We start from the raw sequence: 57,671 nt of genomic DNA on the forward strand, positions 1-57,671 counted from the left end.
GGAGTTGTACTTGACCGCTGCCGATTCGCGTGAGCATCACCATCTCTTCGACGAGTGTGGCCTGACTGCAGAGAAATCGTGGGCTAATCTCACCCGTTCGTTCAACTGGCGCTGTCGGGTACCGATCGAGAAACGAAAAACGCGAGTCGTCGCCTCGTCGCTACGTCAGTTTTCCCACTTCTTCAGCGTACTGGACTTGTCCGCGCTGCTGGACTCCCAGATGAGTTCGACCGAGGTGACGTTGCCCATGTCCAGTCCCGGACTGGTTTTGTTCTTGGAAGTCACAGCATCGCCATCGCCGATCGAAAAGTCCGTCGACGATGCTGAGATTTCAGCATCTTCGGCGAAGGGGGCACCAGAGCTATTTGAGTACTCGTATGTGTCCACAACAGAACCATTCACTGCGAGTTTGACACTCAGTTCTTTTGCCTGAGCCGCCTCCCCGTTATCGTGCGAAATGGTCACGTTGTCGTTCTCGTAGTCGATCGACCAGCTGGCCTGGGGTGCCTGATCCTCGGGCGGCCCCATGTTCATCACGAAGGTTGCAATGACGGCAGCCAGAATTACTGTAATCGCGACCATCAGGATAACCCCGATGACCGGCGAAACGCCTCGATCGTCCGCGTCGAATAGTCGTTTCAGATCCATGCTGCAATCGATTCATTGTGAGAGTACACTTTAATGATTGCGGACAGTTCAGGCCTGAATGGTCTTTTCACAGTCAGAAAAAGCTTCGCTTGGGGGCGATTTGCTCGAATGAATCCGTTTCAATCGCAGCGTGACATGTAGACCGGGTGTTTGACTGTCCCGTGTCGAATGACTGGGCGCTCTCACAGACCACCCAACAAGAGAAGCAAATCGAGTTGGAACAGACCCGATTGTGGTGAACGCCAACCGCTGAAGGCACGTACTGACTACTGGCACTACGTCGACGGTTCGAGCCCGCGTCGAGCACTCACTCACTCGCCTCGACGAAGGAGTCCTCGACGGCGCGGACGTACGTTTCGAGGTCGTCGGGATCGAGGTCTTCGGGACCCCGTTTTTCCAACAGCGTTTCTAACCGGTAATCGTAAGCGCCCTGGCCGACGTGCTCGATGAGGTCTTTCGTCCGGAGCGTTCGATTCCGGGCGTAGGCGTGGGTCCGGTCGCCCGAGCCCCCGGCGACAAAGTGGGCGTCCAGCGGCGAGGCCGGTCCCTGTTCGCGGTAGTAATCGAGCATCTTCTGTGTCTTCGGTTCGAGTGTGCGAATCTCGGCCCGGACGCGGCCGACGAACTCCGGCAGTTCCTCGATCGACGGTGTCGTGTGATCGCTGGGGGCTTGGGACGCAGTAACGGTCTCTGACCCGTCGGAGTCTGTTTCAGCGCCACCAGCGCTTGCAGGGTCGAATTCCTCGAAGGATTCGATTGCATCGGCCACCACGTCCGCTGAATCGGCACCGTTCGAATCCGCGGTTGTCGCGTCGCCGTCGGCCACCAGTTCCCGTTGAACCGGGTCCTCGCCGGCGTCACTTTCGGTTGTCCGTGAGTGGCTGGCGCGTAGCTTCTGTTGTTCAGTCCGTCCGGGATTTGCCCCGTCGACGTGATCGACGAGTGCATCGACGAACTGGTCTGCCATCCGACTCATGTCCCGGGCGTCCTGTAGCTCGCGTTCGAGTTCGGCGATCCGAGAGTTTTTGCGGTCGAGTTGTTCTTTCAGCTCCGCGATGCGGTCTTCGGTCTCTTGCTGGTGGTCGCTGATCGACTGGAGTTCCGAGACCAGATCGTCGCTGACTGACTTGAGATCGGGCCGCTCGAAGTCGTCGAGACCGGGCGTCGCCCCGGCGTCGAACGTCTGCTTGCGGTGAAACTGAACGCGCTGGACGCGTTCGTTCCAGTCGTTCATCATGAACGCTTCGCCGTCATCGAGCGATTCGACGGCGTCGGCGTAGCCGGCATCGAGAATCCGGCGGACGACTTTCGTGTCGTTGTTCCAGGTGAGGCGGTGCCAGACGAGCCAGTCACACTGCGTGATAAAGTCCTTTTTGACGTCGGCGGGCCGCTGGCTGATTCCCGCGATCCCGAGACCGTGTTTGCGCCCCCGCTTGCCGATCTTGATGAGCATTTGCCCACACTCGTCGACGCCCCCTTTCTCGGGGATGTACTCGTGGATTTCCTCGACGAGCATGAGGAACGGCTGTTTGCACTTTTTGGCTTTTGCGAACAGTTGGCGGGAAACGGCCGTCAGCAACTCCTGGGCCGTCGTCTCGTCGAGAAAGCTCGAAACGTCCAGAATGATCGGGACGTTCTGCTCTAAGGCAAGCGATGCGAGTTTCTCGGCGTGATCGGTCGTGACCTGGATGTCACACTCCTCGTCGCCGCCGGCGTGGAGTATCTCGTATTCTTCTTTGAGACCGTAGTATTCGCCGTCGATGTCGACGATGAGGAGACCAAATCCTTCGTCCAGCAATTTTTCGGCGATCACGGACGCGGAGTTACTCTTCCCACTCCCGCTCTTGCCAGTGATAAATCCGCGTCCGGTCAGCAGTTCGACGACTGGTAGCGAAACCGACTGGCCCGGTTCGGTCGTCCCTCCGTGGCCGTCGGAGGTTTCGGCGACCGTGATCGTCCGCGTGTCGTCTTCGCCCATGCGTCTCTTGTGGATACATAGAGCCCAACGCCCATAACTCTCCGTCAGACAGTGGTCCGACGCGGCAGGTGCCCGTGGGTATATATCGCACGGCCGTGTGAAGACACTTATAGCAGTCGCCGAGACAATGCCACGATACGAGACGATCGTCGAAGACGGAACGGTCTACGTGGCCAGCGATGCAGATCGACTCGAAATCGGGACTGTCCAAGACGTGCTTGCAGTAGTCGGCGGGCCGTCCTGGACGATTCGGTACACTGACGAAGAGAAAACCCGCCATCCGGAACTGGATACCGCCGACGAGGGCCTCACTGTCGACGTCGTCGACATGATGCAAGCGATGACCCACGGCGAGCAATTCGTCACCGCACTCGCCGCCCAGCCGGCCGATCCACCTGGTGGCGATCCCGACGCGATCGCGCCTCGTCTGGGTCTGTTTGCCGGGAAACTACTGGAGAACCTCGACAGTGGTCTCGATTGAGAACGGGTAGTTTCGGCAAGCCCGAGACCACAGCCACTCTAGCCGAAATCGGACAACGTCGTCTGTCCGCTCAAATGCGGGCTGTCCGTGGGCTCCGGCGAGGTCGCGCCCTCGTCGGCGTCGGCAGGCGTGGCCTCGGTCGCGGCGACGCCGTCGCTGTGCTCGCCGGGCGGGGTTCTCTCGGTTGCCGTCGTTTCCGTATCGTCACTCGCCGCCCCCGTGTCGAACCCGCTGAGGGCAACCTGCTCGCGGTCGGTGAACGACAGCTTCGAGACGCGGACGCCAACTTTCCGGACGCGTGTCCCTTCGAACTCGGTGAGCAAGTCACGGGCAACGTCTTCGAGGAGCGCTGGATCGGCGACCGGACCTGACAGCGAGCGGGCGCGGGTGTGGACATCGTAGGGCGGTTCGACGACTTTGATGCCGATGGTCTGATAGAGTGCTCCGTTTCGAGCGGCCCGGTCAGCGACAGCCGACGCGAGTGTCTGGACACGCTCTTTGAGTTGGTCGTGATCAGCGACTGGTTGGGAAAAGGCAGATTCCCGCGAGAAGCTCTTGGGGTCGTCTCTGGGCGTCACGTCGCGTCCGTCCTCACCGCGAGCATACCGATAGATCGCCCGGCCGCGCTCGCCGAACTGCGCTGTGAGTCGGTCGGGATCTGCACTCGCGAGATCCGCCGCCGTTTCGATACCCAGTCCCCGGAGTTTCCGTGCAGTCGCCGGGCCGACGTTGTGAATCGCTTCGACATCCAGCGGGGCGAGGAACGATCGGACCTCACCGGGCTCGACGAGCGTCAGTCCGTCCGGCTTTTGGGCATCACTGGCGATCTTGGCGGCACTCATCGTCGGGGCGATACCCACGCTGACGACGATCCCCGCACGCTCTCGAATCGTGGCCTTGAGCTCGGCGCCGAACGACGCCACAGTTTCCCAGTCCGTTCGGTCAGTGACGTCCAGATACGCCTCGTCGATGCTCACCGGACGCACCACGTCAGCGGACGCCTCGAGGACAGTTCGGATGTCGTCGCTCACTGACTCATAGAAGTCCATATCGACTGGCCGATAGTAGGCCGTAGGCTCGTCGGTGTCAGCGTCACCTCGGCGAGGCAGCGTTTCCAGTGCTGCATCGATCGACTGGGCGCTCTGGACACCGTGCTCGCGGGCCTCGTAACTCGCCGTCGCGACGGCCCCGTGTGACTCCCCTGCTTCGTAGCCCATGCCAACGATGACTGGCTCACCCCGCAGTGTCGGTTCGCGCAACCGCTCGCAGGCGACATAAAAGCAGTCCGCATCGACGTGGCAGACGATCTGCTCGTCAGTGGGCGCATCGATAGGGAGCGTGCTCGGCCGCGCCATACACACTGGTTCGCCCGCGCCGATAAGGAAGTTGCTGCTCCGGCACGGATGCCAGGCCACCGCATGGCTGGCCAGTGAAATACGCAAAAACCCGCCGGGGTCGCGTGCCGGCGGTCGAGGCGTCGCTTGCGCACGGTTCGTCTCCCGGACGTTCACGACGGTGGTTCCCGTCGGGAACCCACAGCGAGGTTCCATGTTGATGTTACACAGTGACACACTTAACGGTTTCCCCGCCTGTCCGACACTGAGACACCGACGGACCACTCTGGCGGGAGGGCGGAGACACGACTGAGACAGTCGGGGCGCAAAATGGGAGCAGCCGCCGGATCGATCGCTGGCGACGTGATCAGGAAAGCGGTTCGACGAGGTCTTCGAGGGCAGCGCGCGGATCGTCGGCTTTCGCAACACCACTTGCCAGGAGGACACCGGTCGCACCGAGGTCACCGGCAGACTCGACGTCTTCGCCGGTCGAGATCCCGGCCCCACAGTAGACGTCGACGTCGGCGTCGACAGCCCCAGCGGCCTCGACAGCATCAGTGACGATGTCGGGGTCGGCACTCGCCACGGAGACGTCGCCACCGATGAGTTCCGGCGGTTCGACAGCGACGGAGTCCGGTTGTAGGGCGGTTACGGCACCGATCTGTGCAGGGTTGTTTGCACAGACGCAGGTTTCCAGTCCGGCTCGTTTGGCAGCCCCAACCGATCCATCGATGTCCGAGAGCTTGAGTCGGTGCTCGGAGTGGTTGATGAGCGTTCCCACGGCACCGGCATCAGCGACACTTTCTGCGAGCGTGTGGCCAGTGTTCGAACCATACTCGATCGGGTCGACGTGTTGGGCCCAGGTTTCGACGCCAGTGTCGGCGACTGCTTTGAGGTCGGCTGCCTGTGCGGCGACGCCGATACGGACGCCCGATTCGTCGCTTACGTCCCGTGCGGCCTCGGCGACTGCGACCGGGTCACAGGGGTAGGTCTTGAGGTTGACGAGAACGAACATTGCGTTTCCAATTGTGTCGACCGGGCGAAAATAGGTTTCGAACCGCCGCGTCCGTGACAGCACCGGGGCACAGCCAAACAGTGACGGTTAAGGCACACTCGGCGCAATCGTACGCCGTGACCGACCGGAGCGAGGCGACAACTGTCCTCATCGTCGAAGACGAACAGCACCTGGCAGACCTATACGCGGAGTATCTCACCGATCAATACGACGTTCGGACAGCCTACGGTGGCCAGCAAGCGATCGACACACTCGATGCGACAGTCGATGTGGTCCTCCTCGATCGTCGGATGCCCGTCGTCTCGGGGAACGAAGTACTGGCAACTATCGAACAGCGCGGACTGGACGTCCAGGTGGCGATGGTGACGGCTGTCGATCCCGACTTCGACATCATCGACTTGGGTGTCGACGATTACGTCGTCAAGCCAGTCAGTAAGGGCACTCTTCGTGACATCGTCGACCGCCTGGAGACGATTTCACAATACAACGAGCAGCGCCGCAAGCTCACAGCCAAGACGCTCAAACGGAACGTCCTCGAAGTCGAGAAGACACGCTCGGAGCTGGCAGATAGCGATCGATTTGCCGCCCTCGAAGCGGATATCGAACGGCTCGAAGCCGACGTCGAAGAACTCGCCGAGTCACTCGAAGAACGCCAGGTTACGCGGGGCAGTTGATCGCCCCGCCGTTTCAGGAATCCTTGCGCTCGACAACGTCGCCAAGCGTGTATTCGCCGACATCTGAGCCGCCATCCCAGTCAGTGTCACTCTCATCACCGCTCTCAGTCAGCGTGATATCGAGCGCGTGTTCGAGTTTTCCCTGAACGTCGTCGCTGGGCAGGTGATCACCGTGTTCGAGCTTCCGGATGAGACTCGCTTTCTCGTTGAGCTGGTCGGCAAGGTCGCTCTGGCTGAGTCCAGCTGATTCGCGGGCAGACCGGATACGATCGTCGAAGTCTTGGACGAGCTCGTCCATCTCGTCGAACATATCCTGTCGACGGCCGCCGCTGGATTGACTCGACGAACTCGACGTTGCCGAGCCGCCAGCGTCCGAGGCGCTCGAACTCGAAGAACTTCCCGTCGAGTACTTCGTCGACGCCGACCCCGAGTCCGCAGTCGTGACTTCAGTCCCGAAGTCAGTACACTCATCACAGACGTCCAGTTCCGCACCCTCCACTTTGATCGTGTTAGGCGACTGGGTCTCCGCCCCGCACATCTCACACTGTACCATGTGGTCCCCTTGCCTTCGCCGGGGCATAAATCGTACGCCTACCTGGGTGGCGAGGGGATTCCAGCGAAAGTGACACACTCGACCCATCGAGTGCCCGCGGATCCTGCCGGTTTCCGTATCCTCATGGCAATTTAGGACTGAAGCTGAGCAATGTCACAGTCGATGAATAAGTCGCCACTCGACCAGTTTACCACCTCGCTGGGAGAGATCGAGGCCGACTGGACGACGACCGGCCCAGACAGCCTCGAATCGACACTTACGGGACGTATCGAGTCGCCAGCAGTCGGCGTCGACATGTCGATCGACGGCGCGACACTCCCGGAGGTTGTCGAAACTGAGCCGGATCCGGAGACGATCCGAACGGCCGCGACCGGGATCACTCCGGCGAGCCTCGCTATTGCCGAGTACGGCAGCGTCGTCCTCGAATCCGATCCCGACGGCTCCGAGCTGCTGAGTCTCTTTTCGGGAACGCACATCGTCGTCCTCGAGCAGTCGGATATCGTTGGATCGATGGCCGACGCCTTCGGGGAGCTCGGCCCGCGGTTGCGTGAGGATCGCGGCGACGCCATCGTGGCGACGGGAGCCAGCGCAACGTCTGATATGGGTGCACTCGTCCGTGGCGTCCACGGGCCGAAAGATGTCCACGTCGTCATCGTCGAATCATGAGCGGGAAAACCTCGAAACGTGCCAAAGCGGCCAAAATCCGCGACGTCCTCGACACTGAGGGTGCCGCCATCGAGTCAAACACCCAGGGGTTCAACGACGGTCGCTACGAGTCCGTCGCCGACCTAGAGAATTACGAGGCCCTGAAAGACGAGGCACGCACGATCAAGGAAGACGCCATCGAGCGACTGCCCGAGTTGATCGACAAACTCACGGCCACAATCGAGGAAAACGGCGGCACAGTCTATCTGGCCGACGACGCCGCAGACGCAAACGCGCACATCGAATCACTCCTCGACGACGCAGACGCCGACAACGTGGCAAAGAGCAAGTCGATGACGACCGAGGAACTCGGCGTCAACGAACACCTCGAACGCGCTGGTGTCGATGTCGTCGAAACCGACCTGGGCGAGTGGGTGTTGCAGGTGGCCGAGGAGGCCCCGTCCCACCTCGTCGCCCCCGCGATCCACAAGTCACGGGCGGAAATCGCTGAACTGTTCGAGGACCACTTCGACCCCGACGTCCCCTTGGAGACGGCCGAGGACCTCACGAACTTCGCCCGCGAGCAACTGGCCGATCAGATCGCCGCCGCCGACGTCGGCATGACGGGTGCGAACTTCCTGACGGCCGACTCGGGGACGATGGCGCTCGTGACCAGCGAAGGCAACGCTCGCAAGACCGTCGCCAGCGCGGATACCCACATCGCGGTCGCAGGTGTCGAAAAGATACTCCCTAGCGTCGAGGACCTCCAGCCGTTCGTCGAGTTGATCGGACGCTCTGGAACCGGCCAGGACATCACGTCCTACATTTCGCTGTTGACACCGCCCATCGACGCACCCACCTTCGACGGCGACCACTTGGGCGACCCAGACGACCGGGAGTTCCACCTCGTCCTCGTCGACAACGGCCGCATGGCGATGCGCGAGGACGACGACCTCCGGGAGACGCTGTACTGCATCCGGTGTTCGGCGTGTGCTAACTCGTGTGCGAACTTCCAACAGGTCGGCGGCCACGCTTTCGGCGGGGAGACCTACACTGGCGGGATCGCCACCGGTTGGGAGGCCGGCATCGGCGGCGAGGAGGCTGCCGACGAGTTCAACGACCTCTGTACCGGCTGCAGTCGCTGTACCGAGGCGTGTCCCGTCAAAATCGATATCCCGTGGATCAACACCGTCGTCCGGGATCGACTCAACCGTGGGGATGATCCGGGCGCGTTCGATCACCTCGTCACCGGATTGACGCCAGACGAGGAGCCGGCGGGCCTGGACCTCCAGAAGCGCTTCTTCGGGAACTTCGCGACCGTCGCAAAACTCGGCAGCGCGTTCACACCGGTGTCGAACTGGGCCGCCGCGGCCCCGCCATCCCGGTGGATCGCTGAGAAACTGCTCGGGGTCGATCGCCGCCGTGAGATGCCGACATTCACGCGCGGGACCCTCCGCAAGTGGGCCAAGGGCCGAGAGTCACCGGCAGATCCCGAACGGGAAGTCGTCTTGCTTGCAGACACCTACACCAACTACATGCACGTCGAGCGGGGCAAGGCCGCGATCCGGACGCTCGAAGCCCTCGACGTGGACGTCCACGTCGCAGACGTGACCGAAAGCGGCCGGGCAGCCCTCTCTCAGGGGATGGTCGAGACGGCTCGTGACCACGCCGAAGACGTGGCCGACGCCCTGGAGCCCCACCTCGACGCTGGGCGAGACGTCGTCATGGTTGAGCCGTCCGACCTCGCGATGCTCCGGGACGATTACCGCCGGCTGCTCCCCGAGGAAACGTTCGATCGTCTCTCGACGAACAGTTACGAGATCTTGGAGTACGTCTATGGCCTCCTCGAAAACGGGGCCGACATCGATGCCCTGGCCGACGGCGAGGGCGAAGAAATCGCGTACCACAGCCACTGCCAGCAACGAACCCTCGGGTTGGCGGCCCACACTGAAGCGATCCTCGACGAAGTGGGCTACGACATGGTGACCTCGGAGGTCGAGTGCTGTGGGATGGCCGGCTCCTTTGGCTTCAAACAGCAGTATTACGACGTCAGCATGGCCGTCGGCGACGACCTGGCCGAGCAGTTTACGACCCCCGAGACCGCGGATCGTCGGGTCGTGGCAAGCGGAACCTCCTGTCACGATCAACTGACCGATCTACTCGACCGACCGGCAACTCACCCGGTCGAGTTGGTCGCACCCGAGAACTAACGGTCACGGCCCGTTGTTTCGTGGCACGTCGCCAAGGCCTTCGAACTGTCTGAGAGGACTCAATCCAGATTCCGAAGCGAGCTGACGAGTCGCTGGATCGCCGTGAAATGGCCGACGACGGCAAAGAAGACCAGCAACCAGCCGATCACGGTGAGACCCCGGATCGGCTCGGTGTAGACGAACACGGCAACACCGGCGACACCGGTCAAGGCGAGTCGGTCGGCCCGGCCGAGAAGTCCGCCATAGACCCGATCCAGCCCGACCGCCTGGGCCTGAGTGCCCAGATAGGAAGTCATCAACACGCCCGTGATCGCCGCAACGCCGAGGTCCCAGCGGTCGATACCGCCGGCGAGTCCGACGAGCAACAGTAGGTCGGCATAGCGATCGAAGACGTGATCGAGGAGATCACCCGCCGCCGATTCGGTCCCCAGTTCCCGCGCGATCGCGCCGTCGAGCAGGTCGAGGAGGCCGTTGAGAAACACGAGGAACGCACCCGCAAGATACCAGACCGGCGTCGATGGACCGATCGAGAACGCGCCGGCCGCCCCACCGGCGACGAGCAACGCCAGCACGCTAACGCTGTTTGGCGTCAGCCCGAGTCGGACACTTGCCGTCACGAACGGCTCCAGGAGTCGATCCGTCAGTGGCCGCAGTCGATCGAGTGTCATAGGTAGTCGATATACGAGACTGCTCCGGCCCCAGGTTCGCGTTCGCCTTCGAGGACGGCTTCGATCTCCGTGGCGACTGCCTCGGGCGAGCGGTCCGTGGTCTCGATCTCGTAGACGGACTCCTCGCCGTGTTCCTCGATGGCCTCGACGAGGATGACGTCCAGGGCCTCGCTCTCGGCGTTTTCCTGTGCGCTGGCTTCGCTTTCGCCACGGTCGTCCAGGCGCTGTTCGATTGTCTCTGGGTGACAGCGAAGCACGACGACACGATCGACTGAGAGGTGGTGGGCGAGGTGAGACTCGACGAGATCGTCGTCGCGGCCATCGAACCACTCTCTGATGGCATCGAGATCGGCGATCGTGGAGTCACGTTCGTCGTCGGTACCCTGTGAAAGTCCCTCCTGTGTGATGACCTCGTTGAGGTGAACGACGTCGAAGTCTGACTCCAGGTGTTCGGTGGCGCTCGTTTTGCCAGTGCCGGGCGTTCCGGTCACCGCGACTCTCACGATTCGAGCACCTCGTTGATGGTCTCGACAGCCGTCTTCGTTTCCTCACGGGTCCCGCAGGTGATCCGGACGTGTTCGGGCAAGCCGAAGCTCGAACAGTCCCGGATGATCACGCCGTTCTCTTTGCTCGCCTGGGCGAGGCGTGTCGCGTCACCGACCGCCGCGAGGACGAAGTTCCCGCCGCTTTCGTAGGTTTTGGCCGCGAGATTGTCGTGATAGTACTCTCGACTCCACTCGACGAGCTCGCGGATCTGCTGGACGTGCCCCTCGTCGTCCAGTGCGGCCAGTCCGGCCCGGCACGCGATCTCACTCGCCGAAAAGGGCGTGTTGATTCGATCGTAGGCGTCGGCCCACTCCACGGGTGTGATCGCGTAGCCGAGTCGGAGCCCCGCGAGACCGTATGCTTTCGAGAAGGTTCGGATGATAGCCACGTCGTCACGATCATCGAGCAACCGAACGGCACTCGGTCGGTCGGCGAACTCGTTGTAGGCCTCGTCGACGACCACGAGCGTCTCCTCGTCGGTCCGTTCGGCAATCGCCTCGATCTCGTCGAGGGAGACCTGCGATCCGGTGGGGTTGTGTGGACTCGTCAAGTAGACCATTCGCTCGCCATCGTAGCCATCGAGGACGCGATCGGGAGATTGGCTGAAGCCGTCGGCCTCCTCCAAGGGATAGGTGTGGATCTCACCGTGGTGGTACCGGACGCTCATCGAGTGATAGGTAAAGTCCGGGTCGGGGACCAGCGCGGCCTGGCCGGGCTCGAGCAGTGCGCGAGCCAGCGCATCCATCGCGCCGTCGCCGCCGTTTGCCGGCCAGATCTGGGCCGGTTCGACGCCCCAGCGCTCGGCGAGCCGGTCGACGAGATCGGCCCGAGAGGCTTTCGGATAGGCGTGAATCCGTTCGGCGTGCTCGCGGATCGCCGCGACGGCATCCGGACTCGGGCCGATGGCGTTCTCGTTCGAGGAGAGTTTGATCAGATCGTCGGGATCGACGCCGAGTTCGCGGGCAGTCTCTTCGATCCCGCGCCCGGCACGATAGACAGTGTGGGCCGAGAGGTCCCGTGGGTTCATACCCGAAGGGTGAGAGGCGGGTACTCTTAAGCGTGCATACCTGTCGCTACGGGGCTTCGAATCGAGAAAACAGACCCCACTCAGGCGAACGTCTTCGAGACTTCGTCGTCTTCCTCTTCGGCCTGGATCTTCTCCCAGGCGTCGACGAAGTCGGCTTCGGTGACCTCGGTACGGTCGTCGCGGATGGCCAACATCCCTGCCTCGGTACAGATCGCCTTGACGTCGGCCCCGCTGGCTTCGGTCGCTTCTTCGGCCAGGCGAGCGAAGTCGACGTCTTCGGCGAGGTTCATCTCGCGGGTGTGGATCTCGAAGATCTGCTCGCGACCCTGGATTTCCGGTTTTGGCACTTCGATGAGACGGTCGAAGCGACCGGGCCGGAGGATGGCGCGATCGAGCATGTCGAAGCGATTGGTGGCGGCGATGATGCGGATCTCCCCGCGGTCGTCAAAGCCATCCATTTCGCTGAGGAGTTGCATCATCGTCCGCTGGACTTCGGCGTCCCCGGAGGTCTTCGAGTCCGTTCGCTTCGAGGCGATGGCGTCGATCTCGTCGATGAAGATGACCGCGGGTTCGTGCTGGCGGGCGAGTTCGAACAGATCACGGACGAGCTTCGCGCCCTCGCCGATGAATTTGTGGACCAGTTCCGAGCCGGCCATCTTGATGAAGGTAGCGTCGGTCTGGTTGGCGACTGCTTTGGCCAGCATCGTCTTCCCGGTTCCCGGCGGGCCGTGCAAGAGAACGCCACTGGGCGGATCGATCCCGACCTCGTCGAACATTCCCGGATTCTTCAGGGGCATCTCGACGGTCTCGCGGACCTCCGACACCTGGTCGTCGAGGCCACCGATATCCTGGTAGGTCACCTGCGGGCTCTGATCGACCTGCATCACGCGAGCACGGACGTCCGTCTCGTCGTCTAAGGTTTTGACGATCGACAAGGAGTTGTTGACCGCGACGCGTTCGTCGGGTTCGATCTCCTCGCGCATCTCGTCGGTGACCTCGGTGAGGGCTTCCTGATTGTTACCGTGCTGTTTGATGATGACGCCCTCCTCGGTCAGCTCTTGGACCGTCGCCACGAACAGCGGCGACTGCTTGAGTTTCTTGTTCTCGTGGGTGAGTCGTTCGAGTTTCTGCTGGTACTTGTTGTTCTCGGCGTTGGCGTCCAGCAATTTGTCTCGCATCTCCTCGTTTTGGTCTTCGAGGATTTCGAGCTGTTCTTCGAGCGCTTCCAGTTTCTCTTGCTGGGACGCGTCTTCGTCGTACGGTTGCTCGACGTCGTCCACCGTATCCGTCATTGAACCCGCCTAAGGGATCTGCCAGTAAGAGGCTTCGGGTCACGACGAAAACTCGCCCAATCCGGCAGTTGAGGCAAATCCTGACCGCTCTCCAGCCAGGCCGACGAGGCGAGACGGTGGACCGAGAGATAACTTTGAGTTATTAATAGGAATAGAAAATATTATTACCCCGTATGCGTTACGACGGGATACGATGAGCGTCACGGACTCACCACAGGTCGAGCCAGCACAGGAGCCCGGCTGGGAAGCCGTCGAAGAGTTGCCACCGAGTGCGAAACTCGTTGCCAAGTCGCTGGAATACAACGACAGTCTCACACAGAGCCAACTCGCCGACGAGACGCTGCTGCCGGCACGGACGGTCCGGTACGCGCTGAACCGGCTCGAAGACGTCGGCGTCGTCGACTCGCGGTTCTCGTTTGCCGACGCCCGCAAGCGCGTCTACACGTTGTCGATCGAGTGATCGCGAGCTACCCGATCACGTTCACCGCGCTCGCGGAACGACTTTAGGATCCGGTCGCGTAGCCGCCGGCAATGACGCAGGTGATACACACCGGCGACACCCACCTGGGCTATCGGCAATATCATTCCGCCCAGCGCCAGTCTGACTTCTTGGATGGGTTTGACAACGTCGTGACCGACGCCATCGAGGCGGACGTCGACGCAGTCGTGCACGCCGGCGATCTGTTTCACGACCGTCGCCCCAGGCTGCAAGACATCATGGGGGCGATGTCGATCCTTCGTGAGCTTGCAGAGGCTGCAATTCCGTTCTTGGCCGTCGTCGGCAACCACGAAGGCAAACGCGACGCCCAGTGGCTCGATCTGTTCGAGTCACTCGATCTGGCGACACGACTGGACGAGACACCGACCGTGATCGGCGATACCGCCTTCTACGGCCTGGACTTCGTTGGGCGTGCCCAGCGAGACGCCTACGAATACGACTTCGAACCTCACGACGCTGCTCACGCTGGGCTCGTCTCACACGGTCTGTTCGAACCGTTCGAGCACGGCGACTGGGACGCCCGCGAAATTCTCAGTGAGTCTGATGTGACCTTCGACGCCATGCTACTCGGTGACGATCACACCCCGGCAAAGCGCGAGGTCGAGGGCACCTGGCTCACCTACTGTGGCTCGACCGAGCGGGCGAGTGCGGACGAACGCGAGGCACGGGGATACAACATCGTCACCTTCGAAGACGAGGTGGACATCCGGCGACGCTCGATCGAGACTCGCGAGTTCGTCTTCGTCGACGTCGAACTCGCCGAAGGAGAAGGCCCAACACGAGTGCGCGAACGAGTCGGCCAGCACGATCTTACCGAGGCGGTCGTCATCGTCACGATCGAAGGGGCGGGCGAGCCAGTTCCCCCAGCAAGGATCGAGGAGTTCGCCCGCGATCGCGGGGCCCTGATCGCCCGCGTCAACGATCGCCGCGAGATCGACGAGGAATCCGCCTACGAGGTGAGTTTCGCCGATCCCGACGACGCGGTTCACGAGCGTATCCAGCAACTCGGCCTCAGCCCCGCCGCCCAGGAACTCGACGAAGTTGTCCGGGCGAGCAAGGTTGCCGACTCGAACGTCGACGATTCCGTCGAGGATCGCGTTCGCGAACTGGTCGCCGAGGCCGACGAGGACGCCTTCGAACCAGCCCCGCCCGAGACTGATTCGGACGAGCAACAGACAGACGACTCCCCGGACGACAACGACGAGAGTGAGGCCGACCCATCAGACGTGGCCGACGAGAGCGCCGTCGACGCAGCTGGCGTGGCTACGGAAGATTCCGAGACGCACCCTCACGAGGAAGCCGACGACGCTGAAGTAAGCGACGAGTCGTCCGGCACTGACGAGGACGACACCGATGGGGAACAGCCCCAGCCGGAGGCAGACGGCGAGGATCAGGCCACGATGGGGGAGTACCTATGAGGTTCGAGCGGATCCATCTGGAGAACTTCAAGTGCTACGCCGACGCCGATCTGCGACTGGATCGCGGCGTGACGGTCATTCACGGCGTCAACGGCAGCGGAAAGTCATCGTTGCTCGAAGCCGCCTTTTTCGCCCTGTACGGGGCGCGAGCGCTCGACCGGACGCTCGAAGACCTGGTGACGATCGGGGCCGAAGAAGCGACGATCGAGCTGTGGTTCGCCCACGGCGGCGAGTCCTACCACATCAAGCGACGCCTCCGGGTCCGGGACGATCGGGCGACGACAGTCGAATGTGTCCTCGACGAACCGGACGGGACGGTCGAAGGTGCACGCGACGTCCGCGAGCGGGTCGCGACGCTGTTGCGGATGGATCACGCCGCGTTCGTCAACTGTGCGTACGTCCGTCAGGGCGAGGTCAACAAGCTCATCAACGCGACGCCGAGGGAACGCCAGGACATGATCGACGACCTCCTCCAGTTGGGTCGTCTGGAAGAGTACCGCCAACGGGCCAGTGACGCGCGCGTCGGGGTCGGCCGCGTCCTGCAGGACAAGGACGGCTCGCTCTCACAGCTTGCAGAACAAATCGACGAAAAGGAAGCCAAAGACCTCCACGAGCAGCTCAACGCCACCGAGACGGACCTTACGTCCGTCAGCGAGGAACTCGAAAACTACGAACAGCAACGCGAAACTGCAAGGGAGACACTCGCTGACGCCGAAGCGGTCTTAGAGGAAGGCGAACAGCGACGCGAGGACCTCCAGGACGTCACAGCCGAGATCGACGACCTGACCGAGACAGTCGAAACGACAGCATCGAAACGCGAGCAGCTACAGACGGAGATCCGCGAGCACCGCGAGCGCCGCGATGAGTTACAGGAAACCATCGAGTCCGCGGTCGAGGCGACGGAACTGGCTGGGGATGCCGACCGCGAGACGCTGGAAAATCATCGCGAAGCACTGCGATCACAGGACGAGGACCTCCGCGACGACATCGAGAGTCACAGACTCGCTGCCCAGCGCCACCGCGACGAGGCCGAATCACACCGCGAAGAAGCCGACGAGTGCGGGACGCGGGCCGCCGAGCAACGCGAACGCGCCGACGAACTCGAATCCGACCTCGAAGACACACGGGAGGATCTGGCCGACCGACGCGAGACACTTTCGGACATCGACGACCAGATCGCTGCGATCGAGGTGACGTTCGAGGACGCGCCGGTCGCCCGCGGCGAGGCAGACACGTTCCGCAAAGAGGTCCAGGCGAACCTAGACGACATCGACGACGACCTCATGTCGGTTCGTGCAGAAATCGAGCGCCTGGAAGCGACGATTGAGGAGGCAGAAGAACTGCTTGAGGCTGGCAAGTGCCCGGAATGTGGCCAGTCAATCGAGGGCGCGCCGCGTGTCGACACCCTCGAAGACGATCGCGAGCGACGCCAAGAGCTGCAATCCGAACGCGAAGCCCTCGAAGACGAGCGGGCGACGCTCGAAGACGAGCTCGAACGCGCCAACGAGCTCCACGATCGGGAGAGCGAGTACGACCGCCTCAACGAGAAACGGGAGACACTCGCCGAATTGATCGGCGATCGGGAGACGACGATCGAGGAAACGAACGAGCGAATCGAGACGCTTCGGGACGAAGCCGCCCAACTGGACGAACAGGCCGAAAAACAGCGTGAACAGGCCGAGGAGGCAACAGCTGCCGCCGAGCAAGCCCGGCAAGCGATCGCGGAGTGCAACGAGCGCCGCGCGGCGCTGTCGGATCGGATCGACACCATCGAGGAGATTTTGGAGTGGCTGGACGAACGCGACGACGTCGAGGACGCGATCGAGCAACGACGGGAGCGACGCGAGCAACTGGCCGAGATGAACGACGAGCGACGCGAGCGACTGACGGCGCTCCGGGAGCGACGCGCCGAACTCGAAGCAGCGATCGACGAGGAGCGCCTCGAAGAAGCCCGGGAAGACAAGGACCGAGCGGAGACGTATCTCGAAGAAGTCAGCGAGGAAATCGAGCGCCTCGAAAGCCGCCGCGACGACCTGCAGGCAAAGAAGGGTGCCATCGAAAACGAGATCGAGGAGTTACAGTCACTCAGGGACCGTCGCGAGGACCTCGCCGCGACGGTCGACCGGCTCGACACCCTCTACGAGGAGGCCGAGCAGCTACAGGAGATGTACGGCCAACTCCGGGCGGACCTCCGGCAGCGAAACGTCGAAACGTTAGAGCGGATGCTCAACGACACGTTCGATCTCGTTTACCGGAACGACTCCTACGCTCGGATCGAGCTCGACGAAGACTACCACCTGACGATCTACCAGAAAGACGGACAGGCCCTCGATCCCGAACAGCTCTCGGGCGGGGAGCGAGCACTGTTCAACCTGAGTCTCCGGGCCGCGATCTATCGGCTCTTAGCCGAAGGGATCGAGGGGACGGCACCGACCCCGCCACTAATTCTTGACGAGCCGACCGTCTTCCTGGACTCGGGGCACGTCTCACAACTGCTCGAACTCGTCGCGTACATGCGCGAGGAAATCGGTGTCGAACAGATCGTCGTCGTCAGCCACGACGAGGAACTCGTGGATGCGGCCGACGACCTCGTCCACGTCAGCAAGGACGCCACGACCAACCGCTCGACTGTGAGCCGCCGCGAGGCGACTGCCCTGCCGATGGATTGATTGTTCCTTCGGCAGCGTCACAGACGGACGGAAGATTGGTTCAATCCGCGTCGAGAATCGTCGCAAGCGCGTCCGTCGCTACGGCTGTCGTTTCGTAGCCCCGTTGTCCGGCAACCGACGCTTCCGCGATCAACTCGGCGGCCCGGAACTCGGCCAGTTGGCCGTGCAAGTCGCTCTCACAATATTCGTAGCGATCGAGCAACGTCGTGACAGCAACCGGCCCGTCGCGGTCGATCTCGAGGAGTAAGCCGAGTGCCTGCTCGGTCCGGACCGCGGTCAGAACCGTCCGGACGGGATCGGAAACAGCTGTTGCGACCGCTTCCAGTGGGGACGCCTCGACCGGTTCGAGAGCCGATTCGGGTCGATACGTTTCCTGGCCGGTCTCGGGATCGCGGACGAGCCACTCCGATCCCGAGCGCTTCTCGAGGAGATACGTCCGTCCATGCTCGTCACGAACCGTCCGCATGGGCGCCCTTTCGCTCCCATCGCCATAGCACTTGTGACGGCTACCGGAGGCCGCTAGTCCGCACGCCGCTGGCGTTTGAACGCCACGTATCGAGCAAGTCCGACCCCGCCAGCCAGGAGTCCGATTACCAGCAACGCAGCCCCCGCCCGGATATTGCCCTCGAAATAGAGCACCATCGGCCCGACAGTGACGCCCAACAGCGCCACGTTGAACAACAGGACGAGGCGCCAAAACAGCGCGGCGACCGCCGAGTCAAGATCGTCTTCGCCAGGTTCCGGTTCGGGTACGTCGACTGTTGGCACGAGATCGGCAGCCTGGTCGTCGTTTTCGCCGACGAGATCGTCGACCGGGTCGCGATCGGACACGCTCTGGATTCGGGGCCGCGCCGTCATATCGGCTTCGGGATAGGCGTGCACGCGATGAGGCTATCGGTACGCAGAGAGCTCGATGGCGTCGTCGCTGCACACCCACGCTAAGGGATTGTCCGCATCGTAGAGTACAGTTTCGTCGTCAGTCTCGTAGAACTCGACGATCGGTGCCGTCTCGGACGGTTCAGGGAGCTGGTGCTCCCCGCTTGGCACGCCATCGCTCCGGCTTCCATCGGCAGGATTCGACATGGCAACGATACCTGGTATGGCATGCCATGACATAAGCATTGTTCCTCGGCAGCCGACCGGGGAGTTTTAGGACGGCCAGGCGAACGCTACGCCAATGGTAGATTCCGGGGAACAGATCGGCCTAGACGATTTCGACGGCGGGGTCGACAGACCGGACGAAGAGGCCCATGCCGTCGCCGGCAACGGCGGCCACCACGCTGGCGTCGTCGAGACCAGCGAGTGGCGGTATCCCGAGGCCGACGGGACTATCGAGATCTTCGTTACGCAGGTCGACTATACGATCGAGGGCAGTGGTGACGACGAGTATCCGGTCTTGCACGTCTTTGGCCGCACCAGCGACCACGAGCTAGAACATATCCGCGTCTACGAGTTCAAACCGTACTTCTATGCGCCAGCAGCGGCCGTCGACGAGGAGCGACTCGCAAGTTACGACGCGATCACTGGCTGGGAGAGCACCGACGACAGCGACGAGCCCTACGAGTCGATTCGTGGCCAAGCGTTGCTGAAAATCTTCGGTCGGACACCGCGTGACGTCGGTCAGATCCGGGACGAGTTCGACCACTACGAGGCGGACATTCTCTTCCCGAATCGCCTGCTCATCGACAAGGACATCACCAGCGGCGTCCGCGTCCCCGAGCGACGCACGGACGACGGCTCGCTTCGCATCCCACACGACGAGATCGAGGCAATCGATTACGACGCCCAAGCGCGGGTCAACACCTTCGACATCGAGGTTGAGGACCGCTCGGGCTTCCCGGAGGACGGCGAAGAGCCGATCATCTGTCTGACAAGTCACGACTCCTACCGGGACGAGTACATCGTCTGGCTGTACGACTCGCCGGTCGGGATCGATCCGCCCGAGGCGCTCGACCGGTACGAGCCACTCGAAGACGACTTCGAGGCAGACGTGCGGGTTTTCGAGGAAGAAGAAGCGATGCTCGGGGCCTTTCTGGAGTATATCGAGGAGACGGATCCGGACATCCTCACGGGCTGGAACTTCGGGGACTTCGACGCACCGTATTTCATCGACAGACTGGACGTGCTGGACGGCCACGCCGAAGAGAACCTAGACATGAACCGACTGTCCCGCGTCAACGAAGTCTGGCGATCGGACTGGCAGGGGCCGGACATCAAGGGCCGGGTCGTTTTCGACCTCCTGCGGGCCTACAAGCGGACACAGTTCACCGAACTCGATTCCTACCGGCTGGAAGACGTCGGCCAGGCCGAACTCGGGGCTGGCAAGGAGACCTATACCGGTGACATCGGGACACTCTGGGAGGAAGATCCCGAGCGCTTACTCGAGTACAACCTTCGTGACGTCGAGTTGTGCGTCGAACTCGATCGTAAACAAGACATCATCGCGTTCTTCGAGGAGGTAGCCTCTTTCGTCGGCTGCAAACTCGAAGACGCCCCGACGCCCGGCGATGCCGTCGACATGTACGTCCTGCACAAGGCCTTCGGGAACTTCGTCCTGCCGTCGAAGGGCACCGTCGAGTCCGGCGAGGAGTTCGAGGGCGGAGCCGTCTTCGAGCCGATCAGCGGGATCAAGGAGATGGTAAGTGTCCACGATCTGAAATCTCTATATCCGATGTGCATGGTAACAATTAACGCATCCCCGGAGACGAAGGTCGATCCCGACACCTTCGATGGGGAGACGTTCCGTGCACCGGACCCCAGCGGCCAGCATTACCGGAAGGAACCCGACGGGATCGTCCGGGAGATGGTCGAAGAATTGCTGTCGGAACGAGAAGAGAAGAAGGGTCTCCGAAACGATCACGAACCCGGGAGCGAACCGTACGAGCTCTATGACCGCCAGCAAGGAGCTGTAAAGGTTATTATGAACTGTTTCACGCCGGATACGGACGTGCTGACGCCCGGTGGCGTTCGAAACATCCGGGACGTGGAAGTTGGCGACGACGTGTACTCGATCGATCCGGACACGCTGGAGATGGAAGTCAAGCCGGTCACCGATACGTGGGAGTATCCGGACTACGATGGGGAACTCGTCGACATCGAAACGAGCAAGATCGACTTCAGCGTGACGCCGAACCACCGGATGCTCGTCCGAAAGGACGAGACGAACGGGATCTCGTGGGACGAAGACGACTATAGATTCATCGAGGCTGGCGATCTCGACGACGCGACGAACTACCAACTCCCGCACGACTGGGACGGTCCGGACGGCGAGCGGATCGACGAGGTGGATCTCACGGATCTCTACAGCAGCGGCGAATACGAGGTCTGGGCGGACAACGAGGTTCATGGGCATACGCTCGCTGCCGAAGTCGGGTTCTATCCCGACAAGGTACAGAAAGCCGACGAAAACACGACTGGATACGTCTTTGATCCTGAGACGTTCGAAGAACACAGGGAATACCTGGAGGAGGTCTGTTCGGCTTTCTACATCCACACCGAACCGAACCGGAAGTGGATACCGCGCCGGTACGACGGTGACGATTTCCTCGAATTGCTGGCCTGGTACGTCACGGAGGGATCGATCTACACATCGGAGGACAAACAGTTCGGGGACAACTTCCGCGGGTCGGCAACGACGATCCAGATCGCGCAGGACGCCCCACTCGCTGATGGCGGGGAGAGCGACCACGCCGCTATCGGTTCTCTGCTTGACCGGATGGGACTTGACTACTACGTTGATGGGCAGGGATTCCAGTTCACCTCGCGGTTACTCGGCTCGCTACTGGAGGAGATCGCCGGCGAGAACAGTTTCGAAAAGCGGATTCCGGAGTTCGTTTTCGATGCGAGCAGGGCCCAGAAACGGCAGTTCCTGGAGACACTCATCGATGGTGACGGGGACCGCCAGCCCAACTCCTGGCGATACAGCACCGCCAGCGAGCGACTCAGAGATGACGTTCTGCGGCTCTGTGCGCACCTCGGGCTGACCGCAAGTTACAACGAGGATAGCGGTACCTACCGGATCTACGTGACCGAAAACGCGAAAAACACCGTTCGGATGCATCGAAGTGGCTCGTCCAGTACTGCCGAAAACGGCGTCTATTCGGTCACTGTCGCGGACAATCACACTGTCCTTGCGGGTCGAAACGGCAAGTTCCAGTGGGTCGGTCAGTCCCTATACGGCGTTTCGGGATGGGATCGATTCCGGCTCTACGACAAGGACAATGCGGCGGCCGTGACCGCGACGGGGCGGTCGGTGATCGAGTACACCGAATCGGCCGTCAACGATCTCGGCTACGACGTGACATATGGGGACAGCGTCACTGGCGACCGTCCGGTCGTCGTTCGCGATTCCTCGGACACGATTCGGATTCGCCCGATCGAGGACATTTTCGAGAAAGCGACAGCACGGTCGAACGGAAGCGTTCACGTCACCGCGGACGGCGGGGACCGTGTCTCGATCGAACCCGAAAAAGACCGCCGAGAGCTCGACGGTTGGGATGCGCTTTCGCTCAGTGAAGACGGCCAAGCCGAGTGGCAACCGATCGAGGCCGTGATCCGACACGAAACGGATGAAGATGTCGTCCGACTCCAGCACAAGTTCGGCGAGTCGCGGACGACTCGTGATCACTCCTACGTCGTCGAGGAAGACAGCGAGTACGTCGAGAGGGGTCCGGCTGACGTCACTGAACCGCTCCGGATTTCCGGGATGCCGGTCGAACAGCGAATCGAAGAAATTGATATTTACGAGGTTTTGAACGGTTACACACGGACGTACGAAGACGGTCGAAGTGTGGGTGGGGAACACGCTCGAACGAAGACAAAGCGGGTACACGCTGACGACGACCGGGTCTGGTTCGGTCACGAACACCACGACGACCTCGAGAAGACGGTCACGGTCAAACGGCACGTCGATATCGAGAGCGAGGACGGGCGGGCATTGATTCGTTTGCTTGCGGCCTACCTCGCCGAGGGAAGTGCGTCGACGGTCGAAACGACGAACAGCCGCTTCGGCGCGAGTATTTCCGAATCGCGTCGGGAGTGGCTCGAACGGCTCCAGGACGACTATCATCGACTGTTCGACGGGGCGAAGACTTCGATCATCGATTCGGATCGATCCGATCAACGAACAGTCGAGTACGAGACCCAGTCGGGTGATGGATCGGCCACCTACGACGACACGACGAAGAAACTCCAGATGATGAACGAACTCGCGGCAGTCTTCTTCCGCGAGTTCGCCGGCCAGACATCCCACGGAAAGCGGATTCCCTCGTTCGTCTATCGCCTGCCCGATGCGGAGCAACAACTCTTCCTCGACGTGCTGGTCGAAGGGGATGGGTCTCGAGAGTTCCCGCGGTACAGTGAGGAGTACGCCACCGAGAACTTCGATTACGAGACGACCAGCCGCGAACTTGGAGCCGGGCTCTCGATGCTACTCACCCAGCGCGAGCAGAAACATTCACTCAAGTACCGCGACGAGAAGGGCTCCTACACGATCCGGACGTGTCAGTACTACCGATCCGGTCGAGATCCCGTTCTCGAAGAGCAATCCCACGATGGGTACGTCTACGACCTGAGCGTCGCCGAAAACGACAACTTCGTCGACGCAGTCGGCGGGATCGTCCTCCACAATACTGACAGCGTGATGATCAGCATGGGAACGGATATGTCGATCGAGGACGCCATCGACCGTTCCTTCGAGATCGAGGAAGCGATCAACGCCTCCTACGACGAGTTCGCCCGGGAGACGTTGCAGGCCGACGAACACCGTTTCCAGATCGAGTTCGAGAAACTCTACCGGCGCTTTTTCCAGGCGGGCAAGAAGAAGCGCTACGCGGGCCACATCGTCTGGAAGGAGGGCAAAGACGTCGACGACATCGACATCACGGGCTTCGAGTACCAGCGCTCGGACATCGCCCCGATCACCAAGCGCGTCCAGAAAGAGGTCCTCGATCTGATCGTCACCGAGGGCGACGTCGACGCCGTGACGGAGTACCTCCACGACGTGATCGAAGACTTCCAGGCTGGAAACGTCAATATAGAAGACGTGGGCATCCCTGGTGGCATCGGCAAGCGATTGGATAACTACGACACTGACACCGCTCACGTCCGCGGGGCGAAGTACGCAAACGAGTTGCTCGGGACGAACTTCGATCGCGGGAGCAAGCCCAAGCGCCTGTATTTGAAGAAGGTGCATCCGGACTACTTCCGACGGATCGAAGACGAACGCGGTCTCGATCCTTCCCGAGACCTCATCTATGGTGAGTTCAAACGCGATCCGGACGTCATCTGCTTCGACGTCGCCGAACAAATCCCCGCAGAGTTCGAGGTCGATTGGGAGAAGATGCTGGCAAAGACGCTCAAAGGCCCGATCGCCCGCGTCATCGAGGCACTCGACGTCACCTGGCAAGAGGTCAAAAGCGGCCAAGAGCAGACGGGCCTCGAGAGTTTCATGTAGCGCCCGTCGGCCGGGGAAGTCCGCAAAATACAAACTAATTTTTGCATATTCTAAATCCGATTCTGCCGAGTGCGAAAGCTTCATGAACGACACACTCCTGTTTTCGGTTGACCTAGAACATGGCAACACTCGAAATCAACAATCTCCACGCGAAGGTAGCTGAAGAGGGTGGCGAGCGGATTCTCGAAGGGGTCGAGTTGACGGTCGAGTCCGGCGAGATTCACGCACTGATGGGACCCAACGGCAGTGGGAAGTCGACGACGGCGAAGATCATCGCCGGGCACCCTGCCTACGAGGTAACCGACGGTGACGTACTGTTGCATCTCGACGGAGACGAATACGACGAGGAGATTCCCGAGGACTTACAGACGTGGGATCTACTCGATTTGGAACCGAACGAGCGAGCAGCCCTCGGGATCTTCCTCGGCTTCCAGTATCCTGCGGAAATCGAGGGCGTCACGATGGTGAACTTCCTCCGGACGGCATTGAACGCCAAGCTCGAAGAGCGCGAGGAACTCTTCGAAGACGAGGAGAAAGCAGATGCTGAGGAAGACAACGAAGAGGCCGGCTACGAAACCTCGCCGATGGAAGGCCCCGCAGACGAGGGCGAGGTCAGCGTCGCCGAGTTCCAGCAGCTCCTCAAAGAGAAAATGGAGCAACTGGACATGGCCGAGTCTTTCGCCGAGCGGTATCTCAACGTCGGGTTCTCCGGGGGCGAGAAAAAACAGAACGAGGTTCTGCAAGCAGCGATCCTCGAGCCCGAGATCGCCGTCCTCGACGAGATCGACTCCGGGCTGGACATCGACCGCCTCCAGGACGTTTCGAAGGGGATCAACTCCCTACGAGACGACCAGGGGACGGGTGTCCTCCAGATTACCCACTACCAGCGTATCCTCGATTACGTCGAGCCCGATCACGTCCACGTGATGCTCGACGGGAAAATCGCCAAGAGCGGCGGGCCGGAACTCGCCGAGAAACTCGAGGACGAGGGCTACGACTGGGTTCGCGAGCAGGTCTACGAGGCGGCCTGAGGTGACCATCACATGAGTTCAGACAACGACCTCGAATCGACCGACACGGAGGCTCGATTCGAATTCAAGAAAGAACAGAAGTCGGCCTACGAAGCTGAGGTAGGCCTCACAGAGGAGACTGTCCGGAAGATCAGCGAGGACAAAGACGAGCCCGAGTGGATGCTCGAACGGCGTCTCCGCGCCTTAGAGCAGTACAAGGAGATGCCGATGCCGACCGACTGGCCCGGCCAACCGGACCTTTCGGAGGTCAACATCGACGAGATCGTACCCTACATCCGACCGGACATCGAGACCCGCGGCGGCGAGGACGACTGGGACGATCTCCCCGACGAGATTCAAGACACCTTCGACAAGCTGGGTATCCCCGAGGCCGAACAGCAGGCGCTTTCGGGTGTCGGTGCCCAGTACGAATCCGAGATCGTCTACCAGAACATGCAAGAGCAGTGGGAGGAGAAGGGCGTCGTGTTCATGGACATGGACAAGGCTGTCCAGGAACACCCCGAACTCGTCCGCGAGCACTTCATGACGAAGGCCGTCCCGCCAAGCGACAACAAGTTCGCGGCGCTGCACGGCGCAGTCTGGTCGGGCGGGAGCTTCGTCTACATCCCCGAGGGCGTCACCGTTCAGATGCCCATTCAGGCCTATTTCCGGATGAATTCGGAGGGCATGGGCCAGTTCGAACACACCCTCATCATCGCCGAGGAGAACTCGGAAGTCCACTACATCGAAGGGTGTTCGGCCCCCCAATACGCCCGCCACAACCTCCACAGTGGTGGCGTCGAGGTCTTCGTCAAGGAAGGCGCTCACGTCCAGTACTCGACCGTCCAAAACTGGTCGAAGAACACCTACAACCTCAACACCAAGCGCGCCATCGTCGAAGCCGACGGCCGCATGGAGTGGATCTCCGGATCGATGGGCTCGAAGGCCACCATGCTGTACCCGAGTTCCATCCTCAAAGGCCCCGGCGCAAGCGACAATCACATCACCATCGCCTTCGCGGGCGAGGGCCAAGACATCGACACCGGCGCGAAGGTCTACCACAACGCGCCGAACACGAAGTCAACCATCGAATCGAAGTCCATCGCCAAAGACGGTGGGCGGACGAACTATCGCGGCCTGGTCCACATCGCCAACGGCGCGAAAGGCTCCCAGACGAACGTCGAGTGTGACGCGCTGATGTTCGACAACGAGTCGACGAGCGACACCATGCCGTACATGGAGATCCAGGAGAACGAAGTCGACGTCGCCCACGAGGCGACGGTCGGCAAGATCGGCGACGAGGACATCTTCTACCTCCAATCGCGCGGCCTGGACGACGACGACGCAAAGCAGATGATCGTCGCCGGCTTCATCGAGCCGATCACGGAAGAACTGCCCATCGAGTACGCAGTCGAACTCAACCGTCTCATCGAACTGGAGATGGAGGGGAGTCTCGGATGAGCACGCAGGTACACGCAACCGTCACCGAAGCGGACGTCGAGCAGATCTCCGCGGAGCTGGGCGAACCGGACTGGCTGACAGAGACACGCCTCGAAGCCTTCGAGGCACTCGAAGACCTGCCGATGCCGTCGGTCATCCGTACGCCCGGCCGCGACTGGACGAACCTCGATGCACTGGACTACGAGGCACTCGTCGACCCCCTGGAGTGGGCCGAAGAGAAAGACCGCGTCGAAGCCGAAGGCGTCGAAGTGCTCTCTTGGGCAGAAGCCTTAGAAGACCACGGCGACCTCATCGAGGAGCACTTCGGGAACGTCGTCGATCCCCAGCGGGACTATCTGACGGCGCTGTCGACGGCACTGTTCAGTGCCGGGACAGTCGTCTACGTTCCCGAGGGCGTCGACGCCGAGGACGTCAAGATCCGAACGACGATGCACTCTCGGTCGCTGTTCAACTACACCCTGGTCGTCGCCGAGGAGTCGTCGTCGGTGACGATCCTGGAACGCCAGCGCACGGGCGAACACGTCGAAGGCGATCAGTACTATTCGGGCGTCGTCGAAGTCACTGCCGGCGAGAACGCCACCGTCCAGTACGGGGCGTTACAGAACCTCGCCGAGGACACGTACAACTTCTCGGTCAAGCGTGGCCACGCCGATACCTACGGCACGATCAACTGGATCGAAGGGAATCTCGGTTCGCGACTCACGAAGACCAGCGTCGAGACTCGCTTGCTCGGCGACAGCTCGGAGTCGAAGATCGTCGGGGCCTTCTTCGGTCACGGCGACCAGCACTTCGATCTTGCCTCCCGCGTCTGGCACGAGGCCGAACACACGACGGCCGATCTCGTCACGCGAGGCGTCCTCGATGACACCGCTCGGTCGGTCTACGAGGGTGTCCAAGACGTCGGCGAGGATGCGTGGGATACCAACTCCTACCAGCGGGAAAACACACTACTGTTGAGCGACGACAGTGAGGCCGACGCCTCGCCGAAGCTGATCATCAACAACCACGACACCGAAGCCAGCCACTCCGCGACGGTCGGACAGGTCGATCAGGAAGACCTGTTCTACATGACCTCCCGTGGCGTCGACGAAGAGCGAGCGACGAACATGCTCGTCGAGGGCTTCTTCGTGCCGGTATTAGAAGAAGTCGAAGTCGACGAACTTCGTGAGGACCTGGATGCGCTGGTCCTCGAACGCCTGGACGCGTAACTTCGGAGAGTGGGATCCGGGAACGAGTTTAAGGGCGTGCCACACGGATCCCCACGCATGACTCGTGGCCCCAATCGCATACCGGAGGTGAGCCAGTGAGCCTCAGAGAGCCCATCGCCTCGGACCACCAGCTCGCTCGCCTCTTACAGATCGGCGTCGTCTTACAGGAAGTCATCGAAGCCAGGTCGAGCAAGCATATCGAGTCGAACGACGACCTCGATGGAGAACTGCACGGGCTCCTCGAAGACGCGATCGAGCAGGCGAATGCCCATCGGCAACGCTTGGAGACACTGATCGGCGATCTCGACGCAGACAGTGTGGCTTACGAGGACATCGAACCACTGGTCGAAGCCCAGTATCAGGCCGACCAAGACTTCGACGATATCGTGTACGACCAGCTCTGTAACGCCGAAACGGCCTACAAGTTCTTCGACGACCTCCTCGATGCACTCGCCGAAAGCGAGGCGACCGTTGGGATCGATAGCGACGACCTGGGACGGACGCTCGAGGACCTACGCGAGGCCGAAGCCCGGGGCGTCGAGGCAGTAACGGACGTCATGGAGGAACGAGCATGAACACTGGGGCAGCCACGATCGGAAACACGAGACGGAGGGGAGCGACGTGAACACTGCAGACCAATATCTCAAGGCCATCTACCTCGTCCAACAACAGACAGACGAACCGGCCTCGACCGGCCGGATCGCGGATCGACTGGGTGTGAGTCCAGCCAGCGCCAACGAAATGGTCGGCAAACTCGAGGACCGCGGGCTGGCCGATCACGAGAAGTACAACGGCGTAACGTTGACTGACGAGGGCATCATCCAGGCCAGAGACGCGCTCGAGACGTATTGTATCATCGAACGGTTCCTCTTTCAGGTTCTCGAAGTCGAAGAATTCCGGACCGAAGCCCGGCAACTAGAGAGCGTCATCGACGAGACGGTCGCCGAACGCCTCGATACGATCGTCGAACGCAAATCGGAGTGTCCGGACTGCTTCGACGCCGAAAACGACGTCTGTGAGTGCTTGGACGTCGCGACGGGAGCCTCAGATTGAGCGGCTCCGATCTGGTAGATGTTATCGGCGAAGCAGCGACTGGAGTCGATCGAAGATACTCTCGTCGTCGCCGAGTTTGAGGTAGTAAGCGTCGCCACCGTCCTCGTAATAGCCGTCGATGCGACGGACGATTTCGAAACCGATGTGCTGGTAGAACTGCATCGCTTCGCGGTTGGTCGTCCGGGCGTGACAGGAGACGTTCCGGTAGTCTTCGACGACCCGGGCGACGAGGCGCTGCCCGAGGCCCTGGCCACGGTAGTCCGGATCGACTGCCAAAAAGAGCATGTAGCCGTCTCGACGGACCGCCGCGAATCCGAGCAGCGTCGAGCGCCGCCCGCCATCATAGTAGACGTAAACGGTCGATCGGCGATAGGCGTTTTCGAAGAATCGACGTCGCTGGCGGAGAACGCCATCTGCCTCACGGATGCGTTCTTTGAGCTGCCACGCGGCCTCGACGAAATCGTCGTCGCCACGTTCGACGCACGTTGACTCGACGGTGACGCTCACTATCGACCATAGTACGTTCCAGCCTATAATTCCACCGCCCGACGGAGGATTTGCCGGGCAGTGGATCGTCCCACAATGCTTTCGGGAGTGCCGCCAAACAGTGTCTGTATGTCGTTGTCCGATCGATCCCGGGATCGCGCCACCGAGCTGCGCGAGCGCATCAAACAGTCGCTGTTTACCGGACTTACGATCACTGTGCCGCTGTTGATCACGCTGGTCGTGCTCAGTCTCGTCGCCGGGTTCGTCTTCGGCCAACTGGATCCACTGGTCGGGGTGCTCGAAGACATCGCGGGCGAAGAGAACGGAACGCCCCGGATCCTCCTGGAGCTACTGGCGATCGTCCTCATCTTATTCGTGATCTTTCTGATCGGATTTGCCGCCGAGAGCCGGCAAGGAGACGGCCATCTCGAAGCCCGGTTCGACCGAGCAATGGGGAACATTCCCGGCGTCGGAACCGTCTATCGGACGTTCGACGAGATGAGCGAGATGGTCATGGATGCCGATACGGCCAGTTTCAAGGAAGTGAAACTCGTCGAGTTCCCGACGCCGAACTCCTATGCGTTGGGATTCGTCACTGCGGAGACGCCAACTCGCTTCGAAGAACGGATCGACGACGGCGAGATGCTGACCCTGTACGTGCCGATGTCGCCGAACCCCGTCATGGGTGGCTACGTCATCTATGTCCCGAAAGACCGCTGTGTGGACGTCGATATGAGCGTCGAAGCAGGGATCAAGTCGATTATGACCAGCGGCGTCTCGATCGGTGAGGGAACGACAGCCGAGGAGATCGAAACCGTGCTCCCCGACGCCGAGGATTTCCCCGTCGACTTGCCGATGACCGACGAAGACGACGACTCGACGACGGGTGACAGCCAGTGAGCTTCGAACTGCGAGAGCACACGGCAGACGTGGCTGTCGAGGCGACGGGAGAGACACTCGGAGACGCATTTGCAGCGACAGCCGACGGCATGGCTGCAGCGATGTGTGAGACGGTCCCGACAACTGGCGACCGGTTTCGTTGTACCGTCACTGCCGAAAGTCGGGATGCACTCCTGTTCGATTATCTCGACGAGCTCATCTACCAGCGAGACGTGCGGGGTGTCTTACCAGTCGATAATCGCGCGACTGTCAGCCAGTCTGCAGGCGAATGGCAGCTCGATGGCAGTACACGCGGTGTCCCCCTTGCCTCGATCACGGCCCGTGAGGTCAAGGCGGTGACGTATTCAGAGATGGTCGTCGAAGAAGTCCCGGAGGGCTGGTACACGTACGTCGTCGTCGACGTCTGAGCGACGCCGAATCGAACCCAAGACGTCGAAACACCGGCCCTCAGCGGAGCAGCGTTTCCGGAGAGTGGCGACTCGGCTACTGTCTGTAGTTGTCTGATCCGTATATCTACTTTGGCACTCAGCGAAGACGATTTCCCCGAAGGCAAAATTAATGTGTGAATGGCCCCTTCCTCTGGTGATGCGAGAACGCAACCAAAACTGGTGGCCAAACCAGTTGGATCTCGGGATTCTCGACCAGAATGCCCGGGACGACAATCCCTACGGAGACGATTTCGATTATGCTGCGGAGTTCCGAAAGCTCGATCTCGACGCCGTGAAGGCCGATCTCGAAGAGCTGATGACCGATTCGAAAGACTGGTGGCCTGCGGACTACGGGCACTACGGACCGCTGTTTATCCGGATGGCCTGGCACAGCGCTGGGACGTATCGAACCACGGACGGCCGGGGCGGGGCCGCAGGCGGTACCCAGCGCTTGCCGCCGCTTGACAGTTGGCCGGACAACGCGAACCTCGATAAGGCACGACGCCTCCTTTGGCCGATCAAACAGAAGTACGGACGCAAGCTCTCCTGGGCTGATCTGATCGTCTTGGCCGGTAACGTCGCTATGGAGTCGATGGGCTTCGAAACCTTCGGCTTTGCCGGTGGACGGGAAGACGACTTTGCCCCCGACGAAGCTGTCGACTGGGGGCCGGAAATGGAGATGGAGTCTTCCGAACGCTTCGGTGAGGATGGAGACCTCGAAAACCCGCTCGGTGCCACTGTCATGGGCCTGATCTACGTGAATCCGGAAGGCCCGGACGGCGAGCCGGCTCCCGAAGAATCGGCGGAGAACATCCGCGAGTCGTTCAGCCGGATGGCGATGAACGACGAGGAAACGGTCGCCCTCATCGCCGGCGGTCACACGTTTGGAAAAGTTCACGGTGCCGACACCGACGACAACCTGGGTCCCGAGCCTGCCGAGGCCCCGCTCGAACAGCAGGGTCTTGGCTGGGACAACGAGCACGGCTCGGGCAAGGGCAAAGACACGATCACCAGCGGGATCGAGGGTCCATGGAACACGACGCCGACCGAGTGGGACATGGGTTACATCGACAACCTGCTGGAGTACCAGTGGTGGCCCGAGAAGGGTCCCGGCGGCGCGTGGCAGTGGACGACCCAGAACGGTGAACTCGACGAATCCGCGCCCGGTGTCGAGGATCCCGAGGAGAAAGAGGACGTGATGATGCTCACGACGGACATCGCCCTCAAACGGGATCCGGACTACCGAGAGATCCTCGAACGCTATCAGGACAACATGATGGCGTTCGGGATCAACTTCGCGAAAGCCTGGTACAAGCTGATCCACCGCGATATGGGACCGCCAGAGCGGTTCCTCGGCCCGGAAGTACCAGAAGAAGACATGATCTGGCAGGATCCGCTGCCAGCTGCCGATTATGACCTAATCGACGATACCGACGTCGCGGCCCTCAAAGAGCAGATCCTCGACGCCGAGCTGTCCCGCTCACAGCTGGTCAAGACTGCCTGGGCGTCGGCCTCGACCTACCGCGACAGCGACAAACGGGGCGGCGCCAACGGCGCTCGGATCCGGCTAGAGCCCCAGCGGAGCTGGGAAGTCAACGAACCCGCGGAACTGGAGGCGGTACTGGACACCTACGAGGATATTCAGGCCGCGTTCAACGACGCCCGGTCCGACGATGTGCGCGTCTCGCTGGCTGATTTGATCGTCCTTGGCGGCAACGCGGCAGTCGAACAGGCGGCGGCTGACGCCGGCTACGACGTGACAGTCCCCTTCGAGCCTGGCCGGACGGATGCCACAGCCGAACAGACCGACGTCGAGTCCTTCCAGGCACTGAAGCCCGCGGCCGATGGCTTTCGCAACTACGTCGGCGAGGAGGCCGAGCGCAAACCCGAGGAGATTCTCCTCGATCAGGCCGAGTTACTGAATCTGACCGTCCCAGAGCTGACGGTGCTCGTCGGCGGAATGCGCCAGCTCGGGGCGACCTATGGCGAGACCGAGCGGGGAGTGTTCACCGACGAGCCCGGAACGCTCTCGAATGACTTCTTCGAGAACCTGCTGGATATGGACTACGAGTGGGCGAAAGCCGACGACGGGAACGGCTACGAGATCCGGGACCGCGAGACGGGTGCCGTCGAGTGGACTGGCTCGCGCGTCGATCTCATCTTCGGTTCGAACGCTCGCCTTCGCGCAGTCTCCCAGGTCTACGGGGCCGACGATGGCGAGGAGAAGTTCGTCTCCGACTTCGTCGAGGCCTGGAGCAAAGTCATGCGACTCGACCGCTTCGACCTGACCCACTCGAACTAATCGTCGAACCGCGTGCGGACGTCGTCTCGCAGTTCGAACCTTACTTTGTCTCCGGGTGCGAAGTGTCGGGTATGACTACCTACGATGCCGGCGAGTTCACCTTAGAGAAAGTCCGGGAGTACGTCTGGGAGATTCCCCAGGAGGGCGACATGCGTGTCCCGGCGCGTGTGCTCGCCAGCGAGGACCTCCTCGATGAAATCAGCGATGACCGTTCGCTCAAACAGCTGCAGCAGACGGCCCACCTCCCAGGAATTCAGGAGTATGCCTTGGCGATGCCGGACGCACACCAGGGCTATGGCTTCCCCGTCGGCGGTGTCGCTGGCATCGATGCCGAAAACGGGGTGATTTCGCCCGGAGCAGTTGGTTACGACATCAACTGCTTGCCGGGCTCGACAGACGTCCGGCTGTCGTTCGGGCGGCGAATACAACTGGAAGACCTTCGGGAACGCTTCGAGGACGAGCGAGCGATCGTCGCCGGAAACGAACTGACGGACTCGCCGATTCGGCTGTTCACGGAGTCCGGCACGAAACCGGTATACCGCGTGGAAACGACGGAGGGGCGTTCGATCGAGGCAACGGATGACCATCCGTTTCTAACGCCGGACGGGATGGTCGAACTCGGAGATCTTGAATCCGGGGACGAAACGATCGTCCAGCCGTTTCGGGGGCTGGAACACGAGGAACCCGAAGCGTTCACAATCCTCACCGAAGACGATTTCGCTGACACAAATCCGCAGTTGACGCGAGTGCTGAAGGATCGGGACTTGCTGCCGCTTCGATCGACCGACGAGGAACTGAACCATCTCCTGAAGATCATCGGATTCCACCTCGGCGACGGATCGCTCGGGGGAGAGGGTCAACTGTGGTTCTACGGCGAGCCGGAGGATCTCGAATCGATCCGCGAGGACGTCAGGGCGATCGGTTTCAAACCGTCGAAAGTCTACTCGCGGGATCGCCAGCACGAAATCGACGGATCGTCATTCGAGGCAACCGAGCACAGTTTCAAGACGACGTCGAAAGCACTCAGACGATTGCTCATTGAACTCGGCCTTCCAAACGGGTCGAAGATTTCGTCCGGGTTCTCGACGCCGTGGTATCTCGATCGCTTGACCGACTGGCAACGCGCGCTGTTCTACAGCGCGTTCTTCGGTGCGGAGATGAACGCGCCGACCGCCCAACACGACAAGAACCTCTACTGTCCGAAAGTCTCCCAGAACAGGACGGTCGAGACGGCTGAGGCAGGTCGAGCGTTCTTCGAAGACATGGCGGCGTTCCTCGCCGATGTTGGGATCGAAACGAACGAAATCGAATCGTTCGAGACGGATTCGAACCGCGATCACGACACGATCCGGCTACGTCTGGGAATCAAAAACGACTCCAAGAACCTGATCCGTTTTTTCTCGACCGTGGGATATCGGTACAACCTGGACAAACAGCGACGGGCGATCAAGGCTATCGAATATCTCGAACGAAAGGAGCGCGAGATCGAGCGACGGGAACGGACCGCCAGTGAGGTGCGAGCCCGAGCCGATGGTGGAGGGCCTGTCCGAGAGCTAAAAGACGAGTACGACATCAACGACCGATTCATCGAGCGGAGCGTTTGGAGCGGTCGCGAAGGCCGACCGCGACCGGGCGAGCGGTTCCCCGACTTCGAAGACTTCGTTGAGGACTTCGAGGTTCGGGAAAACTTGACCGTCACGACAACCATCGAATCGATCGAACATGCCGGCGAGAAACCGGTCTACGACATCGGTGTCGAACACGACGCTCACAACTTCCTCGCAGACGGGTTTGTCGTGTCGAACTGCGGAGTGAGAATGTTGAAAACGAATCTCACCTACAGCGACGTTCAGGGTCGCGAGGAGGCACTCGTCGACGCACTGTTCGAGGCGATTCCGACCGGTCTCGGCGGCGGCGGCGTCGTCCAGACTGACGTCGACACGCTCGAAGCAGTGCTCGAACGCGGCGTCGACTGGGCACTGCAAGAGGGTTACGCCGTCGAAGGCGATCTGGCCCACTGTGAAGACGAGGGGGTCCGTCCGGAGGCAGACGCCGAGGCGGTTTCGAAGAAGGCCAAAGACAGGGGGCGACAACAACTCGGGAGTCTGGGCAGCGGGAACCACTTCCTCGAAGTCCAGCGCGTCACGGACGTCTACCGTGCAGATGTCGCCGAGAGCTTCGGACTCGAAGACGACCAGATCGTAGTACTGATCCACTGTGGCTCGCGGGGACTGGGCCACCAGATCTGTACCGACTACCTGCGAGAGATCGAACAGACCCACCAGGGCTTGCTAGAGCAACTGCCGAACAAGGAACTCGCGGCCGCCCCCGCCGGGAGTCACCTCGCCGAGGAGTACTACGCCGCGATGAACGCGGCGATCAACTTCGCGTGGGTCAACCGCCAGCTCATCATGCATCGGACGCGGGAGGTCTTTGCGGATGTCTTCGATCGGGACTGGCGAGACATGGAGATGGAATTACTGTACGACGTCGCCCACAACATCGCCAAAAAGGAGACCCACAGCGTCGACAGGGGCGACCCAGAAAACAGCGGTGGCGCCGTCGAAAGCACAGAGCGTGAGCTGTTCGTCCACCGCAAGGGGGCGACACGGGCGTTCCCGGCCGGCCATCCCGAAGTGCCGGCCGCGTATCGCGACGTCGGTCAGCCGATCATCATTCCGGGAAGCATGGGATCGGGAAGTTACGTCCTCCGTGGTGGCCAGAATTCCATGGAGGAGACGTTCGGCTCGACAGCTCACGGAGCGGGCCGGCTGATGTCCCGGACGGAAGCGAAAGACACCTACTGGGGCGAAGACGTCCAAGACGAGCTACAGGACCACCAGCAGATCTACGTCAGAGCCCAGAGCGGTGCGACCGTCGCCGAAGAGGCCCCAGGCGTCTACAAGGATGTCGACGGGGTGGTTCGGATCTCGGACGAACTCGGCATCGGGGATCGGGTCGCCCGAACGTTCCCGGTCTGTAACATTAAGGGCTGAGCTGTCGTCACACACCGTCTGTGCCCGTCCAACGGTCCAGTTCCGCGGTTCCGTTCGCCGAGGCGTTCCACCAGACGATACTGAGCTGATCGCTCTGCTGGATCGGCGCGCCGTAGGCCCCGCCCTCGGCGACCTGGACGATGTCGCCTTCTTCGATCAGTCTCGAGTCCTCCCATCCGGCGAGGGCCGCCCACGTTACGTTCCCCTCTTGACCGTCGACGTAGACGTCTCCGGCCGGAAGGGCGTCGCCCTCTTCGTGTGTCACGATCAACGCACTGGTCTGCTCGACGTACCGGAACGTGAAGTTAGCATTGGGACCACTGGAATCGCTGGGCGCGAGCAAAAGGACGTTCAGACCGATCCCGACAACGAGTAACAAGGCCATCCCGACGAGCGTGACGACGGCCAGCATCTCGGATATCGCACGGTCATCGGATTCGGGCGCGCCCATGCGAGTCGATTTGGCTGCGTCACTAAAAGATCACACGCCCTATCACCCCCCGAGATGGGACAATCGAATCACAGACGAGACGGGACTGACTGGAGTTGCGGTGGGCGGTCACAACCCTTTTTTCTACCGGGAGTGTCCCTGCTTGCATGCAATCGCCCGTCGTTGCCCCCTCGTCGGTTTTTGCGACGCCACCCACCGAGGGGTCGGGCGTGACACGCGCCGCTGAAGTGGTACCGACCTGGGTCCCGAGCTGGGCGATCGATCTCGTCGCCGTGGTAGTCGTGTTGGTTGGTGCCTGGCTCCTTTCTCGGGGGCTGGTGACCCTTTTTGGCCGACGCATTGCCAGACACTTTCGCCGACCGAGCCTCACCCGGACGTTTCTCAGCGGGATTCGAGCCGGTGTGTCTGTCCTCGCGTTGCTGGTGATCCTGCGAATCTTTGGCTTGAAACTGGGTGATATTGCGCTCTCAGTGACCGTCTTCTCGGCCGTGGTCGGTGTCGTCCTCGCACCGATCGTCGGCAGCGTCATCAGCGGGATCTTCTTGCTGGCCGACCAGCCCTACGAAATCGGCGATATGGTGGAACTCGCCGATACGAATCGCCGAGGGTTCGTCGAAGATATTACGCTCCGGTACACGAAGATTTTCACGCTCGATAATACGTTTTTGGTCATCCCGAACGGAGCCATCCGCGACCGCGACGTCGTGAACTATTCGGCCGAGGACCCACGAACCCGACAGTCAATCGATATCGTCGTCACCTACGAAGGAGATCTCGACACCGCCCGGGATCGCTTCGAACGAGCGGCCCGCTCCGTCGACGGCGTTATCGGTGGCGGACCAGATATTCGCGTCGGCGCCGCCCGATACCCGGCCGGGCCGACCTGTTATATCAACGAGTTCGGCGATCACGGGATTACATTGACCCTGCGATTCTGGATCAAGGAACCGTACAAACTCTTGGCGACGCGATCACGCGTCCAGACGGCGATCTGGGAGACACTCGAAGACATCGACGTCGAGATCGCCTACCCACACTCCCATCTCGTCTTCGACGAAACTAGCGGCGAGTTACCGGTCCGGCAAGAGAGACACAGCGAACGTCGAGCCGACACAGAATCGATGCGACCCGATACGAACCGAGAGTCACCGGCTGACTCGTCGTCAGACTAATCGACCGAGGCCGTGACGACACGACAATCTAGTTCCCCGTCGAGATAGGTGGCGATATCCGGATCGTCGGCGAGTCGGCGAACCATCTCCCGCCAGCGGCTGACTTGTTTCCGACCGATAACGACGACGTCAGCATCCATAGCCGCCACTTCTTCGAGGATCGTCTCCTCGACGAGCAAGCCCGACCGGACGACGTACCGCGTCTTTGGCAGCTTCCCGAAGGTCTCTTCCACCGCAGACTTGAGTTCCGGTCGCGCTATGTGACCGTTGGTCTGGTGGAGGTTGACGTGTAATACGGCCAGGTCAGCATCTTCCTCGTGGGCGACTTCGATTGCCCGTGAAAGTGTCGCCCGGGAGTGATCGGAGAGAGGATAGCGAACAGGAGCCAGGACGGTCGACATCACCGGGAGGTAGTTCGTCACCGATCCTCAACGTTTCGCTTCCCGGAGTAGAGTCAGCTGTCTCGGAATTCGGTCGTGAGCTGTCCCAGCGTACAGACAATCCAGCAGGGCCGAGCACCTGGCGGTATCGTAGCCGAGCGAAAGCCATAACCCCGGAGGCACGAACGGAGTGGTATGAGCGCACCACCGGGAGAATACTACACAGAGGAACGCTGGAAAAACTGGATCGAACGAATCGAAGCCGAAAGTATCGATCCCGAAGAAGAAGATTCGGCCCGTCTGTTGTTGAACCTCCAGGACGATGCCGCGATCGCCGTCGCCAAGATCGTCACCGATTACGAGGACGGCGAACTCGACACCGAGACGGCCCTGGAAGAAATCGGGTCCGTCCGCGACATCGTGCTCAAAGAAGTCGAGATGGACGACGAGGAGAAACTGATGGTCGTCGACGGCGTCCAGACGTCGCTGGTCTGTGTCTTCTATGCAGCCGAGGAGTATGTCGCCGGTGATGTCGCCGAAGCATCGATCGACGATCTCATCGAGGCAGCGGGCGACGCCGAAGCGAGCGAAGATATGGACGCCGCGCTCGGCTACTGTGTCCAGGCCGGGACGCGAATCTTCGCTGACGAAGACGAATTGTCGATGGATGTCGTCGACGAACTCGAATTCGGACTCGTCGCCGAGTGGGTCAACGGCCTCGACAGCCTCCAGACGGCACTGAGCGATCCGGAAGTCGTCGAAGAAGACGAAGACTGATCGTCGGACGCCGTCCGGCAAGCGGCACACACATTTTTATCGACGACGACGAAAGGTCACTTAATGCCGTTCCGGGACGACGACCGCGCCCAAGCGATCCAGATCGGAGCCGTCTTACTGTTTGCCGTACTGGTGATTGCCTTCTCGCTGTTTCAGGCGTTTGTCGTCCCAAATCAGAACCAGCAGGTCGAAGCAAATCACTTACAGACAGTCGCAGGCGACATGCAGGACCTGCGGAATGGGATCATCTCTATCCCGAGGACGGGGGAGGGACGATCGGTCGGGATCGCCCTGGGTACGAGTTATCCGGCACGACTGGTCGCGTTGAATCCGCCGCCGCCGGGCGGTCGCCTGCATACAGTCGGGACGAACGACGACACGATCAACGTGACAGTCGCGAATGCACGCGCAACCGACGAGGAAACGGACGATTTCTGGACCGGGACGAACCAGACCCGGTATTCGGGAGCGATCGCCTATACGCCGGACTACAGCGAATTTATCGATCCACCCACGATCGGCTACGATACCACAGCACTGTTCAGGCAGTTCGACGACGCAAGCTTGTGGTCGTCGGGACAGACGCTCGTCGATGGCCGTGAGATAACGCTCGTGGCGATCGAGGGGTCCTACGACCGGCGGTCGAGTCAATCGATTTCGCTCGATCTCGAAGCCCTCAGTGCCTCCCAGACTGACGTCGCGGTCACGAACGAAACAGGTGAGAACGTCACGATCGAGTTTGCGTCGATGCGCAACGCGAGCGACTGGCGGTCACTGTTGCGTGACTCCGGGCAATTTACCGACCAGAGCGGATATGTCGTCAGCGTCGATGGAACTTCGCTTCCTGAGGAATCGTTCGATCTGGTCTCGATCGCATTCGAGCAATCGGAGACGTACACGCTTCGGATGGCGAAGGTGGGTGTCGGAACGAACACCGAGTCGGAATCGGCCCGATATATCACAGACGTTGCCGGTGACGGAGCTTCGATCGAAGAAGGGAGTGGACGGTCGCTGATCGTCGAGACCCGCGATCAGTTCAACAATCCCGTCTCAGGGGTGGAACTGTCTGCAAGCGTCGATGCAGGCCCCGAAAACGGGAGTCTCGTCAATTCGACGGTGGTTACTGGCGCCGACGGCCGCGCCGAGTTTGAGTATCTGGCCGACGATATTACGGGCCAAGCCAGCCGAACGGTCCGGATCAACGTCAGCCTCGATGGGCAACCAACCAGCGCGTTCGATCCACAGGGGTCTGAGAACGTCTCGATGAGTGTTACGGTCCAGAACACGGACGGGAGTGGCCTGAACACGGGTGGCGGGAACGGGGCCGGTGCGTACGCGGTCGATTGGCTCGACCCGAGCGGCCAAGCGGCAATCGACTGCCCGAACGGCCCAGACGAGGTCTGTACGTTCGATGCCGGCCAGGATCTGACAGCGACACTTGCGATGGAGACGACTCCCGTTGCCCAGGATGCCGCTGTCGAATACGCGCTCAACGACACGTCGATTGTCGAGCTAAGTCGAGCGACTGGTAGCACGAACAACACAGGGAACAATGCAACGGACGTCACTGCCCTCAAGGATGGCTTTGTCAACGTCTACGCCACGAGCGGGTCCGACGGGGATACGATCCTCTTGGAAGTGATTAACACGATTACTGACCTCGTGTACAACGACGATGCCATCGCTGTGAACGGACCGGACGGCGATGGGACGACTGGTGGAGTCGAGTTAACCATGACGAACGCCTACGGACAGGACGTGATCATCAACGAAATAAAAGTAAACGAGACGTCGGGCGGGAACATCGCAGCGTTGAGTGATGACGTCGGCTCACCGAACGATGAACCGCAACGCACGGAATTATACGTCGAAGCCGATCAGAACAGCGGGTGGGTCGACATCAATGGCGGTGTCACACTACCATATCAATTCGACCTCGATACCGACGGGTTCAACAACGACGGGAATCCGCGACTGTCAAGGGGTACTGACGCACGGATCTATCTCTACGAATTCGAAAACAACGGCGGCAACGCAGTCGATATGTCCGGGGAAGCGTTTACACTCACAGTCTACTACGAAACGGCCGACGGCACCGCCCACACGAAGCAAGTTCGAGTGAACGTGCCGTAACTCCCAGGTGAAAGTCTCGTGACGGAGCCGCAAGCTGGAACACGAATGGATGCCTCGAATATCCCGGCATCTGAACGTGAGAAGTCCGAACCTCAGTTCGGTAGCGATGGTCGCGCCCAATCCGAAGTCATCGGGACAATTCTGCTCACAGCCGTCATCGTCATTCTCTCGGTCCTCGTCGGCGTCGTAATCTTGGGTACTGTCGATACGACAGACAATCCGGCAGCGAATCTGGGAGTTGACGTCAATGGAACCGAACTGACGATCAGTCACCTCGGGGGGACCTCGTTCGCGCGTGGGGACATCTCGATCGTCCTCCGAGACGGGAACACACAGCGACTCACCTTAACATCGTTCACGGGCGGTGATGGAGACGACTCGTTTAGCCCCGGCGAACAACTCTTCTACACGCACGGACTCACCGACAGCGTTCGCGTGCTCGTCGTCCACGACCCGTCGAACACGGTTCTCTACGACAAGGCCTTCGATCTTCCCGAGTCGAGTGGCCCACTCGTCTGGGCAAGTGCCGGCGACTGGGATAGGGCTGTCAGCGAGGGCGGGGTGGTCCATGCGGACTTCGGCGATCACAGCGCCGACCGCATTGACCTCGGCACGCCGGCGACTGATGATGCCCTGATCGCGTACTGGCCGCTGGACGATCCGACCGACCCAATCGCCAACGCCGCGGGGAACGATCGGGACCTCACCGTCACCGGCGACCCGGCGCTCGACCGGCCGGGGCTGTTGAACACCTCTGCCGTGCAGTTCGACGGCACCACGGACCAGCTCGAAGATCAAAACGCCGACGAATACCTCAACGGGCGGTCCGCGGTCACGATCTCTGTCTGGGTGCGATCGAACGTCACGGGTACTGACCACGGTATCCTGACCACGGCCGCGCCCGATAGCACCGACGACTACCTTGGACTGCGGTACGACGAAGATGGGTGGGCTGGGGGTGGAGACGACCTAATAAAGGGGGCCGTTTCGGTCGATGGCCGAGTGGTCCAGTTCGAGAGTTCGAGCAACGTCCAGACCACGGACTGGCAGCACGTCGTGCTGACGTGGGAGAGCGGGGAGCGCCCGCGCCTCTACCTGAACGGCAGCGAGGACGGACTCAGCTACCTCGGCGACGGCGATGGCAACGAGAACGCCTACGACAGCGGCTTCCCGACGGGCACCACCAGCGCTGTCACCCAGCTCCTGGTCGGCCAGGGCACGAAGGACGACCGCTGGGACGGCTCCATCGAGGAGCTCCGGGTCTACGACCAGCAGCTCACCGCGACGGAGGTGGCCCGGCTCTACAGCGGCACCTCGCCGGCAGCGTCAGAGGCCTGGCAGGGGAACCTGACCAGCGGCGTCAAACGGTTCGAGCGGAACGTCGATCCATCGAACCTATCGCTGACAGACGTCGAGGCGACGATTCCAACGGGAACCACTGTCACCGTGACCGTCGAATCCGACCCCGGCGACAACGGGTCGTTCACCCAGAGTGACGTGATCAGTCTCGACGGGAGTGATTCCTACGACGTGACGGGCCTGTCAACCCCGAGTCGTCACTATCGACTCGTCGTCACTCTGGCAACAGATTCGCTGACGACCGGACCCCGATTCGGTGGTGGCACTCTCGAAGGCGACTGACGGTCGTCAGATTTTTCGACAATCGACGAAGTATTGATCGACAGAAACATAAGTCACTTCGCCGTCAGTGAAACTGAACCATGACTACCGCCGGCATCGACGCCGTGGAAATCCGTACCGGCAATCTGAAACTCGACCTCGCTGAGACGTTTGCGCCCGTCAAAGACGAGGACCCCGCAAAGTACACGAAGGGGCTGGGGTTGCACGCCAGTTCGTTCCCCGACGCCTACGAGGATATCGTCACGATGGGGGCAAACGCAGCCAAGCGGCTGATGGATCGAAAGGGACTCACTCCCGAGGACATCGGCCGGATCGATGTCGCCACCGAGAGCGCGTTCGACCACTCCAAACCGGTGTCGACGTACATCGCCGGCTGCCTGGAGGACGTCTTCGAGGACGACTTCCACCACGCGAACAAGGGCGAGCGGAAGTTCGCCTGTCTGGCCGGGACCCAGGCGATCGACGACGCCGTCAACTGGGTCACATCCGGGAAGAACCGTGGTCGGGCCGCACTCGTCATCGCGACGGACACGGCACTGTACGAGCGCGGCGACTCCGGTGAGGCCACCCAGGGCGCTGGTGCGGTCGCCATGCTGATCGACGAGGATCCCGATCTCACAGTGGTCGAACCCCTCCAGGGCTTTGGCAGTGCCGACGAGACGGACTTCCTCAAACCGAACCAGCAGTTCCCCAGCGTCGACGGCAAGCGCTCGATGCAAGTCTACCTCGCCCGGATGCGCGAGGCACTCCGCGATCTCGAAGAGCAACGTGACCTCCACCCCGATGACTTCGCCGTCGTACCCTTCCACATCCCCTTCCCCGGGATGGTCCGGAAAGGCGCCGCACTCGGCTATCGCCACATTTCGCGCGGGACGGACGTCGAGGATGCGCTGGCAGAGGAAATCGGACCACAGCCCCGACCCGACGACTTCGAGGACGACGAGGCGTTCCGGGATGCACTCTCAGAATACACCGACGACTTGACCGAGACCGATCGCTACCAGGAGTGGTACGATCTGACGGTGGAACCGACGCTTGGGATCTCCCGATACGTTGGCAACTGGTACACCGGCTCGGTCCATCTCGCACGGGCCGCCGCGCTCCGGGACGCCCGCGAGAACGGCCGCGACCTGGACGAACAGCAGATGCTCGTCTGTTCGTATGGCAGTGGTGCACAGGCCGAGGTCCACATCGAGACCGTCCAGCCTGGTTGGGAAGAAGAGATCGCCCAGCTCAACGTCGAGGAGCAACTGCGCGAGCGCTACGATCTGAGCTTCACCGAGTACGAGCAGATCCACGACGTCCACAATTACGACGAAAGCACCGATATCGACGCCTTCACCACGCCCGAAGAAGAGTTCGTCTTCGACGGTTGGGGTCGAATGGGCGAGCGCAAGTACACCTACGTCGAGTAACGTCGTCGATTTTCACGCCGGGACGCCGCCGGTTGGGGTCTACCGCCCGGACGGCGGGACCGGGATGTGGTCGCCCTGGCCCATCGTATCGCGGCCGCATCCCCTCGCCGTCTTTCTCAAAACTGTTCGTCACCAGCGTCGAGTACGGCCGAAAGCTCGGTCGTCGTCGTCGCAAGCGCGAAGCCATCGACGCGTGCCAGATCGGCTGCGTGCTCCCAGACGTCCGCGTTCTCGATCCCGTGGAGGACAACCGCGTTCGGGGTGGGATTGACCACGCGCATCGCCACGAGCGGTGACTCGCCCCGAGAGACGTTCGTGAACACGAGCACCCGGTTGGAACTCTGGCCGTACAGGCGATAGAATTCCTCACTAGAGAGGCGTCTGATCGCCGCAATAGAGTCGATAACCGTCTGGCCGACGACGGTCTCCTGAGTCCCAGCCGCCAGTTGGGTTGCATCGATCGCATCGAAATAGCGCTCGATAGGGACCGCAGCCGAGAACTCCCGGAGGTCGAGCACACTGTCTCTGTCGTAGCCTGCAGAGATGACCCGTGCGTGCTGGCGGATGTGTCTCCCGCCGCGCCCTTCGTCGATATCGAGCAGTGCCTCGACCGTGCGTCTGACGACCGCGATCCCCGGATTGTCCCGCCGGCCGCTCTCGTAATCGGAGACGACGGACGGCGAGACGTCCAGTCGGTCTGCGAGTTCGGTCTGGGAGACTTCGAAGTCGGTCCGCCATTTCCGGATCGTCTCCCCTGAGCGCTCGCTACAGGCAATTTCGCCGGCGATGCGTTCGGCCAGCTGTGCACGTTCGCCCTGACTCATGGGTTGTCGTCGGTGACCTGCGGATATAACTCCTGTCGAATTGTTACTCGACTCCCGTCGAACCAGCCCTCTGGACGGAACCACTCGTCTGGGCAGATGTCCGACGATCGCCCCGAAAAAACTTGCCTATCCGTCACTCAGTACCAAACACCATGCCCTCGACGGTGGTCCATCTCGCACTTGCAGGCTTGCTCGCGGCAGGACTGCTCGGGGCAGCGTTCGATCTCCGGGCGCTTGCCGTCGTATTCGTGGCGGCGGCGATTCCCGACCTCGACGCGTTCGCAAGCCTCGTGGTCGAGAGTGCACACCGTGCCGTCCTGCACACGTTCCTGTTACCGATGGCAATCGGGCTCGTCCTCTGGTACGATACTCGCTACCGGGAGACGTCGTTCGTCCGGGCCCGCTGGGACCACACAGGCGTTCGTGTCGCCTGGGTGAGTCTCCTCTCGCTTGCGATCGCAGGCATCGGGCTAGACATGTTTACCAACGGGGTCAACGTCTTCTACCCGGTCCACGACCAGTTCTACCAGCTCGACGGCGAAATACTGCTCTCGACCCACGACGGGATCGTCCAGACGTTCGTCGACCTTTCACAATCGACGGCCGACGGTGCCAGCAGTGGCGGCGGGAGCGGCGGCGAGGTCGCCGTCGGCTCGACGGACGAGACGTTCTACAGTTCGGGCGTCGATCCCTGGGAAGGGGAGGAGCCGGCGAACGTCGAACGGACTGTCCCCGTCGTCCGGTCGGGCCAGCAACTCCTGCTCGTTGTGACGAGCGCGGTAGTCGTCGGTGGCCGGCTGATCGAGCAACGCGTCGCCGGCGAGCGGTGAACGACGGTGACCGAGCGGACGGGACGGCTACTGGGCGAAGTCCCGCCAGCGAGTCAGCCCAATCGCCACGGCGAGAAAGACCACGGCCAGGGCGCCAAGGGAGAGAAATGCCGGCCAGACGTCCTCAGTCGTCCCGTCGATCATGAGCCGGCGCAACCCGCGGTGGAACTGATAGAGTGGCAACAATCGGCCGATCGTTTGCAGCGTCTCGGGCATGATGTCCATCTCCCAGAAGACCCCCGAGAGGAACATCATCGGGAACGCGACGATCCCGCCCAGGCTCGTCGCGGCATCGGGATCCGGCAGGAGACTCCCCAGGGCCATCCCGAGCGCCGAGAAGCCAACGGCCCCGACCAGCAAGAGCGCGATCGAAAGCGGCCCTGGCACGACCGTGACGCCGAAGACGACCGCCGCGACGACCAGCATCACCCCCGTCAGGACGAGGGCCAAAAGCGACTGCTGGATAACGTTCGCGAGGATCCAGTCGCGCTTCCGTAACGGCGTCGCGGCGAGTCGTTTGAGCGTACCGTCGTCGGTGAAGCCCGCGATCATACTCGGGACAGTCATCACGCCGTTGATCAACACTAGCGTGGCGATAAACGCCGGCAGGTAGTACTCGACGGCATCCAGCCCACCCGGTCCCCTCGTGGCCGAGGCCATCGTGACAGGCGGCTCCTCGACTCCGATCGCCGCCTGATTGAACTCCGCGACGACCTGTGCGAGGATTCCTCGGACGACAGGTGCCGATTCATCGTCAGGCGGCGCGTACAATTGCACCGTGGCACCGGTCGCGTTGGTCCCATTCATCTGTTCTCCGGCCGTCGCGAGGCCGCGTTGAATCGACTGTCGCTGACTCGCGTTCAACTGTCCCTGGACGGCTGCAACGGTGTCTCTGACGATCACCATCCGGGCACGCCCGGCCTGCTCGCGGACATCCTCGCCAAAGCCATCAGGAATCACCAGCACGCGACGAGTGTCGTCACTCTCAGTAACATTTTGGGACGCGTTGACATGCGTGACTGACAACGGATCGACGCTCTCTATGCTCTCGGCGAACTGTGCGGACAGTTCCGTGGGTTCGCCGTCGGGACCGAGATCCTGATTGTGCACGGCAATGCCGAACGCGGGCGCGCTGGCAGCGAAGACGCTGCTGAAGATCACCAACAGGATAATAGGAAAGAGGACGACGAAGAAGACAGTCTCCCGGGAACGCGACCAGTCTTTCAGGAGTGCGATCAAGAGGGCGAAAATGCGCGTCACGACAGCTCACCGCCTGGCTCCGGCGTCGAACCGGCCAATCGCAAGAACACGTCCTCCATGCCCGCACTCACCAGATCGATCGCCCGGTCGTCGCCTTCACGATGGAGGCGACTGAACGTCTCCTGTGCTCGCTCGCGGTCCTCGAAGAGGCCAACCACGTCGCCCTCGTCAGTCCGGTACGTGTCGGTTGCATCCGCCGCGAGGATCTCCTCGATCGTGTCGTCGTCAGTCGGTTCGTCTCGGCGGCCGTCGGCCCTGACGACGACTTTGATCGCACCGCCGTAGCGTTCGATCAGGTGCGGAACGGTGTCGACAGCCTCGATCGTGCCTTCGAGCAACAGGGCAGCCCGGTCGGCGAGTTGTTCGACTTCCTCCATGTAGTGAGTCGTCAGAACGACCGTCGTCCCGCGGTCGGCCAGCGCCTCGATCCGGTCCCAGGTCTGGCGGCGCGCGTCCGGATCCAGGCCGGTCGTCGGTTCGTCGAGGAACAGCACGGACGGGTCCCCGACGAGCGCCATCGCGATTCCCGTCCGACGCTGTAGCCCGCCAGAGAGGGCCTCGAATCGACGGTCGGCCCACTCCGCCAAATCGAGTTCGGAGAGGACTGTCTCGACAGCGAGACTGTCGGTGTACAGTTGCGCGATGAGTGTGACGTTCTCCCGGACCGTCAGTCGCTCGAAGGTGTGAAACGACTGGGGGACGACGCCGATCTCGGCTTTGATCGCACGGCCAGCAGTTCCAACGTCGTTCCCCAAGACCGTGGCCGACCCACCGCTTGGCGTCCGGAGACATTCGAGCATCTCGACGGTCGTCGTCTTGCCCGCGCCGTTGGGTCCGACGAGGGCGAAAATCTCCTCCTCGCGGACCTCGAAGCTAACACCGTCGACGGCTGTTGTCTCTCCGTATGTTTTCTGTAAGTCTGTGACGGTGATGACCGCCCCAGCGGTTGGACTCTCTGGTACAGTCATTGGATCGCACGCTCTTGGCACGCTGACATCCGTAATCGTCTGTCACTATTGCCGGTAAACCTTAAAACTAGATGCAGACCGGTTCCGAGGAGATCCGCTCCGCAACATCTAACCGCCGTTCGCTCCAGGGTTCGGCAATGACTGACTGGACGGAAAAACACCGCCCATCGACGCTCGCGGAGGTGCGGGGCAACGACAAGGCCCGCGACGCACTCGCCGAGTGGGCCGAAACCTGGCCCGACCACCGCGAAGCCGTCATTCTCCATGGCTCGCCGGGCGTCGGAAAGACCTCTGCAGCCCACGCCCTTGCAGCCGATTTAGACTGGCCGACCATCGAGTTGAACGCAAGCGACGCCCGGACGAAAGCCGTCATCGAGCGCGTCGCCGGCGAAGCGGCCAAAAGCGGGACGCTGACCGAAGGCGGGGCTGGTCGACGCCTCCTCATCCTCGACGAGGCGGACAACCTCCATGGGAACGCCGATCGCGGAGGGGCACGGGCGATCACCGGCGTGGTCAACGAGGCCAGCCAGCCGATGGTGCTGATCGCAAACGAGTTCTACGAGATGTCAAATGGCCTCCGGAACGCCTGCCGCGACATCGAATTTCGGGACGTTTCGACACGCTCGATCGTCCCTGTGTTGCGAGATATCTGTCGCCAGGAAGATGTCGGCTTCGAGGACGACGCCCTGCAGAAGATCGCCGAGGCCAACGACGGCGACCTCCGGGGAGCGATCAAGGACTTACAGGCGGCCGCGGACGGTCGGGAGACGATAACTGCCGAGGGCGTCGTCACTGGCGATCGTGACCGGACGACGGGTATCTTCGACTATCTGGACGCCGTTCTCAAGGAAGCCGATGCCCAGCAAGCCCTGGAGGGATCCTACGACGTCGACGAGACGCCCGACGACCTCATCTCCTGGATCGAAGACAACATGCCAAAGGAGTACGAGGGCGCGGAACTGGCGCGGGCGTATCGGTCGCTATCGACTGCAGATCGCTGGCTCGGCCGGGTTCGGGCCACCCAGAACTACTCCTTCTGGCGGTACGCCGCCGACAACATGACGGCCGGCGTGGCGGCCGCCCGTGACGGCAAGAAAAGCGGGTGGACGCGCTATGGGCCACCGAGTTACTGGTCGAAACTCGGCCGGACAAAGGGGGCACGCGGGACCCGCGACGACGTGGCGCGGGCGATCGCCCAAACCAGCGGCGTCAGCATGAGTACGGCCCGCCGGAAGATCCTTCCACATCTGGAAGTCATCACCCATCACTGCAAGAACCGCGAGGCGACGGTCGCGATGGCCGCCGCCTACGATCTGTCGGCCGAACACGTGGCTTTCGTCACCGGGAGCGGCGAAGACACGAACAAGGTCCAGTCGATCGTCGAAGACGCCCACCAATTGCGCGAGGAAGCTGCCGTCGAGGGCTCTGAAGGGGCGTTCGAGCCTGGTTCAGATGAAGGCGATCCAAGCGACGAGGCCGAGAGTGCCGCCGAGGGAGACACCAGAGTGACAGCCGCGGACGAGGACGATACATCGACGAGTGTCGAGCGTGACGACGCGAGCGATTCCGGTCAGAGAGATGCCCAAGAGAACGAAGACGACCAGCAGACCGGCCTCGGCGATTTCGTCTGAGGCTGAACGTTGCCCGGCCGATCCGGAACAGCTCCGGTGGTTCGAGTAGCTGATGGCTGGACGATTTCATTGTCGCTACCCTTCTGAACGTGCTAAGAGCGGAGCCTAGTGTGCCGGATCCGCACTCCGCCAGGTCCCGATCGCACTCCCGACGAGTGCGCCGAAGACGACGAGTCCAGCGAGCAGATAGACGATCCGATGGATGGTCGACCCGGCAAGCAGGTGCCGGCCCAGATAAACCGTCGGCACCAGCGCGACGATCGCGACGACGGGCGCAGTCCGGTAGGCCGCCGGAAACGCCCGGCGACCGACGACCACCAGGGCGATCACCGAGAGTACCAACACGAGCAGGACAGCGTACTGCAGCGTCTGGAGGACTGGCGTGTAACTGCTGATGAACGGCGGCGTCAACAGGACTTGCACGGGAAAAAGCAGGAGAGCGAGGACGGCAGCACCTTTCAGCTGCGGAGTGTGGATTGCATCAGCCCAGGACGCGACCAGCGCGAAGGCAAAGGCCCCAAAGATCGTAAAGGCCGTCCAGAAGTGCGCCGTCAAGATTGGAAACGTGAAGTTGACGACTGTCTGCTGGCCGAGCAGGACTTGCAGCGGCGTCAACAGCGCCCCGACGATCAACGCGTTCCGGATCTTCGGTGCCACGTCTCGTCGCCAGGCTTCGAGTGCCGTCCCGACGATGAACAGGCCACCGACGCCAGCGACGACCCGGTGGATCCACTCGAAGAAACTCGGGAACGATTCGGGAAAGAGGTTCAGGATGCCGCCGTCACAGACCGGCCAGCGAGCCTGACAGGCCAGCCCAGCGCCGTAGGACTTCGTTGCGACTCCGAGAAGGATCGTCGCGAAGACGAACGCTGTCGTGACAGCAACGAGAGAGCGAAACCGCCGGTCCATGCGCGACCGTTCGGTCGGGTCCCACTTAGCCTCCCGCATTCCGGCCGATCGGTCGGTTCGACACTGGCCGGCAGGCAATCCTTTTTGGTACTGGCTAACAGGCATCTCGCATGGGACTCGAAGACGACGCCCTGGAATATCACCGGCGCGACCCGCCCGGGAAACTCGAGATCGCCACGACCAAGCCGACCAACACCCAGCGGGATCTCAGCCTGGCGTACTCGCCGGGCGTTGCCGGTCCCTGCCGGGAGATCGACGCCGATCCGACCGATGCCTTCGAGTACACCTCGAAAGGGAACCTCGTCGCCGTCGTCTCCGATGGCAGCGCCACGCTCGGACTGGGGGACATCGGGCCACTCGCCTCGAAGCCGGTCATGGAAGGCAAGGGCGTGTTGTTCAAGCGATTCGCCGATATCGACGTCTTCGATCTGGAAGTCGACGTCGGCTCCGCCGAGGAGATGATCGGCGTCGTCGAGGCACTGGAACCGACCTTCGGCGGCGTGAACCTCGAAGACATCGCTGCCCCGGCGTGTTTCCGGGTCGAAGAACACCTCAAGGACTCGCTGTCGATCCCCGTCTTCCACGACGACCAGCACGGGACCGCGATCATCAGCGGGGCGGCACTGCTGAACGCCACAGATATCCTCGGCAAAGCCATCGACGACCTCGAAGTCGTGTTTTCGGGTGCCGGGGCGAGTGCGATCGCCACAGCTCGATTTTTCGAGTCACTCGGTGTTCCCGCGTCCGGAATCACGATGGTCGACTCGGGCGGGATCGTCACCGCGGATCGAGCGGCGGCCGGGGACGTCAACGAGTACAAGGCCGAATTCGCGAGCGATCGACCGGCCGGGGACCTGGCCGAGGCGATGGTCGGGGCGGACGTCTTCGTTGGCCTGTCGGTCGGCGGCATCGTCGATCCGGAGATGGTGGCCGCGATGGCCGAAGACCCGATCGTCTTCCCGATGGCCAACCCCGACCCCGAGATCGACTATCCCGCGGCCAAGGCGGCCGGCGAGGGGACTACGGTCGTCGCGACGGGCCGGTCTGACTATCCCAACCAGGTCAACAACGTCCTGGGCTTTCCCTTCATCTTCCGTGGGGCACTCGATGCACGGGCCAGGACGATCAACGAGGAGATGAAAGTCGCCGCCGCCCAGGCCCTTGCCGCCCTCGCCCGCGAAGACGTCCCGGATGCGGTCGTGAAAGCCTACGGCGGCGAGGCGATCCAGTTCGGCCCGGAGTACGTCATTCCGAAGCCGCTGGATCCACGCGTGCTCTTCGAGGTCGCCCCCGCCGTGGCACGAGCAGCCATCGAGTCCGGCACGGCGCGACAACAGCCAGATCTGGACACTTACGTCGAGGGGCTGGAAGCTCGTCTCGGGAAATCCCGCGAGATGATGCGGGTCGTCCTCAACAAAGCCAAGAGCGATCCAAAGCGGGTCGTCCTCGCGGAGGGCAACGACGACGCGATGCTCCGGGCGGCCTACCAACTGGCGGACCGCTCGATCGCCGACCCAGTGCTGGTCGGAGACCGAGAGTGGATCCGATCGAGCGCCGAACGGCTCGGGCTCTCGTTTACCCCGGAGGTGGTCGATCTCGACGACGAAGACGTCGAGCGATACGCCGATCGGCTCTACGAGCTCCGCAAGCGAAAGGGGGTGACACGCCGGGAAGCCCGTGATTTGCTCGCCAATGGCGACTACCTCGCCAGCGTCATGGTCGAAGTGGGCGACGCCGACGCGATGCTGACTGGCGCGACCAACCACTATCCGTCGGCCCTTCGGCCGCCACTGGAAGTCATCGGCACGGCACCCGACGCCGAGTACGCCGCAGGCGTCTACATGCTCACGTTCCGCAATCAGGTGCTGTTCCTGGCCGATACAACTGTTAATCCGGACCCAGACGCCGAGGTGCTGACAGAGATTACGCGCCACACTGCCACACTCGCCCGGCGGTTCAACGTCGATCCGCGCGCCGCACTACTCTCCTACAGCGACTTCGGGAGTGTCGATGACGAACGCACACACGCCCCGCGGGAGGCCGCCCGCCGGCTCAGGGCTGACCCGGAAGTCCAGTTCCCCGTCGACGGCGAGATGCAGGCGGATACGGCCGTCCTCAGGGAAATCCTCACAGGAACGTACGAATTCTCCGCTCTCGACGATCCGGCCAACGTGTTGCTCTTCCCGAATTTGGAGGCTGGCAATATCGCCTACAAACTCCTGCAGACGCTCGGCGGTGCGGGCACCGTGGGGCCGATGCTTGCAGGCATGAATCGGCCAGTCCACGTCGTCCAGCGTGGTGACGACGTCGAGGATATCGTGAACCTGGCTGGCGTCGCCGTCGTCGACGCACAGGCAGCCAAGCACCGACAGAAGTGACGGCCACCGGAACCCGAATCAATCGTCAGCCGCCCGGTCAGATCGTGAGGGGGGAGGGACACGCTGGTCGGTTGCCGTGGGCGGTTCCGGACGCAGACAGCGCTCACGCTCGTCGTTGACGTGGGCGTACTCCTCGGGCGCGTTGGCCAGCGGGTGGGCCGGATTGACGTCCGAGGCGATACGGGCGGCCCGGAGGGAATCGAACTCGCGCATTCGTGCCCGGATACCGCGCCAGTGGTGTCGAGAGGCCGGCGGGATCGACAGCGTGTGTGGGGACTCGGCGACCGGATCCTCGAAGGCGAGCATCGCGGCGTTGACGTTGCCGGCGAGGTCGTCGTGATCGATGAGAACACCGATCTGTGCTCGGTTCGGTGCCCTGGCTGCGAGGACATCGAGGCCCAAATGGAGGGCTCGATACTCCGCGACGTTGTTGTCCGGCACCACGTCCGGCACCGAGAGGCGAGCGACACACTCGCCGTCTCGCGTTTCGATCACGACACCGAGGCCACCTTCGGACTCGCGAAACGACCCATCGGTCGCGAGATAGAAGTCCCGGTGATGGGTCCGTGGCGGGTGAGCGATGTGTGGCGTCGGAGAATCGTCGAACAGGTCACGGAGTGTCGGCCGGCCATATGCGGCCATGTCTATCGGTCACGGTCGAGCCCTTGTAAATCTTCCTTGGATGCTAACTGTTGACAAACAAAGTGCTCAACAGTAGTCGAGACGTTCTTGCGTCCGCCGACCGAAAGCAATCGGGATGACAGCAGATCTCTTCTCACCGCTCGAACTGCGTGACGTGACGGCTTCTAACCGCGTGATGGTCTCGCCGATGTGCCAGTACTCGTGTGAGGACCGCGATGGGGTCCCAACCGACTGGCACCAAACTCACCTCGGGAGTCGAGCTGTCGGCGGTGCCGGAATCGTCATGTCCGAAGCGACGGGTGTCGAGCCCCGCGGGCGGATCTCACCTGAAGACACCGGCATCTGGTCGGCCGAACAGATCGAGGCGTGGCGACCGATCACCGACTTCATCACCGAACAGGGGTCCGTCCCGGCGATCCAACTCGCCCACGCCGGTCGGAAGGCCTCGAAGAGCCGTCCGTGGGACGGCAGCGAACCAGTCCAGCCCGCGGACGGCGGCTGGGAGACGATCGGGCCGAGCGGACAAGCTTGGCCGTACGACCAGAAAGCCCCGCCACATCAGCGGCTGGACCAAGCAGCCATCGAGGACGTGATCGATGCGTTCCGGACGGGTGCCGAAAACGCTCTCGAAGCCGGCTTCGAGATCGCCGAGGTGCACGCTGCCCACGGCTATCTACTCCACGAATTTCTCTCACCAGTCACCAACGACCGCGACGACGCGTACGGCGGTGACTTCGAGTCCCGGACGCGACTGCTCAGAGAGGTCGTCACGGCTGTCCGTGACGTCTGGCCGGAGGAAAACCCTATCTTCGTGCGCATTTCGGCGACCGACTGGCTCTCGGATCGGGACTCTTGGACAGTCGATCAGTCCGTTCGACTGGCGGGCGACCTCGCCGATCGCGGCGTCGATCTTATCGACGTGAGTTCCGGCGGCATCGCGCCGGCGTCTCACCCCGACGACGCCGGCCCCGGCTATCAAGTCAGCTTTGCCGAGCGCATCGACGAGGGGACACCCGAGTCCCTGGTAGTCGGTGCCGTCGGCGCAATTACGGAAGTGCGAGGAGAAAGCCCCGTGCTTTAGCGCGGGGATGAATCCGACACTCAACGACACAAACCCCGTTGACAGCACGGCCTGATATTCCAACAGATACTTATTACAGCCCATTCAATTACATTTGTAATGGTCACGGTGACTGTCACCGCGAAGTTCCACAACCCATCCCTCTCACGGCGCAAAGAGTGGCAACACGCCTCTCGACTCTACCGTGACACCAAACAGTTCTGTATCGACGGATGGGAGAGTGGCGACTTCGGCAAGTCCGTGACCACGGCCAGCATCGACAACGACCTCTACTCGGCTATTCAGAACCAAGCCATTCGAGAGGCGAAATCCGACCACAGCAAGGACGGAGAGGTTCGCTACCGAGAGAGTCAACCGTTCGCCGTCAACAACCAGAACTGGGAAATTGACACGACCGATAACGGCACGGTCGTCGTCGGCTTCCCGTGTGTTTCCCAGTGGTGGTACACCCCGATAGAGGTGTACGACGACATTGCCGACCCAGTAGACCGACTGGTCGAGGGTGATGCAAAGAAGACCCGCCTACAGGTCTACCGTCGCGGGGACGACTGGTACTGTACGTTCAATATCGAATACGACGCCGACACGTCGGGCGAGACGCCAATCGGTGTCGATATTGGCGAACGGCATATCCTCGCTGTGACGGCCTACGGCGAAGACGAGTCGATGCTGGTGTCTGGTGGTGAGGCGAAGTACGTTCGGCGCAAATATCGTTCCCTACGCGATTCGCTATCGGAAGCGGGTGCGCTTCGCGCACGAAACCGCGTGGGTGACAAAGAACGGCGTCGAATCAAAGACTTGAATCACAAACTCTCCCGTCGCCTCATCGAGTTCACGGAGCAGTTCGAGAATCCCGTTATTCGGATGGAAGACCTCGAAGGCATCCGCGAAGACAGTTCATGGTCGGGCGTCCACTCGTGGCATTTCCACAAACTCCAACAGTTCATCACGTACAAAGCCGAACGCGCTGGTATCCGCGTCGAGGCGGTCGATGCGTACCATACGAGCCAGCGGTGTTCGGAGTGTGGGTCGATGGGAACCCGTGACGGCGACTACTTTTCGTGTTCGGAGTGCGACCGTGGACGACACGCTGACCTGAACGCTTCGGAGAATATCGCACAACGGGAGGGAGAACCATGCACGGCGTAACAGTTCGGCTGACGCGAACCGTGCTACCTCGCTGGTTGAATAGCCAGCCGTCTTCGACGCTCGCTGTATGCGGGGAGGAAGGCCCCATTGACAGGGCTACACGCGCTGGAAAGCACGTCCTTGGTCACAACTGGACGGCTACCGCTGACGTTCCACGCGAAAGCGTACTTGAGAACCGAGGAAACGCGCAACCTGAATATCCCCTTCGGGGAATCCTCGCCCTTTAGGGCGGGGAGGATGTCAAGACGCCACAACAAGCCACCCAGTTGATCGAGAACGGACGGGCCGGCCTGGCGATCGTCGGGCGTGAGCACCTCCGCGATCCGTATTTCACCATTCGGGCCGCCGACGAACTCGATGCCCTCGATCGCGTCAGGGTGCCACCGCAGTACGACCGGGCGTTCTGAGATAGTCTTTTGCCAACGGCGGTCATCATCGCCGGCATGGTCGACCGGATCTTGTTTCCGACGGATGGCAGCGCGGGGGCGATGGCAGTGCTCGAACACGCCCTCGACCTCGCAACCGACCACGAGGCGAGCGTCCACCTGTTGACCGTCGACGAGTCGGGATTCGACTCTGCGGAACTACTTGCCCTCGCCGGCGACCGCGCGCGGGAACGTGGACTCGAGCCCGAAACAGTTCGTCGAGAGGGAGAAGTCTATCAGGAAATTCTCGCGTATGCACAAGAGGCAGCCGTCGACGCGATCGTGATGCCGACCCACGGCCGATCGGGACTCGAACGACTGTTGCTTGGCAGCGTCACGGCCCGGATCATGCGTCTCGCGGACATCCCGGTGCTGACGGCGACGCCGGATGCGGAACTGCGCTACCCGTACCGACGGATTCTCGTCCCGACCGACGGAAGCCAGGCCGCCCAAGCAGCGGTCGAAGTGGGGGCGACACTCGCTCGCGTCGCGGCTGTCCCGTTGGCAGTGCTGTCGGTCGTCGAACAGACACAGCTCGGAGCCACCGTTCGTTCGACGACGAGTCGCGAGCACATGGAAGATCGCTCGCGAACAGCCGTCAAAGAAGCGACGGAGACGGCACGATCCGCAGGCGTTTCGGATATCTCGACAGCCGTCGTAACGGGCCGGTCGATCCCCGAGACGATCCGGTCGTACGTCTCAGACCAACACAGTGATCTGGTCGTGCTTGGCACCCACGGTCGGACCGGATTGGACCGATATCTCTTCGGGAGTACCACAGAGGCACTGGTCCGCACAGCGACGGTTCCAGTGATGACTGTGCGTCCGCCAGACAAGTGGAGTGGCTGACTATGCGTGTCAGTGGGCCTTCCAAATCGACCGCCATGTCGAGATATCGACGCGGTGCCCTATCGAATCTGGAGCTGTGCGATCCCGATACCGTCTGTCGATCACGCGCGCAAAATCACTCGTGATAATCTGGCCGACAACCTTTTTACCGAAATCACCCACGCTGGATATGTGGCACCGCAAGGTGCCCACTTTCCCCCCACCCCCACCCCCCACCCCACTTTACTTTCCGCTCGCTCTGTACTGACTGGGCTGGTAGTCTGTCAGAGCCAGACCAGTCGCTCAGTGTCCGGCTCAGCGGAGAACGAACCAAACAGCGCCGGTCGACAGTACCTCGGGTCAGTAACTTCGATCGACCGGTTCGTAGGATTTGCTCTCACCGTCGAGGATAACCGGCACGTAATACAGATCCAGGTCGCCGTCGTTCCAGGCGATCATCGTGTGTTTGAGCCACTCGTCGTCTTTGCGGGTCTGGTGTTCGGCCCGCCAATGAGCCCCGCGGAACTCAGTTCGAGCGAGTGCTCCCAGCGCGATCGTCTCGGCGAGGTCGATGATATTGCGCGTCTCTAAGGTGTGAATGAGGTCGGTGTTGAACGTCCGGGACGGATCCTCGACGGCCACGTCTTGGTAGTCCCGCCGGGCATCCTGTAAGTCTTCGAGGGCCGTTTCGAGGCCCTCTTCGGTCCGGAAGACGTTGACGTTTGCTGTCATCGTCTCTTGGACCGCTGCCCGGATATCGGCGTGGTTTGTCCCATCGTCTTCGAGCAGGGCCTCGATCCGCTCGCGTTGGGTCTTGACTTC

General features: G+C 61.7%; 48 protein-coding genes and 2 pseudogenes (1 of these 50 running past the window's edge). 29 read left to right on the top strand and 21 right to left on the bottom strand.

Annotation, left to right across the window (positions count from 1 at the left end):
* Positions 1-165 precede the first annotated feature (165 nt).
* Together Hrd1104_RS05785 and Hrd1104_RS05790 are read right to left on the bottom strand one after the other, a co-directional pair.
* Entirely contained in the window at positions 166-648 is a 483-nt protein-coding gene (locus tag Hrd1104_RS05785) for a type IV pilin (RefSeq protein ID WP_154551852.1), read from the bottom strand.
* A gap of 307 nt (positions 649-955) precedes the next feature.
* On the bottom strand, positions 956-2,626 hold the full coding sequence (locus Hrd1104_RS05790; protein WP_154551853.1) for an ATP-binding protein: 1,671 nt from the start codon (positions 2,624-2,626) through the stop codon (positions 956-958).
* Positions 2,627-2,753: 127 nt separating this feature from the next.
* On the opposite strand from Hrd1104_RS05790, the gene Hrd1104_RS05795 reads away from it, so the two are divergent.
* Positions 2,754-3,107 (top strand): hypothetical protein, encoded by a 354-nt coding sequence (locus Hrd1104_RS05795; protein ID WP_154551854.1) that lies wholly within the window; start codon positions 2,754-2,756, stop codon positions 3,105-3,107.
* Between the two features lie 38 nt (positions 3,108-3,145).
* On the opposite strand, the gene dinB is transcribed toward Hrd1104_RS05795, so the two are convergent.
* Together dinB and tpiA are read right to left on the bottom strand one after the other, a co-directional pair.
* A complete protein-coding gene (gene dinB / locus Hrd1104_RS05800; protein WP_154551855.1) occupies positions 3,146-4,462 on the bottom strand; it encodes a DNA polymerase IV in 1,317 nt (438 codons plus the stop codon).
* Positions 4,463-4,808: 346 nt separating this feature from the next.
* A complete protein-coding gene (gene tpiA, locus Hrd1104_RS05805; RefSeq protein ID WP_154551856.1) occupies positions 4,809-5,456 on the bottom strand; it encodes a triose-phosphate isomerase in 648 nt (215 codons plus the stop codon).
* A 116-nt stretch (positions 5,457-5,572) separates the two neighbouring features.
* Here tpiA and Hrd1104_RS05810 point away from each other — a divergent pair, with 116 nt between their 5' ends.
* A complete protein-coding gene (locus Hrd1104_RS05810) occupies positions 5,573-6,130 on the top strand; it encodes a response regulator transcription factor (protein ID WP_154551857.1) in 558 nt (185 codons plus the stop codon).
* Positions 6,131-6,143: 13 nt separating this feature from the next.
* Here Hrd1104_RS05810 and Hrd1104_RS05815 read toward each other — a convergent pair whose 3' ends face one another.
* Positions 6,144-6,683 carry a multiprotein bridging factor aMBF1 gene (locus tag Hrd1104_RS05815; protein WP_154551858.1) on the bottom strand — a complete coding sequence of 180 codons (540 nt, stop codon included), beginning with the start codon at positions 6,681-6,683 and terminating at the stop codon, positions 6,144-6,146.
* A 162-nt stretch (positions 6,684-6,845) separates the two neighbouring features.
* Between Hrd1104_RS05815 and Hrd1104_RS05820 the strand changes: the two genes are divergently transcribed.
* Together Hrd1104_RS05820 and Hrd1104_RS05825 are read left to right on the top strand one after the other, a co-directional pair.
* The gene (locus Hrd1104_RS05820; protein WP_154553205.1) at positions 6,846-7,349 is read left to right on the top strand and encodes an LUD domain-containing protein; all 504 of its coding nucleotides are present in this window, start codon (positions 6,846-6,848) and stop codon (positions 7,347-7,349) included.
* Positions 7,346-9,538, top strand: coding sequence for an LUD domain-containing protein (locus Hrd1104_RS05825; protein WP_154551859.1), 2,193 nt, complete (start codon positions 7,346-7,348; stop codon positions 9,536-9,538). Before Hrd1104_RS05820 ends, Hrd1104_RS05825 begins: the two co-directional genes overlap by 4 nt.
* 59 nt (positions 9,539-9,597) lie before the next feature.
* Here the strand turns inward: Hrd1104_RS05825 and Hrd1104_RS05830 are convergent, their stop codons facing one another.
* From Hrd1104_RS05830 to Hrd1104_RS05845, 4 genes are all read right to left on the bottom strand, one after another.
* The gene (locus tag Hrd1104_RS05830; protein ID WP_154551860.1) at positions 9,598-10,206 is read right to left on the bottom strand and encodes a CDP-alcohol phosphatidyltransferase family protein; all 609 of its coding nucleotides are present in this window, start codon (positions 10,204-10,206) and stop codon (positions 9,598-9,600) included.
* A complete protein-coding gene (locus tag Hrd1104_RS05835; RefSeq protein WP_154551861.1) occupies positions 10,203-10,709 on the bottom strand; it encodes an adenylate kinase family protein in 507 nt (168 codons plus the stop codon). The genes Hrd1104_RS05830 and Hrd1104_RS05835 overlap by 4 nt, the downstream gene beginning before the upstream one ends.
* Complete coding sequence (hisC, locus tag Hrd1104_RS05840; RefSeq protein WP_154551862.1) at positions 10,706-11,779, bottom strand: histidinol-phosphate transaminase; 1,074 nt, start codon at positions 11,777-11,779, stop codon at positions 10,706-10,708. The genes Hrd1104_RS05835 and hisC overlap by 4 nt, the downstream gene beginning before the upstream one ends.
* 80 nt (positions 11,780-11,859) lie before the next feature.
* Positions 11,860-13,071, bottom strand: a complete 1,212-nt coding sequence (locus tag Hrd1104_RS05845) for a proteasome-activating nucleotidase (RefSeq protein WP_154551863.1) — start codon at positions 13,069-13,071, stop codon at positions 11,860-11,862.
* A 193-nt stretch (positions 13,072-13,264) separates the two neighbouring features.
* Here Hrd1104_RS05845 and Hrd1104_RS05850 point away from each other — a divergent pair, with 193 nt between their 5' ends.
* The 3 genes from Hrd1104_RS05850 to rad50 all read left to right on the top strand — a co-directional run bounded on the left by Hrd1104_RS05850 (position 13,265) and on the right by rad50 (position 17,657).
* Positions 13,265-13,531 (top strand): helix-turn-helix domain-containing protein, encoded by a 267-nt coding sequence (locus Hrd1104_RS05850; protein ID WP_154551864.1) that lies wholly within the window; start codon positions 13,265-13,267, stop codon positions 13,529-13,531.
* A 71-nt stretch (positions 13,532-13,602) separates the two neighbouring features.
* Complete coding sequence (mre11, locus tag Hrd1104_RS05855) at positions 13,603-14,988, top strand: DNA double-strand break repair protein Mre11 (protein WP_154551865.1); 1,386 nt, start codon at positions 13,603-13,605, stop codon at positions 14,986-14,988.
* Positions 14,985-17,657, top strand: coding sequence for a DNA double-strand break repair ATPase Rad50 (rad50, locus tag Hrd1104_RS05860; protein ID WP_154551866.1), 2,673 nt, complete (start codon positions 14,985-14,987; stop codon positions 17,655-17,657). The genes mre11 and rad50 overlap by 4 nt, the downstream gene beginning before the upstream one ends.
* A gap of 40 nt (positions 17,658-17,697) precedes the next feature.
* Here rad50 and Hrd1104_RS05865 read toward each other — a convergent pair whose 3' ends face one another.
* Genes Hrd1104_RS05865 through Hrd1104_RS05875 form a run of 3 tightly spaced genes read right to left on the bottom strand, consistent with a single transcriptional unit; the run spans position 17,698 to position 18,740 of the window.
* Complete coding sequence (locus Hrd1104_RS05865) at positions 17,698-18,123, bottom strand: hypothetical protein (RefSeq protein WP_154551867.1); 426 nt, start codon at positions 18,121-18,123, stop codon at positions 17,698-17,700.
* 53 nt (positions 18,124-18,176) lie between these two features.
* A complete protein-coding gene (locus tag Hrd1104_RS05870; RefSeq protein WP_154551868.1) occupies positions 18,177-18,488 on the bottom strand; it encodes a hypothetical protein in 312 nt (103 codons plus the stop codon).
* Positions 18,489-18,548: 60 nt separating this feature from the next.
* Positions 18,549-18,740: a hypothetical protein gene (locus Hrd1104_RS05875; protein WP_154551869.1), complete on the bottom strand. Its 192-nt coding sequence runs from the start codon at positions 18,738-18,740 to the stop codon at positions 18,549-18,551.
* A gap of 94 nt (positions 18,741-18,834) precedes the next feature.
* Here Hrd1104_RS05875 and Hrd1104_RS05880 point away from each other — a divergent pair, with 94 nt between their 5' ends.
* The 6 genes from Hrd1104_RS05880 to Hrd1104_RS05905 all read left to right on the top strand — a co-directional run bounded on the left by Hrd1104_RS05880 (position 18,835) and on the right by Hrd1104_RS05905 (position 28,843).
* On the top strand, positions 18,835-24,111 hold the full coding sequence (locus Hrd1104_RS05880; RefSeq protein WP_154551870.1) for a DNA polymerase domain-containing protein: 5,277 nt from the start codon (positions 18,835-18,837) through the stop codon (positions 24,109-24,111).
* 119 nt (positions 24,112-24,230) lie between these two features.
* Positions 24,231-25,142, top strand: coding sequence for an ABC transporter ATP-binding protein (locus Hrd1104_RS05885; RefSeq protein WP_154551871.1), 912 nt, complete (start codon positions 24,231-24,233; stop codon positions 25,140-25,142).
* A 12-nt stretch (positions 25,143-25,154) separates the two neighbouring features.
* Positions 25,155-26,582 (top strand): Fe-S cluster assembly protein SufB, encoded by a 1,428-nt coding sequence (gene sufB / locus Hrd1104_RS05890; RefSeq protein ID WP_154551872.1) that lies wholly within the window; start codon positions 25,155-25,157, stop codon positions 26,580-26,582.
* Positions 26,579-27,790 carry a Fe-S cluster assembly protein SufD gene (gene sufD / locus Hrd1104_RS05895; RefSeq protein WP_154551873.1) on the top strand — a complete coding sequence of 404 codons (1,212 nt, stop codon included), beginning with the start codon at positions 26,579-26,581 and terminating at the stop codon, positions 27,788-27,790. Before sufB ends, sufD begins: the two co-directional genes overlap by 4 nt.
* Before the next feature lie 95 nt (positions 27,791-27,885).
* Positions 27,886-28,365: a ferritin-like domain-containing protein gene (locus Hrd1104_RS05900; protein WP_154551874.1), complete on the top strand. Its 480-nt coding sequence runs from the start codon at positions 27,886-27,888 to the stop codon at positions 28,363-28,365.
* 46 nt (positions 28,366-28,411) lie between these two features.
* Positions 28,412-28,843 carry a metal-dependent transcriptional regulator gene (locus Hrd1104_RS05905; protein WP_154551875.1) on the top strand — a complete coding sequence of 144 codons (432 nt, stop codon included), beginning with the start codon at positions 28,412-28,414 and terminating at the stop codon, positions 28,841-28,843.
* A gap of 21 nt (positions 28,844-28,864) precedes the next feature.
* On the opposite strand, the gene Hrd1104_RS05910 is transcribed toward Hrd1104_RS05905, so the two are convergent.
* Positions 28,865-29,350, bottom strand: coding sequence for an N-acetyltransferase (locus Hrd1104_RS05910; protein ID WP_154551876.1), 486 nt, complete (start codon positions 29,348-29,350; stop codon positions 28,865-28,867).
* A gap of 108 nt (positions 29,351-29,458) precedes the next feature.
* Here Hrd1104_RS05910 and Hrd1104_RS05915 point away from each other — a divergent pair, with 108 nt between their 5' ends.
* From Hrd1104_RS05915 to Hrd1104_RS05930, 4 genes are all read left to right on the top strand, one after another.
* Positions 29,459-30,229 carry a DUF502 domain-containing protein gene (locus tag Hrd1104_RS05915; RefSeq protein ID WP_229770554.1) on the top strand — a complete coding sequence of 257 codons (771 nt, stop codon included), beginning with the start codon at positions 29,459-29,461 and terminating at the stop codon, positions 30,227-30,229.
* Positions 30,226-30,636 (top strand): archease, encoded by a 411-nt coding sequence (locus Hrd1104_RS05920; protein WP_154551877.1) that lies wholly within the window; start codon positions 30,226-30,228, stop codon positions 30,634-30,636. Before Hrd1104_RS05915 ends, Hrd1104_RS05920 begins: the two co-directional genes overlap by 4 nt.
* Before the next feature lie 178 nt (positions 30,637-30,814).
* Positions 30,815-32,959, top strand: coding sequence for a catalase/peroxidase HPI (gene katG / locus Hrd1104_RS05925; protein ID WP_154551878.1), 2,145 nt, complete (start codon positions 30,815-30,817; stop codon positions 32,957-32,959).
* A gap of 71 nt (positions 32,960-33,030) precedes the next feature.
* The gene (locus tag Hrd1104_RS05930) at positions 33,031-35,955 is read left to right on the top strand and encodes an RtcB family protein (protein WP_154551879.1); all 2,925 of its coding nucleotides are present in this window, start codon (positions 33,031-33,033) and stop codon (positions 35,953-35,955) included.
* Between the two features lie 7 nt (positions 35,956-35,962).
* Here the strand turns inward: Hrd1104_RS05930 and Hrd1104_RS05935 are convergent, their stop codons facing one another.
* Positions 35,963-36,406: a type IV pilin gene (locus Hrd1104_RS05935; protein WP_154551880.1), complete on the bottom strand. Its 444-nt coding sequence runs from the start codon at positions 36,404-36,406 to the stop codon at positions 35,963-35,965.
* Positions 36,407-36,552: 146 nt separating this feature from the next.
* Here Hrd1104_RS05935 and Hrd1104_RS05940 point away from each other — a divergent pair, with 146 nt between their 5' ends.
* Positions 36,553-37,578 carry a mechanosensitive ion channel family protein gene (locus Hrd1104_RS05940; RefSeq protein WP_154551881.1) on the top strand — a complete coding sequence of 342 codons (1,026 nt, stop codon included), beginning with the start codon at positions 36,553-36,555 and terminating at the stop codon, positions 37,576-37,578.
* Here the strand turns inward: Hrd1104_RS05940 and Hrd1104_RS05945 are convergent.
* Positions 37,575-37,979, bottom strand: coding sequence for a universal stress protein (locus Hrd1104_RS05945; RefSeq protein WP_154551882.1), 405 nt, complete (start codon positions 37,977-37,979; stop codon positions 37,575-37,577). The genes Hrd1104_RS05940 and Hrd1104_RS05945 overlap by 4 nt on opposite strands.
* Before the next feature lie 174 nt (positions 37,980-38,153).
* On the opposite strand from Hrd1104_RS05945, the gene Hrd1104_RS05950 reads away from it, so the two are divergent.
* The 4 genes from Hrd1104_RS05950 (at position 38,154) to hmgB (ending at position 43,924) form a co-directional block, all read left to right on the top strand.
* Entirely contained in the window at positions 38,154-38,735 is a 582-nt protein-coding gene (locus Hrd1104_RS05950; protein WP_154551883.1) for a DUF2150 family protein, read from the top strand.
* Between the two features lie 63 nt (positions 38,736-38,798).
* Positions 38,799-40,868: a hypothetical protein gene (locus Hrd1104_RS05955; protein ID WP_154551884.1), complete on the top strand. Its 2,070-nt coding sequence runs from the start codon at positions 38,799-38,801 to the stop codon at positions 40,866-40,868.
* A gap of 45 nt (positions 40,869-40,913) precedes the next feature.
* Positions 40,914-42,509 carry a LamG-like jellyroll fold domain-containing protein gene (locus Hrd1104_RS05960; protein WP_154551885.1) on the top strand — a complete coding sequence of 532 codons (1,596 nt, stop codon included), beginning with the start codon at positions 40,914-40,916 and terminating at the stop codon, positions 42,507-42,509.
* Positions 42,510-42,589: 80 nt separating this feature from the next.
* The gene (gene hmgB, locus Hrd1104_RS05965) at positions 42,590-43,924 is read left to right on the top strand and encodes a hydroxymethylglutaryl-CoA synthase (RefSeq protein ID WP_154551886.1); all 1,335 of its coding nucleotides are present in this window, start codon (positions 42,590-42,592) and stop codon (positions 43,922-43,924) included.
* Between the two features lie 116 nt (positions 43,925-44,040).
* Here hmgB and Hrd1104_RS05970 read toward each other — a convergent pair whose 3' ends face one another.
* Positions 44,041-44,748 (bottom strand): helix-turn-helix domain-containing protein, encoded by a 708-nt coding sequence (locus Hrd1104_RS05970; protein WP_154551887.1) that lies wholly within the window; start codon positions 44,746-44,748, stop codon positions 44,041-44,043.
* 152 nt (positions 44,749-44,900) lie between these two features.
* On the opposite strand from Hrd1104_RS05970, the gene Hrd1104_RS05975 reads away from it, so the two are divergent.
* Positions 44,901-45,578 (top strand): metal-dependent hydrolase, encoded by a 678-nt coding sequence (locus Hrd1104_RS05975; protein WP_154551888.1) that lies wholly within the window; start codon positions 44,901-44,903, stop codon positions 45,576-45,578.
* Between the two features lie 27 nt (positions 45,579-45,605).
* On the opposite strand, the gene Hrd1104_RS05980 is transcribed toward Hrd1104_RS05975, so the two are convergent.
* Complete coding sequence (locus Hrd1104_RS05980) at positions 45,606-46,838, bottom strand: ABC transporter permease (RefSeq protein ID WP_154551889.1); 1,233 nt, start codon at positions 46,836-46,838, stop codon at positions 45,606-45,608.
* Positions 46,835-47,806 carry an ABC transporter ATP-binding protein gene (locus tag Hrd1104_RS05985; RefSeq protein ID WP_154551890.1) on the bottom strand — a complete coding sequence of 324 codons (972 nt, stop codon included), beginning with the start codon at positions 47,804-47,806 and terminating at the stop codon, positions 46,835-46,837. Before Hrd1104_RS05985 ends, Hrd1104_RS05980 begins: the two co-directional genes overlap by 4 nt.
* A 137-nt stretch (positions 47,807-47,943) precedes the next feature.
* Between Hrd1104_RS05985 and Hrd1104_RS05990 the strand changes: the two genes are divergently transcribed.
* Positions 47,944-49,437 carry a replication factor C large subunit gene (locus Hrd1104_RS05990; protein WP_154551891.1) on the top strand — a complete coding sequence of 498 codons (1,494 nt, stop codon included), beginning with the start codon at positions 47,944-47,946 and terminating at the stop codon, positions 49,435-49,437.
* A 105-nt stretch (positions 49,438-49,542) separates the two neighbouring features.
* Here Hrd1104_RS05990 and Hrd1104_RS05995 read toward each other — a convergent pair whose 3' ends face one another.
* Positions 49,543-50,346: a COX15/CtaA family protein gene (locus tag Hrd1104_RS05995; RefSeq protein ID WP_154551892.1), complete on the bottom strand. Its 804-nt coding sequence runs from the start codon at positions 50,344-50,346 to the stop codon at positions 49,543-49,545.
* Between the two features lie 110 nt (positions 50,347-50,456).
* Here Hrd1104_RS05995 and Hrd1104_RS06000 point away from each other — a divergent pair, with 110 nt between their 5' ends.
* Entirely contained in the window at positions 50,457-52,724 is a 2,268-nt protein-coding gene (locus Hrd1104_RS06000) for an NADP-dependent malic enzyme (protein WP_154551893.1), read from the top strand.
* Positions 52,725-52,742: 18 nt separating this feature from the next.
* On the opposite strand, the gene Hrd1104_RS06005 is transcribed toward Hrd1104_RS06000, so the two are convergent.
* Positions 52,743-53,366, bottom strand: coding sequence for a ribonuclease H (locus tag Hrd1104_RS06005; protein ID WP_154551894.1), 624 nt, complete (start codon positions 53,364-53,366; stop codon positions 52,743-52,745).
* 115 nt (positions 53,367-53,481) lie between these two features.
* Between Hrd1104_RS06005 and Hrd1104_RS06010 the strand changes: the two are divergent.
* The 4 genes and pseudogenes from Hrd1104_RS06010 to Hrd1104_RS06025 all read left to right on the top strand — a co-directional run.
* Positions 53,482-54,417: pseudogene (locus Hrd1104_RS06010) on the top strand (NADH:flavin oxidoreductase/NADH oxidase); the annotation flags it as partial.
* 129 nt (positions 54,418-54,546) lie between these two features.
* Complete coding sequence (locus Hrd1104_RS06015; protein WP_154551896.1) at positions 54,547-55,596, top strand: RNA-guided endonuclease TnpB family protein; 1,050 nt, start codon at positions 54,547-54,549, stop codon at positions 55,594-55,596.
* Positions 55,597-55,868: 272 nt separating this feature from the next.
* Positions 55,869-56,003: pseudogene (locus Hrd1104_RS06020) on the top strand (NADH:flavin oxidoreductase/NADH oxidase); the annotation flags it as partial.
* Between the two features lie 36 nt (positions 56,004-56,039).
* Positions 56,040-56,870: a universal stress protein gene (locus tag Hrd1104_RS06025; RefSeq protein ID WP_154551897.1), complete on the top strand. Its 831-nt coding sequence runs from the start codon at positions 56,040-56,042 to the stop codon at positions 56,868-56,870.
* A gap of 339 nt (positions 56,871-57,209) precedes the next feature.
* On the opposite strand, the gene Hrd1104_RS06030 is transcribed toward Hrd1104_RS06025, so the two are convergent.
* A protein-coding gene (locus tag Hrd1104_RS06030; RefSeq protein WP_154551898.1) for an FAD-binding protein crosses the window boundary here: on the bottom strand, positions 57,210-57,671 show its 3' portion. 1,380 nt of this gene lie beyond the right edge of the window; only the last 462 of its 1,842 coding nucleotides appear in the window; the start codon falls outside the window, past its right edge — the gene reads right to left on this strand; its stop codon occupies positions 57,210-57,212.

The organism is Halorhabdus sp. CBA1104 (assembly GCF_009690625.1).
Lineage (GTDB): Archaea > Halobacteriota > Halobacteria > Halobacteriales > Haloarculaceae > Halorhabdus.

Bases quoted from the DNA above. Each gene is read 5' to 3' on its own strand.
- Hrd1104_RS05885 (WP_154551871.1), top strand. From the start codon at position 24,231: ATGGCAACACTCGAAATCAACAATCTCCACGCGAAGGTAGCTGAAGAG.
- Hrd1104_RS05845 (WP_154551863.1), bottom strand. From the start codon at position 13,071: ATGACGGATACGGTGGACGACGTCGAGCAACCGTACGACGAAGACGCG.
- Hrd1104_RS06015 (WP_154551896.1), top strand. From the start codon at position 54,547: ATGGTCACGGTGACTGTCACCGCGAAGTTCCACAACCCATCCCTCTCA.
- Hrd1104_RS05880 (WP_154551870.1), top strand. From the start codon at position 18,835: ATGGTAGATTCCGGGGAACAGATCGGCCTAGACGATTTCGACGGCGGG.
- mre11 (WP_154551865.1), top strand. From the start codon at position 13,603: ATGACGCAGGTGATACACACCGGCGACACCCACCTGGGCTATCGGCAA.
- Hrd1104_RS05850 (WP_154551864.1), top strand. From the start codon at position 13,265: ATGAGCGTCACGGACTCACCACAGGTCGAGCCAGCACAGGAGCCCGGC.
- Hrd1104_RS05815 (WP_154551858.1), bottom strand. From the start codon at position 6,683: ATGGTACAGTGTGAGATGTGCGGGGCGGAGACCCAGTCGCCTAACACG.
- Hrd1104_RS05865 (WP_154551867.1), bottom strand. From the start codon at position 18,123: ATGCGGACGGTTCGTGACGAGCATGGACGGACGTATCTCCTCGAGAAG.
- Hrd1104_RS05875 (WP_154551869.1), bottom strand. From the start codon at position 18,740: ATGTCGAATCCTGCCGATGGAAGCCGGAGCGATGGCGTGCCAAGCGGG.
- Hrd1104_RS06005 (WP_154551894.1), bottom strand. From the start codon at position 53,366: ATGGCCGCATATGGCCGGCCGACACTCCGTGACCTGTTCGACGATTCT.
- Hrd1104_RS05955 (WP_154551884.1), top strand. From the start codon at position 38,799: ATGCCGTTCCGGGACGACGACCGCGCCCAAGCGATCCAGATCGGAGCC.
- Hrd1104_RS05945 (WP_154551882.1), bottom strand. From the start codon at position 37,979: ATGTCGACCGTCCTGGCTCCTGTTCGCTATCCTCTCTCCGATCACTCC.
- Hrd1104_RS05785 (WP_154551852.1), bottom strand. From the start codon at position 648: ATGGATCTGAAACGACTATTCGACGCGGACGATCGAGGCGTTTCGCCG.
- Hrd1104_RS05970 (WP_154551887.1), bottom strand. From the start codon at position 44,748: ATGAGTCAGGGCGAACGTGCACAGCTGGCCGAACGCATCGCCGGCGAA.
- sufD (WP_154551873.1), top strand. From the start codon at position 26,579: ATGAGCACGCAGGTACACGCAACCGTCACCGAAGCGGACGTCGAGCAG.
- katG (WP_154551878.1), top strand. From the start codon at position 30,815: ATGCGAGAACGCAACCAAAACTGGTGGCCAAACCAGTTGGATCTCGGG.
- Hrd1104_RS05985 (WP_154551890.1), bottom strand. From the start codon at position 47,806: ATGACTGTACCAGAGAGTCCAACCGCTGGGGCGGTCATCACCGTCACA.
- Hrd1104_RS05930 (WP_154551879.1), top strand. From the start codon at position 33,031: ATGACTACCTACGATGCCGGCGAGTTCACCTTAGAGAAAGTCCGGGAG.
- Hrd1104_RS05960 (WP_154551885.1), top strand. From the start codon at position 40,914: ATGGATGCCTCGAATATCCCGGCATCTGAACGTGAGAAGTCCGAACCT.
- hisC (WP_154551862.1), bottom strand. From the start codon at position 11,779: ATGAACCCACGGGACCTCTCGGCCCACACTGTCTATCGTGCCGGGCGC.
- Hrd1104_RS05820 (WP_154553205.1), top strand. From the start codon at position 6,846: ATGAATAAGTCGCCACTCGACCAGTTTACCACCTCGCTGGGAGAGATC.
- Hrd1104_RS06000 (WP_154551893.1), top strand. From the start codon at position 50,457: ATGGGACTCGAAGACGACGCCCTGGAATATCACCGGCGCGACCCGCCC.
- Hrd1104_RS05915 (WP_229770554.1), top strand. From the start codon at position 29,459: ATGTCGTTGTCCGATCGATCCCGGGATCGCGCCACCGAGCTGCGCGAG.
- Hrd1104_RS05940 (WP_154551881.1), top strand. From the start codon at position 36,553: ATGCAATCGCCCGTCGTTGCCCCCTCGTCGGTTTTTGCGACGCCACCC.
- dinB (WP_154551855.1), bottom strand. From the start codon at position 4,462: ATGGCGCGGCCGAGCACGCTCCCTATCGATGCGCCCACTGACGAGCAG.
- Hrd1104_RS05995 (WP_154551892.1), bottom strand. From the start codon at position 50,346: ATGGACCGGCGGTTTCGCTCTCTCGTTGCTGTCACGACAGCGTTCGTC.
- Hrd1104_RS05990 (WP_154551891.1), top strand. From the start codon at position 47,944: ATGACTGACTGGACGGAAAAACACCGCCCATCGACGCTCGCGGAGGTG.
- Hrd1104_RS05975 (WP_154551888.1), top strand. From the start codon at position 44,901: ATGCCCTCGACGGTGGTCCATCTCGCACTTGCAGGCTTGCTCGCGGCA.
- Hrd1104_RS05935 (WP_154551880.1), bottom strand. From the start codon at position 36,406: ATGGGCGCGCCCGAATCCGATGACCGTGCGATATCCGAGATGCTGGCC.
- sufB (WP_154551872.1), top strand. From the start codon at position 25,155: ATGAGTTCAGACAACGACCTCGAATCGACCGACACGGAGGCTCGATTC.
- Hrd1104_RS05950 (WP_154551883.1), top strand. From the start codon at position 38,154: ATGAGCGCACCACCGGGAGAATACTACACAGAGGAACGCTGGAAAAAC.
- tpiA (WP_154551856.1), bottom strand. From the start codon at position 5,456: ATGTTCGTTCTCGTCAACCTCAAGACCTACCCCTGTGACCCGGTCGCA.
- Hrd1104_RS05795 (WP_154551854.1), top strand. From the start codon at position 2,754: ATGCCACGATACGAGACGATCGTCGAAGACGGAACGGTCTACGTGGCC.
- Hrd1104_RS05790 (WP_154551853.1), bottom strand. From the start codon at position 2,626: ATGGGCGAAGACGACACGCGGACGATCACGGTCGCCGAAACCTCCGAC.
- Hrd1104_RS05830 (WP_154551860.1), bottom strand. From the start codon at position 10,206: ATGACACTCGATCGACTGCGGCCACTGACGGATCGACTCCTGGAGCCG.
- rad50 (WP_154551866.1), top strand. From the start codon at position 14,985: ATGAGGTTCGAGCGGATCCATCTGGAGAACTTCAAGTGCTACGCCGAC.
- Hrd1104_RS05825 (WP_154551859.1), top strand. From the start codon at position 7,346: ATGAGCGGGAAAACCTCGAAACGTGCCAAAGCGGCCAAAATCCGCGAC.
- Hrd1104_RS06025 (WP_154551897.1), top strand. From the start codon at position 56,040: ATGGTCGACCGGATCTTGTTTCCGACGGATGGCAGCGCGGGGGCGATG.
- hmgB (WP_154551886.1), top strand. From the start codon at position 42,590: ATGACTACCGCCGGCATCGACGCCGTGGAAATCCGTACCGGCAATCTG.